Source organism: Pseudomonas monsensis (assembly GCF_014268495.2).
Taxonomy (GTDB): domain Bacteria; phylum Pseudomonadota; class Gammaproteobacteria; order Pseudomonadales; family Pseudomonadaceae; genus Aquipseudomonas; species Aquipseudomonas monsensis.
The window spans coordinates 4773154-4830352 of record NZ_CP077087.1 but is presented as its reverse complement, the minus strand read 5'-3'; the positions used below and the strand labels follow the sequence as shown (position 1 = coordinate 4830352).

57 protein-coding genes (2 of these 57 running past the window's edge) are annotated in these 57199 nt (G+C 60.3%); 50 read left to right on the top strand and 7 right to left on the bottom strand.

What is annotated here, in order from left to right:
- The 4 genes in view from HV782_RS21265 to HV782_RS21250 are tightly spaced (each overlapping or abutting the next) and all read left to right on the top strand, a layout consistent with a single transcriptional unit that may run on beyond the window.
- A protein-coding gene (locus HV782_RS21265) for a (2Fe-2S)-binding protein (protein WP_128615473.1) crosses the window boundary here: on the top strand, window positions 1–464 show its 3' portion. 7 nt of this gene lie to the left of the window's left edge; only the last 464 of its 471 coding nucleotides appear in the window; its start codon lies off the left edge, out of view; its stop codon occupies window positions 462–464.
- Entirely contained in the window at window positions 461–2782 is a 2322-nt protein-coding gene (locus HV782_RS21260) for a xanthine dehydrogenase family protein molybdopterin-binding subunit (protein ID WP_186744944.1), read from the top strand. The genes HV782_RS21265 and HV782_RS21260 overlap by 4 nt, the downstream gene beginning before the upstream one ends.
- A complete protein-coding gene (locus HV782_RS21255) occupies window positions 2782–3762 on the top strand; it encodes an XdhC family protein (RefSeq protein ID WP_186744942.1) in 981 nt (326 codons plus the stop codon). Before HV782_RS21260 ends, HV782_RS21255 begins: the two co-directional genes overlap by 1 nt.
- Window positions 3759–4355: a nucleotidyltransferase family protein gene (locus HV782_RS21250; protein WP_123466808.1), complete on the top strand. Its 597-nt coding sequence runs from the start codon at window positions 3759–3761 to the stop codon at window positions 4353–4355. The genes HV782_RS21255 and HV782_RS21250 overlap by 4 nt, the downstream gene beginning before the upstream one ends.
- Before the next feature lie 105 nt (window positions 4356–4460).
- Here the strand turns inward: HV782_RS21250 and rne are convergent, their stop codons facing one another.
- Window positions 4461–7712 (bottom strand): ribonuclease E, encoded by a 3252-nt coding sequence (gene rne, locus HV782_RS21245; protein WP_186744939.1) that lies wholly within the window; start codon window positions 7710–7712, stop codon window positions 4461–4463.
- A gap of 699 nt (window positions 7713–8411) precedes the next feature.
- On the opposite strand from rne, the gene rluC reads away from it, so the two are divergent.
- Genes rluC through HV782_RS21230 form a run of 3 tightly spaced genes read left to right on the top strand, consistent with a single transcriptional unit; the run spans window position 8412 to window position 11037 of the window.
- On the top strand, window positions 8412–9374 hold the full coding sequence (gene rluC, locus HV782_RS21240) for a 23S rRNA pseudouridine(955/2504/2580) synthase RluC (RefSeq protein ID WP_007950779.1): 963 nt from the start codon (window positions 8412–8414) through the stop codon (window positions 9372–9374).
- Window positions 9361–10023: an HAD-IA family hydrolase gene (locus HV782_RS21235; RefSeq protein WP_123466802.1), complete on the top strand. Its 663-nt coding sequence runs from the start codon at window positions 9361–9363 to the stop codon at window positions 10021–10023. The genes rluC and HV782_RS21235 overlap by 14 nt, the downstream gene beginning before the upstream one ends.
- 24 nt (window positions 10024–10047) lie before the next feature.
- Window positions 10048–11037 (top strand): S49 family peptidase, encoded by a 990-nt coding sequence (locus tag HV782_RS21230; protein WP_123466800.1) that lies wholly within the window; start codon window positions 10048–10050, stop codon window positions 11035–11037.
- Between the two features lie 84 nt (window positions 11038–11121).
- Here HV782_RS21230 and HV782_RS21225 read toward each other — a convergent pair whose 3' ends face one another.
- Window positions 11122–11700: a Maf family protein gene (locus tag HV782_RS21225; protein WP_186744937.1), complete on the bottom strand. Its 579-nt coding sequence runs from the start codon at window positions 11698–11700 to the stop codon at window positions 11122–11124.
- Window positions 11701–11805: 105 nt separating this feature from the next.
- Here HV782_RS21225 and HV782_RS21220 point away from each other — a divergent pair, with 105 nt between their 5' ends.
- The 27 genes from HV782_RS21220 to HV782_RS21090 all read left to right on the top strand — a co-directional run bounded on the left by HV782_RS21220 (window position 11806) and on the right by HV782_RS21090 (window position 37049).
- Window positions 11806–12333, top strand: coding sequence for a YceD family protein (locus tag HV782_RS21220; RefSeq protein WP_123466796.1), 528 nt, complete (start codon window positions 11806–11808; stop codon window positions 12331–12333).
- Window positions 12334–12346: 13 nt separating this feature from the next.
- Window positions 12347–12529, top strand: coding sequence for a 50S ribosomal protein L32 (gene rpmF, locus HV782_RS21215; RefSeq protein ID WP_003179396.1), 183 nt, complete (start codon window positions 12347–12349; stop codon window positions 12527–12529).
- Between the two features lie 4 nt (window positions 12530–12533).
- Window positions 12534–13544, top strand: a complete 1011-nt coding sequence (plsX, locus tag HV782_RS21210) for a phosphate acyltransferase PlsX (RefSeq protein WP_186744935.1) — start codon at window positions 12534–12536, stop codon at window positions 13542–13544.
- A gap of 123 nt (window positions 13545–13667) precedes the next feature.
- Complete coding sequence (gene fabD, locus HV782_RS21205) at window positions 13668–14606, top strand: ACP S-malonyltransferase (protein WP_123466792.1); 939 nt, start codon at window positions 13668–13670, stop codon at window positions 14604–14606.
- Between the two features lie 16 nt (window positions 14607–14622).
- A complete protein-coding gene (gene fabG, locus HV782_RS21200) occupies window positions 14623–15363 on the top strand; it encodes a 3-oxoacyl-ACP reductase FabG (protein ID WP_123466790.1) in 741 nt (246 codons plus the stop codon).
- 196 nt (window positions 15364–15559) lie between these two features.
- Window positions 15560–15796 carry an acyl carrier protein gene (gene acpP, locus HV782_RS21195; protein ID WP_186744933.1) on the top strand — a complete coding sequence of 79 codons (237 nt, stop codon included), beginning with the start codon at window positions 15560–15562 and terminating at the stop codon, window positions 15794–15796.
- 108 nt (window positions 15797–15904) lie between these two features.
- Complete coding sequence (fabF, locus tag HV782_RS21190) at window positions 15905–17149, top strand: beta-ketoacyl-ACP synthase II (protein ID WP_123466788.1); 1245 nt, start codon at window positions 15905–15907, stop codon at window positions 17147–17149.
- Window positions 17149–17964: an aminodeoxychorismate lyase gene (gene pabC / locus HV782_RS21185; protein WP_128615502.1), complete on the top strand. Its 816-nt coding sequence runs from the start codon at window positions 17149–17151 to the stop codon at window positions 17962–17964. The genes fabF and pabC overlap by 1 nt, the downstream gene beginning before the upstream one ends.
- 3 nt (window positions 17965–17967) lie before the next feature.
- The gene (mltG, locus tag HV782_RS21180) at window positions 17968–19143 is read left to right on the top strand and encodes an endolytic transglycosylase MltG (protein WP_186744931.1); all 1176 of its coding nucleotides are present in this window, start codon (window positions 17968–17970) and stop codon (window positions 19141–19143) included.
- A 19-nt stretch (window positions 19144–19162) separates the two neighbouring features.
- Window positions 19163–19795, top strand: coding sequence for a dTMP kinase (gene tmk, locus HV782_RS21175; protein WP_123466782.1), 633 nt, complete (start codon window positions 19163–19165; stop codon window positions 19793–19795).
- On the top strand, window positions 19788–20771 hold the full coding sequence (locus tag HV782_RS21170; RefSeq protein WP_123466780.1) for a DNA polymerase III subunit delta': 984 nt from the start codon (window positions 19788–19790) through the stop codon (window positions 20769–20771). The genes tmk and HV782_RS21170 overlap by 8 nt, the downstream gene beginning before the upstream one ends.
- 42 nt (window positions 20772–20813) lie before the next feature.
- Window positions 20814–21170 carry a PilZ domain-containing protein gene (locus HV782_RS21165; protein ID WP_123466778.1) on the top strand — a complete coding sequence of 119 codons (357 nt, stop codon included), beginning with the start codon at window positions 20814–20816 and terminating at the stop codon, window positions 21168–21170.
- 14 nt (window positions 21171–21184) lie between these two features.
- Window positions 21185–21976 carry a TatD family hydrolase gene (locus tag HV782_RS21160; protein ID WP_123466776.1) on the top strand — a complete coding sequence of 264 codons (792 nt, stop codon included), beginning with the start codon at window positions 21185–21187 and terminating at the stop codon, window positions 21974–21976.
- Window positions 21977–22412: 436 nt separating this feature from the next.
- Window positions 22413–23051: a TetR/AcrR family transcriptional regulator gene (locus tag HV782_RS21155; protein WP_007908276.1), complete on the top strand. Its 639-nt coding sequence runs from the start codon at window positions 22413–22415 to the stop codon at window positions 23049–23051.
- Window positions 23052–23188: 137 nt separating this feature from the next.
- On the top strand, window positions 23189–24157 hold the full coding sequence (locus HV782_RS21150; RefSeq protein ID WP_123466774.1) for a GTP 3',8-cyclase MoaA: 969 nt from the start codon (window positions 23189–23191) through the stop codon (window positions 24155–24157).
- A 121-nt stretch (window positions 24158–24278) separates the two neighbouring features.
- Window positions 24279–24884 (top strand): DUF4823 domain-containing protein, encoded by a 606-nt coding sequence (locus HV782_RS21145; protein ID WP_123466772.1) that lies wholly within the window; start codon window positions 24279–24281, stop codon window positions 24882–24884.
- A gap of 15 nt (window positions 24885–24899) precedes the next feature.
- On the top strand, window positions 24900–25460 hold the full coding sequence (locus tag HV782_RS21140; RefSeq protein WP_123466770.1) for a DUF1285 domain-containing protein: 561 nt from the start codon (window positions 24900–24902) through the stop codon (window positions 25458–25460).
- A gap of 129 nt (window positions 25461–25589) precedes the next feature.
- On the top strand, window positions 25590–26306 hold the full coding sequence (locus HV782_RS21135; protein ID WP_123466768.1) for a FadR/GntR family transcriptional regulator: 717 nt from the start codon (window positions 25590–25592) through the stop codon (window positions 26304–26306).
- Between the two features lie 132 nt (window positions 26307–26438).
- A complete protein-coding gene (locus tag HV782_RS21130) occupies window positions 26439–27314 on the top strand; it encodes an SMP-30/gluconolactonase/LRE family protein (protein ID WP_128615500.1) in 876 nt (291 codons plus the stop codon).
- A 271-nt stretch (window positions 27315–27585) separates the two neighbouring features.
- Window positions 27586–28404, top strand: a complete 819-nt coding sequence (locus HV782_RS21125; protein WP_186744929.1) for an SDR family oxidoreductase — start codon at window positions 27586–27588, stop codon at window positions 28402–28404.
- Window positions 28405–28540: 136 nt separating this feature from the next.
- Complete coding sequence (locus HV782_RS21120) at window positions 28541–29545, top strand: substrate-binding domain-containing protein (protein WP_123466760.1); 1005 nt, start codon at window positions 28541–28543, stop codon at window positions 29543–29545.
- Between the two features lie 32 nt (window positions 29546–29577).
- Window positions 29578–31122, top strand: coding sequence for an L-arabinose ABC transporter ATP-binding protein AraG (araG, locus tag HV782_RS21115; protein WP_186744927.1), 1545 nt, complete (start codon window positions 29578–29580; stop codon window positions 31120–31122).
- A 12-nt stretch (window positions 31123–31134) separates the two neighbouring features.
- Complete coding sequence (araH, locus tag HV782_RS21110) at window positions 31135–32103, top strand: L-arabinose ABC transporter permease AraH (protein WP_026000669.1); 969 nt, start codon at window positions 31135–31137, stop codon at window positions 32101–32103.
- Window positions 32104–32730: 627 nt separating this feature from the next.
- Entirely contained in the window at window positions 32731–33444 is a 714-nt protein-coding gene (locus HV782_RS21105) for a GntR family transcriptional regulator (protein WP_128615499.1), read from the top strand.
- Window positions 33441–34439, top strand: a complete 999-nt coding sequence (locus HV782_RS21100; RefSeq protein WP_123466754.1) for an ADP-ribosylglycohydrolase family protein — start codon at window positions 33441–33443, stop codon at window positions 34437–34439. Before HV782_RS21105 ends, HV782_RS21100 begins: the two co-directional genes overlap by 4 nt.
- A gap of 221 nt (window positions 34440–34660) precedes the next feature.
- Complete coding sequence (locus HV782_RS21095) at window positions 34661–36127, top strand: purine-cytosine permease family protein (RefSeq protein WP_123466752.1); 1467 nt, start codon at window positions 34661–34663, stop codon at window positions 36125–36127.
- A complete protein-coding gene (locus tag HV782_RS21090; protein WP_186744924.1) occupies window positions 36120–37049 on the top strand; it encodes a PfkB family carbohydrate kinase in 930 nt (309 codons plus the stop codon). The genes HV782_RS21095 and HV782_RS21090 overlap by 8 nt, the downstream gene beginning before the upstream one ends.
- Window positions 37050–37184: 135 nt before the next feature.
- On the opposite strand, the gene HV782_RS21085 is transcribed toward HV782_RS21090, so the two are convergent.
- From HV782_RS21085 to HV782_RS21075, 3 genes are all read right to left on the bottom strand, one after another.
- Complete coding sequence (locus HV782_RS21085; RefSeq protein WP_186744922.1) at window positions 37185–37448, bottom strand: hypothetical protein; 264 nt, start codon at window positions 37446–37448, stop codon at window positions 37185–37187.
- A 44-nt stretch (window positions 37449–37492) separates the two neighbouring features.
- On the bottom strand, window positions 37493–37837 hold the full coding sequence (locus HV782_RS21080) for a hypothetical protein (RefSeq protein WP_128614936.1): 345 nt from the start codon (window positions 37835–37837) through the stop codon (window positions 37493–37495).
- 97 nt (window positions 37838–37934) lie between these two features.
- Window positions 37935–38588, bottom strand: a complete 654-nt coding sequence (locus HV782_RS21075; RefSeq protein ID WP_186744920.1) for an HD domain-containing protein — start codon at window positions 38586–38588, stop codon at window positions 37935–37937.
- 227 nt (window positions 38589–38815) lie between these two features.
- On the opposite strand from HV782_RS21075, the gene HV782_RS21070 reads away from it, so the two are divergent.
- The 9 genes from HV782_RS21070 (at window position 38816) to HV782_RS21030 (ending at window position 47387) form a co-directional block, all read left to right on the top strand.
- A complete protein-coding gene (locus tag HV782_RS21070) occupies window positions 38816–39295 on the top strand; it encodes a GNAT family N-acetyltransferase (protein ID WP_123466742.1) in 480 nt (159 codons plus the stop codon).
- Between the two features lie 160 nt (window positions 39296–39455).
- Window positions 39456–40118 carry a hypothetical protein gene (locus HV782_RS21065; protein ID WP_186744918.1) on the top strand — a complete coding sequence of 221 codons (663 nt, stop codon included), beginning with the start codon at window positions 39456–39458 and terminating at the stop codon, window positions 40116–40118.
- Window positions 40115–40609, top strand: a complete 495-nt coding sequence (locus HV782_RS21060) for a PAAR domain-containing protein (RefSeq protein ID WP_122842539.1) — start codon at window positions 40115–40117, stop codon at window positions 40607–40609. Before HV782_RS21065 ends, HV782_RS21060 begins: the two co-directional genes overlap by 4 nt.
- Before the next feature lie 6 nt (window positions 40610–40615).
- Window positions 40616–41356, top strand: a complete 741-nt coding sequence (locus HV782_RS21055; RefSeq protein ID WP_128616075.1) for an alpha/beta hydrolase — start codon at window positions 40616–40618, stop codon at window positions 41354–41356.
- Window positions 41357–42216: 860 nt separating this feature from the next.
- Complete coding sequence (locus HV782_RS21050) at window positions 42217–43206, top strand: 2-dehydro-3-deoxygalactonokinase (protein WP_186744916.1); 990 nt, start codon at window positions 42217–42219, stop codon at window positions 43204–43206.
- A 19-nt stretch (window positions 43207–43225) separates the two neighbouring features.
- On the top strand, window positions 43226–43846 hold the full coding sequence (locus HV782_RS21045; RefSeq protein ID WP_186744913.1) for a 2-dehydro-3-deoxy-6-phosphogalactonate aldolase: 621 nt from the start codon (window positions 43226–43228) through the stop codon (window positions 43844–43846).
- A gap of 47 nt (window positions 43847–43893) precedes the next feature.
- On the top strand, window positions 43894–45042 hold the full coding sequence (dgoD, locus tag HV782_RS21040; RefSeq protein WP_016770960.1) for a galactonate dehydratase: 1149 nt from the start codon (window positions 43894–43896) through the stop codon (window positions 45040–45042).
- 170 nt (window positions 45043–45212) lie between these two features.
- Window positions 45213–46523, top strand: a complete 1311-nt coding sequence (locus tag HV782_RS21035) for an MFS transporter (protein WP_186744911.1) — start codon at window positions 45213–45215, stop codon at window positions 46521–46523.
- 60 nt (window positions 46524–46583) lie between these two features.
- Window positions 46584–47387 (top strand): IclR family transcriptional regulator, encoded by an 804-nt coding sequence (locus HV782_RS21030; protein WP_186744909.1) that lies wholly within the window; start codon window positions 46584–46586, stop codon window positions 47385–47387.
- A gap of 4 nt (window positions 47388–47391) precedes the next feature.
- Here HV782_RS21030 and HV782_RS21025 read toward each other — a convergent pair whose 3' ends face one another.
- Window positions 47392–48444 (bottom strand): NAD(P)-dependent alcohol dehydrogenase, encoded by a 1053-nt coding sequence (locus HV782_RS21025; RefSeq protein ID WP_186744907.1) that lies wholly within the window; start codon window positions 48442–48444, stop codon window positions 47392–47394.
- A 190-nt stretch (window positions 48445–48634) separates the two neighbouring features.
- On the opposite strand from HV782_RS21025, the gene HV782_RS21020 reads away from it, so the two are divergent.
- A complete protein-coding gene (locus HV782_RS21020) occupies window positions 48635–49525 on the top strand; it encodes an AraC family transcriptional regulator (RefSeq protein ID WP_007961974.1) in 891 nt (296 codons plus the stop codon).
- 93 nt (window positions 49526–49618) lie between these two features.
- On the opposite strand, the gene HV782_RS21015 is transcribed toward HV782_RS21020, so the two are convergent.
- Window positions 49619–51283: an electron transfer flavoprotein-ubiquinone oxidoreductase gene (locus tag HV782_RS21015; RefSeq protein ID WP_186744905.1), complete on the bottom strand. Its 1665-nt coding sequence runs from the start codon at window positions 51281–51283 to the stop codon at window positions 49619–49621.
- Between the two features lie 551 nt (window positions 51284–51834).
- On the opposite strand from HV782_RS21015, the gene HV782_RS21010 reads away from it, so the two are divergent.
- The 6 genes from HV782_RS21010 to HV782_RS20985 form a co-directional block, all read left to right on the top strand.
- Window positions 51835–52584, top strand: a complete 750-nt coding sequence (locus HV782_RS21010; protein ID WP_003226982.1) for an electron transfer flavoprotein subunit beta/FixA family protein — start codon at window positions 51835–51837, stop codon at window positions 52582–52584.
- Entirely contained in the window at window positions 52585–53514 is a 930-nt protein-coding gene (locus tag HV782_RS21005; protein WP_123466728.1) for an electron transfer flavoprotein subunit alpha/FixB family protein, read from the top strand. It begins immediately after the preceding gene.
- A 79-nt stretch (window positions 53515–53593) separates the two neighbouring features.
- Complete coding sequence (locus tag HV782_RS21000; protein WP_128615061.1) at window positions 53594–54415, top strand: substrate-binding periplasmic protein; 822 nt, start codon at window positions 53594–53596, stop codon at window positions 54413–54415.
- 9 nt (window positions 54416–54424) lie between these two features.
- The gene (locus HV782_RS20995; RefSeq protein WP_123466724.1) at window positions 54425–54781 is read left to right on the top strand and encodes a DUF4398 domain-containing protein; all 357 of its coding nucleotides are present in this window, start codon (window positions 54425–54427) and stop codon (window positions 54779–54781) included.
- Window positions 54778–55590, top strand: coding sequence for an OmpA family protein (locus HV782_RS20990; RefSeq protein ID WP_123466722.1), 813 nt, complete (start codon window positions 54778–54780; stop codon window positions 55588–55590). The genes HV782_RS20995 and HV782_RS20990 overlap by 4 nt, the downstream gene beginning before the upstream one ends.
- A gap of 202 nt (window positions 55591–55792) precedes the next feature.
- On the top strand, window positions 55793–57199 hold the 5' portion of the coding sequence (locus HV782_RS20985; protein WP_123466720.1) for an aminotransferase-like domain-containing protein. Its footprint extends 33 nt past the window's final position; the window shows 1407 of its 1440 coding nt (coding positions 1–1407); it begins with the start codon at window positions 55793–55795; its stop codon lies beyond the right edge, outside the window.

Below are 57199 nucleotides of genomic sequence, written 5' to 3'. Positions count from 1 at the left end.
CCCTGAAACTCAACGGTCAAGACCATCCTCTCGATGTCACTGAAGACATGCCGCTGCTTTGGGCCATCCGTGATGTCGCCGGTTACAACGGCACCAAATTCGGCTGCGGCATGGGCCTGTGCGGCGCCTGCACCATTCACATCGACGGCTTGCCCGCCCGCAGTTGCATCACCACCATCGGCTCGGTGGTCGGACAAAACGTCACCACCATCGACAACCTGCATGCCGATCCGGTCGGGCAAGTCGTCCAGCAAGCCTGGCTCGACAGCGCCGTGGCCCAATGCGGTTTCTGTCAGGGCGGGCAGATCATGTCCGCCACCGCGTTGCTCAAGACCAACCCGAACCCGAGCGATGAGCAGATTGAAGAGGCGATGGTCGGCAACATTTGCCGGTGCGGCACTTACAACCGCATCAAAACCGCGATCCGCCAGGCTTCCACTCATCTGAAGGAGGCCAAGGCATGAGCCGTTTGCCGAATGATTTTGCCCTGAGCAACCTCAGCCGCCGTGGTTTCCTCAAGGGTGTCGGCGCCACTGGCGCATTGGTGCTGGCCGCCAGTTGGGGCTGGCAGGACGCGTTGGCCGAAGATGCACCGAAGAAATTCGGCGCTGACGGCATGCCCAACGGCTGGATCGACGATCCGAAGGTCTACGTCAGCATTGCTGCGGACGGCACGGTGACCGTGGTCTGCAACCGTTCGGAAATGGGCCAGGGCGTGCGCACCAGCCTGACCATGGTCGTTGCCGATGAACTGGACGCCGATTGGGCCAAGGTCAAAGTCCGGCAAGCGCCGGGCGATGAAGTGCGGTTCGGCAACCAGGACACCGACGGTTCGCGCAGCATGCGCCACTGGTATGAGCCGATGCGCCGTTGCGGTGCGGCGGCCAGGACCATGCTGGAGCAAGCCGCCGCTGCACAATGGAAAGTGCCGGTGGGCGAGTGCCATGCGCAGTTGCACAAAGTCCTGCACAAACCGTCCGGTCGTGAACTGGGTTATGGCGAGCTCGCCGCTGCCGCCAGTGCGCTGGCCGTGCCGGCGCGCGACAGTCTGCGCCTAAAGCAACCGGCGGAGTTCCGCTATATCGGCAAGGAAGGCACCAAAGCCATCGACGGCGACGACATCGTCAACGGTCGTGCGGTGTATGGCGCCGATGTGCATTTTGACGGCATGTTGTTCGCCACTGTCGCCCGTCCGGCGGTGTACGGCGGCAAGGTCATGTCGGTGGATGACAGCGCCGCGCTGAAAGTCCCGGGTGTGCTTAAAGTCATTCAGATCGAAAGTCGTCCGTTGCCGTCGGAGTTTCAGCCGTTGGGTGGCGTGGCTGTAATCGCCAGCAACACCTGGGCAGCGATCAAGGGCCGCGAGGCGCTGAAGATCGAATGGGACGATGGCCCGAATGCCAGTTACGACTCGGTGGCCTATCGCAAGGAACTGGAAGCTGCCGCGCTGAAACCCGGCAAAGTGGTGCGCAACACCGGTGATATCGACAAGGCCCTCAGTGGCGCCGCGAGTACGCTGGAAGCGTCTTACTATTTGCCGCACCTGGCGCAGGCGCCGATGGAGCCGATGGTCGCCATCGCCCGTTACAAGGACGGCACTTGCGAAGCCTGGGCGCCAAGTCAGGCGCCACAGGTGACCCGTGAACGGATTGCCGAGCGCCTTGGCCTGCCTTTCGATAACGTCACCTTCAATGTCACGTTGCTGGGCGGTGGTTTCGGGCGCAAGTCGAAACCGGATTTCGTCGTAGAAGCGGCGATCCTCGCCAAGGAATTTCCCGGCAAGGCCGTGCGGGTGCAGTGGACGCGGGAAGACGACATCCATAACTCGTATTTCCACACGGTGTCGGCCGAATACCTGAAGGCCGGCGTCGGCAAGGATGGCATGCCGTCGGGCTGGCTGCATCGCACGGTGGCGCCGAGCATCACCGCATTATTCGCGCCGGGCATGAACCATGAGGCGGCGTTCGAACTGGGCATGGGCTTTACCAACATGGCCTATGCCATTCCCAGCGTGCGCCTGGAAAACCCAGAAGCGACGGTGCACACCCGGGTGGGCTGGTATCGCTCGGTGTCGAACATTCCTCACGGCTTCGCGATCCAGAGTTTCGTCGATGAACTGGCGCACAAGGCCGGCGTCGATCCGCTCGAGTATCAGATCAAACTGCTTGGCCCGGACCGGCAGATTGATCCGCGCACCCTCAGCGAAGAGTGGAACTACGGCGAATCTCCCGAGCGTTATCCAATTGATACCGGGCGCATGCGTGCAGTGCTGGAGACGGCGGCGAAGGCAGCCGGCTGGGGTCGCCAATTGCCCAAGGGCCGCGGCCTGGGGCTGGCGGTGCATTACAGCTTTGTCACTTATGTGGCGGCAGTCATTGAAGTCGAGGTCAAGGACGACGGCACGCTGATCGTGCACAAGGCCGATATCGCCGTCGATTGCGGGCCGCAGATCAACCCGGAGCGTATTCGCTCGCAGTTCGAGGGCGCTTGCGTGATGGGCCTGGGCAACGCGGTACTGGGGGAAATCAGCTTCAAGGATGGCAAGGTCCAGCAGGACAACTTCCATATGTACGAGGTGGCGCGCATGTCGCTGGCACCCAAGGAGGTCGCGGTGCATCTGGTGACGCCACCGGGTGACGTGCCGTTGGGCGGTGTCGGTGAGCCAGGCGTGCCGCCGATTGCGCCGGCGCTGTGCAATGCGATTTTCGCCGCCACCGGCAAACGCATCCGTGACTTGCCAGTGCGTTACCAGTTGCAAGGCTGGCAGAAGGCGCAGGCGTAATGGACAGCGCTGATCTCAACGTCCTGCGCAGCGTGCTGGAATGGCGCCGCGCCGGGCAGCGGGTGGTGTTGTTCAGCGTGGTGCAGACCTGGGGCACTGCGCCCCGCGCGCCCGGTGCGATGCTCGCGTTGCGCGAGGATGGCGTGGTGATCGGTTCGGTGTCGGGCGGGTGTGTCGAGGATGACTTGATCGCGCGCCTGCATGACGGACGGATCGCGAGCGACGGCCCGCCGGTGCAGTTGATTACTTATGGCGTCACCCGTGAAGAGGCGGCGCGCTTCGGTTTGCCCTGTGGCGGCACGTTGCGCCTGACTGAAGAGCGGGTCGGCGATCCGGCCTGGGTTGCCGAACTGCTCGCTCGATGCGAGGCCCATGAAATCGTCGCCCGTGAGCTGAATATCGCCACCGGTGAGGTGCTGCTGACGCCCGCCAGCCCAGCCGATTCGCTGCAGTTCGATGGTCAAACCCTGCGGGCGATTTACGGTCCGCGCTGGCGTCTGCTGTTGATCGGTGCCGGACAGCTGTCGCGGTACGTGGCAGAGATGGCGCGGTTGCTGGATTTCGAGGTGCTGATCTGCGACCCGCGCACCGAGTTCGTTTACGGCTGGGCAGAGCAACAGGGCCGTTTCGTTCCGGGCATGCCCGATGACGCGGTATTGAGCATTCAAACCGACGAGCGCACGGCGATTGTTGCGCTGACCCATGATCCTCGCCTGGACGACATGGCCTTGCTGACGGCGCTGGATTCACCCGCCTTCTATGTCGGTGCACTCGGCTCCCGGGTCAACAGTCAGAAACGCCGGGAGAATCTGGCTCAGCTAGGCTTGTCAGAAGCAGCCATTGCGCGATTGCACGGGCCGATCGGTCTGCACATTGGCAGCCATTCGCCGGCGGAAATTGCCTTGTCGTTGCTGGCGGAGATTGTTGCGGTCAAGAACGGCATCGCGTTGAAACAGAAAAAGCCGGCGGAGGGCACATGAGTCGATCCATTGCAGTGATCGTGCTGGCAGCGGGCGAGGGCAGCCGCTTTCGCCAGGTGGCCGGCGCGGACAGAGACAAGTTGCTGGCCGACTGCACCGGGCGCGATGGCGCGGTGCGGTCAGTGATCGAGCAGGTGTTGGTGAATCTGCCCGCCAGCCTCGACAAGCGTGTGCTGGTGACCACCGAGGCGCGACCGCAAGCGATGCGTATGGCGCAGGCCTACGGCTGTGAAGTGGTTTCCATAGGCACCACCGGAATGGGCGACAGCATTGCTGCCGGGATTGCTGCGTGCCCGAAAGCCGATGGCTGGCTGATTGTATTGGGGGATATGCCGTTTATCTTGCCGTCGACGCTTGAGCGGGTGGTCGCGGCCATGGCGGACGATGCCGTAAGCGTACCAGTGCAGGCAGGTGAGTTTGGCCATCCGGTGGGATTTGGGCGTTCGTTTGGCCCGGCGTTGTTGGGGTTGAGTGGCGATCGCGGGGCCAGGCCGCTGTTCAAGCAGGGGCGGGTGGTGGAAGTGGCGGTGGATGATCCCGGAGTGTTGTGGGATATCGACGTGCCTGAAGCGTTGGTGTTTCCCCGGTCCTGAGGCCTGAACGGATGACCTTGTGGTAGCGGGCAGAGATGTCGAAAACGAAGGCAAAAAAAAGCCCCGCCTGATTGCTCAGGCGGGGCTTTTTACTGGCTGTTGGAATCAGACGAGCGGTTTAGGCTCGTGTTCTTTTTCCTGGGCCACTTCGTGCTGCTCGACCGCGTCCTGAACGGAGCGTGGTGCTTCAGCAATCACCGACTCAACGACAGCTTCCTCTGCGGCCGGGGCAGGGGCTGCCTCGACTACTTCAGCAGCGACCGCTGGAGCTGCCGCAGCAGCCAGTTCGGCTTCTTTGGCCAGACGCTCTTCTTCACGCTTGCGACGACGCACTTCACGCGGATCGTTAGGCGCGCGACCGTTTGGCGTCAGGGCGCTGACCGGTGCTGCAGCTTCAACCACCGGGGCCGGAGTTTCTGCTACCACGGGCGCTTCGACAACCGGCGCTTCAACGACTGGCGCTGGAGCAGGTTGAACGGCTTCCACTACGGGTTCGGCAGCCTTGGCTTCTTCAGCGGCTGGGGCCTCGACTACGGGCGCCGGGGTTTCAGCGACGGCAGGCTCGGCCACCCAGTTGAACGCGGTTTGTTCTTCACGAACTTCACGCACGCTTTCAGTCACGGTTTCAGCGACGGTTTCAACAACTGGCTCTGCCACCATAGCTGGGGCTTCGACAACCGGCGCAGGCTCGGCAGCAGCTTCAACCTGAGGCTGAGCTTCGCGAACCGGTGCCACTTCGACTTCCGGAGCGGCGATCACTTCCACCGGCGTAGTCGCTTCGACAACCGGCGCTTCCACTGGAGCGGTTTCCAGGGTGGCGGCGGTGGCGCGTTCGGCTTGCTCGTGAGCCTGTGCTTCAGCCGGAGCGCTGATCACGCTGCTGGCAACAGCGGCGGTGACGGCCAGGCCGGCAGCCAGATCGGCAGTGCCTGGTGCTTCAGCGTTTTCGCCAGACTCGGATTCTTCCGAACCTTCGATTACGTTGCCGTTGGCATCACGCTGACGCTCACGACGGTTGCTGCGACGACGCTGACCACGGGAGCGACGACGCGGACGATCGCCTTCGGCGGTGTCTTGACCGTCTTCCGGCAGTTGCTCTTCGTTCGTAGTCACTTCTTCTTCGGCAACGGCAGCAGCGGCCTGCTCGGCACGTGGCTGACGCTCTTCACGCGGCGGACGCGGCGCGCGCTCTTCACGCGGCTGACGAGCCGGACGCTCTTCGGCAACGACAGCAGCAGCGGCGGCTGGAGCGGCAGGAGTGGCGTCCAGAGGTTCGCGCAGTTCACGCACACGCTCTTCACGCTCGCCACGTGGCTTGCGGTCTTCACGTGGGGCACGCGGTGCACGTTCTTCACGCGGAGCGCGTGGTGCGCGTTCTTCGCGGGCGGCTGGTGCTTCGCTGCGGGCTTCACGCGGCTCGCGGACTTCACGGGCTTCACGTGGGGCGCGTTCTTCACGCGGCTCACGCGGTGCACGTTCTTCACGTGGCGCACGTTCTTCGCGCGGCTTGCGTTCTTCATCGCGGCGACCATTACGGTTGCGGCTCTGCTGACGACCGTTGCGACGCTCTTCATTGCGGGCCGGACGCTCGGTGGCCGGTTTTTCAACCACCACCGGAGCGGCTGGCTCTTCCTTGGTGGCGAACAGGCTGACCAGCGATTTCACCAGGCCTTTGAACAGGCTTGGCTCTGGCGCGGCAACCGGTGCCGGTGCTGGAGCCGCAGGTGCGGCGACTTCGGTCGGCACCGGAGCGTTGGCGCGGGCCGGAGCGGTTTTGACCGCGGCTTCCTGGCGAACCAGGGTGCGGGTCGCGGCGGCTGGCTGGACTTCTTCGACTTCGGCAGCGGCAGCAGCGATCTCGTAGCTGGACTGGTTGGTCGCGGCTTCCGGGCTGTCGTCACGCAGACGCTGAACTTCGAAGTGCGGCGTTTCGAGGTGATCGTTCGGCAGGATGACGATACGGGCACGGGTGCGCAGTTCGATCTTGGTGATCGAGTTGCGTTTTTCGTTGAGCAGGAACGCGGCGACCGGAATCGGCACTTGAGCGCGCACTTCGGCAGTGCGGTCTTTCAGGGCTTCTTCTTCGATCAGGCGCAGGATGGCCAGCGACAGCGATTCAACGTCACGGATGATGCCGGTGCCGTTGCAGCGCGGGCAGACGATGCCGCTGCTTTCGCCCAGGGATGGACGCAGGCGCTGACGGGACATTTCCAGCAGGCCAAAGCGCGAGATGCGGCCGATCTGCACGCGAGCGCGGTCGGCTTCCAGGCATTCGCGGACTTTCTCTTCCACGGCGCGCTGGTTCTTGGCAGGGGTCATGTCAATGAAGTCGATGACGATCAGGCCGCCGATGTCGCGCAGGCGCAACTGACGGGCGATTTCTTCGGCGGCTTCAAGGTTGGTCTGCAGGGCGGTTTCTTCGATGTCGCTGCCTTTGGTGGCGCGCGCCGAGTTGATGTCGATGGACACCAGGGCTTCGGTCGGATCGATAACGATGGAGCCGCCGGAAGGCAGTTCGACGACACGCTGGAACGCGGTCTCGATCTGGCTTTCGATCTGGAAACGGTTGAACAGCGGCACGCTGTCTTCGTACAGCTTGATCTTGCTGGCGTACTGCGGCATCACCTGGCGGATGAAGGTCAGGGCTTCGTCCTGGGCTTCAACGCTGTCGATCAGCACTTCGCCGATGTCCTGGCGCAGGTAATCGCGGATGGCGCGGATGATCACGTTGCTTTCCTGGTAGATCAGGAAAGGCGCGGAGCGATCCAGCGAGGCTTCTTTGATGGCGGTCCACAGTTGCAGCAGGTAATCGAGGTCCCACTGCATTTCTTCGCTGCTGCGGCCAAGGCCGGCAGTGCGCACGATCAGACCCATGTCGGCTGGTGCCACCAGGCCGTTCAGCGCTTCACGCAGTTCGTTGCGCTCTTCGCCTTCGATGCGACGGGAGATACCGCCGGCACGCGGGTTGTTCGGCATCAGCACGAGGTAACGACCGGCCAGGCTGATGAAGGTGGTCAGGGCGGCGCCCTTGTTGCCACGTTCTTCTTTTTCGACCTGAACGATGACTTCCTGGCCTTCGCTCAGGACGTCCTTGATGTTGACGCGGCCTTCAGGGGCTTTCTTGAAGTATTCGCGGGAGATTTCTTTGAGGGGCAGGAAGCCGTGGCGCTCGGAGCCGAAATCGACAAAGGCAGCCTCAAGGCTTGGTTCGATGCGAGTGATACGGCCTTTATAGATGTTGGCCTTCTTCTGCTCGCGTGCACCGGATTCGATGTCCAGGTCGTAGAGGCGTTGGCCATCTACCAGTGCAACACGCAACTCTTCGGGTTGAGTTGCGTTAATCAGCATTCTTTTCATGTAGTACCGTCGGTTTCCGGGCTGCCGGAAACGGCGTTCGGCACACACGACTTCTCACGGTCGGTGTCAGGTGCGTCGGGAATGGTTGGCCATTCCCGTGTCCAGCGATGTCAGGCCAATTGGGCCGATACCGCGACGTACGCGTCCTGCTTGCTGTGGCTACATAAGCACTCAGTCAGGAGGAGGAATCAACCAGCGGCTGTGGACGAGATGAAGCGTCTTGATAAAGCCTATTGCTACACAGTCCGGCGGTTGTGCATCTCCACCCTACACGTATCCCTGATAATTCGGGTGCTGCCGCGCGCAGAATCCGCAGCGGGTTGGCATTTACCGTGAGCTCCGAAAGGGGAGGTCACGCATCATGGCTAATTCAGGCGATGTTTCCGAAACATTCGCTCGGGGTCATCTGCAGCTGACTGCACTTTGTGAACTGGCCTCGAATATTTGCCTGTCAGGCGAGTGAAAACTCTGCTCGACGGTGTAATTCAGGCCTCATGTCACCTGCGCTTGTTACAACTGCAAACTCCACCGTTACGTAGCGAAAGCCCCGTAGGACGGCCTCGCGTCCTGGTGAATTGCGTTGGTCAGGGCCGGTTTTTGACCGTGGTTCCGCTGTCCAGGCCGCTTTTGGCGGCGTTCGCGACTATAGCAGCAATGATTAAGTGCTTCAAATCCATAAAAATTGTTATCATCCGCGGCATGACAACTACTGCCCCTTCGACTCCAGGCGTTCAACTGCTTGAAGTCTCGCCGGAGTATGCCGGCCAACGAATCGACAACTTTCTCCTCGCCCGGCTCAAAGGCGTGCCCAAGACCTTGATTTACCGCATTTTGCGTAAAGGCGAAGTGCGTGTGAACAAGGGGCGGATCAAGCCCGAATACAAGCTGCAGGCCGGTGATATCGTGCGCGTGCCGCCGGTTCGCGTGCCTGAGCGCGACGAGCCGGTGCCTCTGGCGCAAGGCTTGTTGCAGCGTCTGGAAGCCTCGATTGTCTACGAAGACAAAGCCCTGATCGTGATCAACAAGCCCGCCGGCATTGCGGTTCACGGCGGCAGCGGCTTGAATTACGGCGTCATCGAAGCCTTTCGTCAGTTGCGCCCGGATGCCAAGGAGCTGGAACTGGTTCACCGACTTGACCGGGATACCTCCGGCCTGCTGATGATCGCCAAGAAACGCAGCATGTTGCGGCACTTGCACGCCGCATTGCGCGGTGACGGCGTCGACAAGCGCTACATGGCGCTGGTTCGCGGCAACTGGGCAACTTCGATCAAGCAAGTCCGTGCGGCGCTCGGCAAGAGCAATCTGCGCTCCGGCGAGCGCATGGTCGAGGTCGATGAGGAGGAGGGCAAGGAGTCGGTGACCGTGTTCAAGGTCCTGCGTCGCTTTGGCGACTTTGCCACCTTGATCGAGGCCAAGCCGATCACCGGCCGCACGCACCAGATCCGCGTCCACACGTTGCACGCCGGGCACTGCATTGCCGGCGACACCAAGTACGGCGATGACGGTTTCAGCAAGGAAATCCGTGATCTGGGCGGCAAGCGCCTGTTCCTGCACGCCTACATGCTGACCGTGCCGCTGCCCGATGGCGGTGAACTCAAGTTGCAGGCACCGGTCGATGAAATGTGGGCCAAGACCGTGGAGCGATTGAGTGCGCCCATCTGATTGCAAACTGCTGATTTTCGATTGGGACGGCACCCTCGCCGATTCCATTGGTCGGATTGTCGAGGCGATGCACTCTGCGTCCGCGCGTTCCGGTTTCGAGTTGCGTGATGATTTTGCCGTCAAAGGCATCATCGGCCTGGGCTTGCCCGAGGCGATCCGCACCTTGTATCCGGACATCAGCGATACCGAGATGACCTTGTTTCGCGAGTATTACGCCGATCACTACATCGCGGCAGAAGCCGTGCCTTCGCCGTTGTTCGATGGCGTTGTCGAGTCGATGGCGTCGTTTCGCGAGCAGGGCTATCACCTGGCAGTCGCGACCGGTAAAAATCGTCGCGGACTGGATCGGGTGCTCAAGGCCAATGGCTGGGAAGACTATTTCGATATCACTCGCGCCGCCGACGAGACTGCGAGCAAGCCGCATCCGCTGATGCTCGAGCAGATTCTCGCGCATTGCGGTGTGCGCCCCGAGCAGGCGTTGATGGTAGGGGATTCGTCCTTCGACTTGTTGATGGCGCGTAACGCGGGCATGGCGTCTGTGGCGGTGAGTTATGGCGCGCAGTCGATTGAATCGCTGCAGCAGTTCGAGCCGCGCCTGTCGATCGACCGGTTTAGTGAATTGCACGCCTGGCTGGGGCAGCAGGCTTAATACGTTTTTGCTGGGGTACAGCGCATGACCGACGAATGGAAAGCACCGGCCAAGGCAAGTGCCGACGACGGTGACGAGAAAAGCTGGAAACTATTGGAGAAAACCCTGCTGGCCGGCGTGCAGGAACAGCGTCGTTCGCGGCGTTGGGGGATTTTCTTCAAGCTGCTGACGTTTGTTTATCTGTTTGTTGCGCTGATTCTGTTCACGCCGCTGATGGACATGGAAAAGAGCGCCACCCGTTCTTCGAACTACACAGCGCTGATCGACATCACCGGCATGATCGCCGACAAGGAGCCGGCCAGCGCTGACAATATCGTCGGCAGTCTGCGGGCGGCCTTCGAGGACAAGAAGGTCAAGGGTGTGATCCTGCGCATCAATAGTCCAGGCGGCAGTCCGGTGCAGTCGGGTTACGTGTATGACGAGATCAAGCGTCTGCGGGGGCTGCACCCGGACACCAAGGTGTATGCGGTGATTTCCGATCTGGGGGCGTCCGGTGCCTATTACATCGCCAGTGCGGCGGATCAGATCTATGCCGACAAGGCCAGTCTGGTTGGTTCGATCGGTGTGACGGCGGCGGGTTACGGCTTTGTTGGCACGATGGACAAGCTGGGTGTCGAGCGTCGTACGTATACCTCGGGTGAGCACAAGTCGTTCCTCGATCCGTTCCAGCCACAGAAAGCTGACGAGACGGCGTTCTGGCAGACCGTGCTGGACACCACGCACAAGCAGTTCATCAACAGCGTCAAGCAGGGGCGTGGCGATCGCCTCAAGGACAAAGAGCATCCGGAGCTGTTCTCCGGGCTGGTCTGGTCCGGAGAACAGGCGCTGCCGCTGGGGCTGATTGATGGCCTGGGTAATGCCAGTTCGGTGGCGCGGGATGTGATCGGCGAGAAAGAGCTGGTGGATTTCACCGTTCAGGAATCGCCGTTTGATCGTTTCTCGAAGAAGCTGGGTGCCAGCGTGGCTGAGCAGTTGGCGATGTGGATGGGTTTCCACGGGCCTTCGTTGCGTTAATTCGTTTCAAGTCAAAAGATCGCAGCCTGCGGCAGTGCCTACAGAGATCGGTGTAGGCACTGCCGCAGGCTGCGATCTTTTGCTTTAAGGGATCTGCACGCCTTCGGCCAGCAGCATGTCGATCAGGCGAATCAACGGCAGGCCGATCAGGCTGGTCGCGTCAGGCCCTTCGGTGGATTGAAACAGGCTCACGCCCAGCCCTTCGGCCTTGAAGCTGCCAGCGCAGTCGTAAGGCTGTTCAATGCGCAGGTAGCGCTCAACGCGAGCCTGGTCCAGTTTGCGCATGTGAACGGTGAACGGCACGCAGTCGACCTGGCATTGGCCGGTCTGGCTGTTAAGCAGGGCCAGGCCGGTCAGGAAGATCACGCTTGCGCCGCTGGCGGCCATCAATTGTTCGCAGGCCTTGTCGAAGGTGTGCGGCTTGCCGATGATCTGCTCGCCAAGCACGGCGACCTGGTCAGAGCCGATGATCAGATGGTCGGGGTGGCTGGCGGCCAGTGCCCGGGCTTTCTGTTCGGCGAGACGTTTGACCAGTTCGATGGCCGATTCGCCGGGGCGATGGCTTTCGTCGATATCCGGCGAACTGCAGACGAACGGCAGGTGCAGGCGGGCGAGCAATTCCCGGCGATAAGTCGAGCTTGAAGCAAGTAATAAAGGCAGCATTGGCGTCTCCTGAGGCAGGCGCGAATTCTAGCGGAGGCACGCAAGTGACGGACAGGGCACAATTTCCTTTGACATGGGTGGGTGCATCCCTATAATGCTGCGCCTATGTTGAATGACCCGATTCCACCTCACGTTGACCCGCGCAAATTGGCTGACCGTGGCACCACCCTTCAAGGTGAACTGCTGCTGGCCGATTTGAAGAGACTCTGCGACCCGCTTTCCGACAATGTCGGTACGGTGCAGGCCAAATTCGTTTTTGAACGAGATGAACGTAAATCTGTGGTGATCCACAGCTTTATCGACACCGAAGTCAAAATGGTTTGCCAGCGTTGTCTTGAGCTGGTCACCCTGCCGATCCACAGCGAATGCAGTTACGCTGTAGTGAAGGAGGGTGCGAATACCCAGTCGTTACCGAAAGGTTATGACGTGCTGGAACTGGGCGAAGATCCATTGGATCTGCAGTCACTGATCGAGGAGGAGCTTCTGCTCGCCTTGCCCATTGTGCCTGCTCATCATCCGGAAGAATGCCAGCAGCCGGCGGGAGCAGATGAACCCGTATCGAGCGAGGACGAGGTAACGCGGTCCAACCCGTTCAGTGTATTGGCGCAGTTAAAGCGTGACCCAAACGTTTAGGAGTTAATCAATTATGGCTGTTCAGCAGAACAAAAAATCCCGCTCTGCCCGTGACATGCGCCGTTCGCACGACGCTCTCGAGGCTAGCACTCTGTCTGTAGAAAAAACCACTGGTGAAGTTCACCTGCGTCACCACGTATCGCCAGAAGGCGTATACCGTGGTCGTAAAGTGATCGACAAGGGCGCTGACGAGTAATCACTTGTCCGCTCAAGTCATCGCGATTGACGCAATGGGCGGGGACTTCGGTCCCCGCAGCATTGTTCAGGCCAGCCTTGCTTGCCTTTCTGCTACGCCCTCGCTGCACCTGACCCTCGTCGGTCAACCCTCCCTCCTTGAAGAATTGATCCACGGCCAATCGGCTGCCGATCGCGCGCGCCTGACGATTGTTCCGGCGTCCGAAGTCATCACCATGGACGAAAAACCGACCCAGGCCTTGCGTGGCAAGCCGGATTCGTCGATGCGTGTCGCCCTTGAACTGGTGCGTGATGGCAAGGCTCAGGCCTGTGTCAGTGCCGGTAATACCGGGGCGCTGATGGCGTTGTCGCGCTTCGTGCTCAAGACGTTGCCGGGCATTGATCGACCAGCGATGGTGGCGGCGATTCCGACGCAGACGGGTTATTGCCAGTTGCTCGACCTGGGTGCCAATGTCGATTGCAGTGCCGAGCATCTGCTGCAGTTCGCGGTGATGGGGTCGGTGGCAGCGCAGACGCTGGGGATTGCCCGGCCACGAGTGGCGTTGCTCAATATCGGCACCGAAGACATCAAGGGTAACCAGCAGGTCAAGCTGGCAGCGACTTTGTTGCAGGCGGCGCGAGGTATCAATTACATCGGTTTCGTCGAGGGCGATGGCCTGTATCGCGGCGAAGCGGACGTGGTGGTGTGTGACGGTTTTGTCGGCAATATCCTGCTCAAGTCCAGCGAAGGCCTGGCGACGATGATCGCGGCGCGCATCGAGGCGCTGTTCAGGAAAAACCTCGCGTCCCGGGTTGTCGGGGCGTTGGCGTTGCCATTGATGAAGCGCTTGCAGGCGGATCTGGCGCCGGCGCGACACAATGGCGCAAGTTTTCTCGGTCTGCAGGGCATCGTGGTGAAAAGTCACGGTTCGGCCGGGGTTCAGGGTTTTCAGAGTGCGATTCAGCGGGCCTTGATCGAGATCCAGGAAAATCTTCCCGAGCGTCTTCATGGTCGTCTGGAGGATTTGTTGTCTTAGGCGTTTTCGTCGGACAATGCTTAAATGTGACCGCCCGGTTCAAAGGGCCATCCAACTGTCAGTTTCTTGCGTCCCCACGTGGGGCGTCATTTTTCGACGACAAGATCATTAGGGGCTTGTTACATGTCTGCTTCCCTCGCATTCGTCTTTCCAGGACAGGGTTCGCAGTCCCTCGGCATGCTGGCCGAGCTGGGCGCGGAATATCCGTTGATCCTCGAAACTTTCAAAGAAGCCTCTGAGGCTCTGGGCTATGACCTGTGGGCGCTGACCCAGCAGGGTCCGGAAGAGCTGCTCAATCAAACCGATAAAACCCAACCGGCCATTCTGACCGCTTCGATCGCCCTGTGGCGTCTGTGGCTGGCGGAAGGCGGCGCGCGTCCGGCCTTTGTTGCCGGTCACAGCCTGGGTGAATACAGCGCGCTGGTCGCTGCCGGTAGCCTGACGCTGGCTGACGCGGTGAAGCTCGTCGAGCGCCGTGGTCAACTGATGCAGGAAGCGGTTCCGGCCGGGCAGGGCGGCATGGCGGCCATTCTCGGTCTGGAAGATGCCGACGTACTGGCGGCCTGTGCTGAGGCAGCGCAGGGCGAGGTGGTCAGCGCCGTCAACTTCAACTCGCCAGGCCAGGTGGTCATCGCCGGTGCCAAGGCGGCCGTTGAACGCGCCATCGAAGGCTGCAAGGCCCGTGGCGCCAAGCGTGCCATGCCGCTGCCGGTGAGCGTGCCGTCGCACTGCGAACTGATGCGCCCGGCCGCCGAGCGCTTCGCCGAATCCATCGCCGCCATCGACTGGCAGGCGCCGCAGATCCCGGTGGTACAGAACGTCAGCGCGCAAGTGCCGGCCGATCTGGAAACCCTCAAGCGTGATCTGCTCGAACAACTGTACAAGCCAGTGCGCTGGGTTGAATCGGTCCAGACCCTGGCCGCCAAAGGCGCGACCAGTCTGGTCGAATGCGGCCCGGGCAAAGTCCTGGCCGGTCTGAACAAACGTTGCGCCGAAGGCGTTTCGACTTCCAACCTCAATACCCCAGACGCTTTCGCTGCCGCTCGCGCAGCGCAAGCCTGAATCAGGAGAAGCTTGCATGAGTCTGCAAGGTAAAGTTGCACTGGTCACCGGTGCAAGCCGCGGTATCGGCCAGGCTATCGCGCTGGAACTGGGTCGTCAGGGCGCCATCGTCGTGGGTACCGCGACCTCCGCCAAAGGTGCCGAGGCAATTGCCGCCACGCTGAAAGAGCACGGCATTCAGGGCACCGGTCTGGAACTCAACGTCACCAGCGACGAATCGGTCAGCAAGGTGCTGGCGAGCATCCAGGAGCAGTTCGGTGCGCCGGCGATCCTGGTCAATAACGCCGGCATCACCCGCGATAACCTGATGATGCGCATGAAAGACGACGAGTGGTACGACGTGATCGATACCAACCTGAACAGTCTGTATCGCCTGTCCAAGGGCGTTCTGCGCGGCATGACCAAGGCGCGTTGGGGTCGAATTATCAGTATTGGCTCGGTGGTGGGTGCCATGGGCAACGCAGGCCAAGTAAACTATGCAGCCGCCAAGGCCGGTCTGGAAGGTTTCAGCCGGGCGATGGCGCGTGAAGTCGGTTCTCGTTCGATTACGGTCAACTCGGTGACCCCTGGGTTCATCGACACCGATATGACCCGTGAACTGCCTGAAGCACAGCGTGAAGCCTTGCAGACGCAGATTCCGCTGGGTCGTCTGGGGCAGGCTCAAGAGATCGCATCTGTGGTCGCTTTTCTTGCATCCGACGGTGCGGCATACGTCACTGGGGCTACAATCCCGGTGAACGGTGGGATGTACATGTAAGTAAAATGTGACGGATTGCTTCAAAAAAATGTCATACGAGCTGTCTAAAATCCGTTATAAAGCTGCAATCTATTTATAGGCAGAGGGCCGCAGGGTTTGAGGAGTGAAGCTTTCAGTTGAAAAGCTGAAAAGTCTTTCTATACACTTACCCACTGGCCAGCTGCCTGAATTTGTCCATTAGGAGTGAAAACAAGGTATGAGCACCATCGAAGAGCGCGTCAAGAAAATCGTTGCCGAGCAACTGGGTGTTAAAGAAGAAGAAGTGATCAACAGCGCTTCCTTCGTAGAAGACCTGGGTGCCGACTCCCTTGACACCGTTGAGCTGGTGATGGCTCTGGAAGAGGAATTCGAGACCGAAATCCCTGACGAAGAAGCTGAGAAGATCACTACTGTACAAGCTGCAATCGACTACGTTACTAGCCACCAGGCGTAATAGTTTGTAATCGTTGTTTGCTGTCATGGAAAAACCGCACTGCCATCATGGCGTGCGGTTTTTTCTTTAGGCCTGATGCAAAATCGTCATTTGAAAAAGGAGAGTGCTGTGTCGCGTAGACGCGTCGTAGTCACCGGTATGGGTATGTTGTCGCCACTGGGCACGGATGTGCCGAGCAGTTGGCAGGGCATTCTGGCTGGCCGCAGTGGCATTGGTCTGATCGAACACACCGACCTTTCTGCCTATTCCACCCGCTTTGGCGGCTCGGTAAAGGGCTTCAATGTCGAGGAATACCTGTCGGTCAAGGAAGCGCGCAAGCTCGACCTGTTCATCCAGTACGGTCTCGCGGCAGGCTTTCAAGCCGTGCGCAATGCCGGTCTGGAAGTCACCGATGCCAACCGTGAACGCATTGGCGTGGCCATGGGTTCGGGCATTGGCGGTCTGACCAACATCGAAGAAACCAGCCGTACCCTGCATGAAACGGGTCCGCGTCGAATCTCGCCATTCTTCGTGCCAGGCTCGATCATCAATATGATTTCCGGTTTCCTGTCCATCCATCTGGGGGCACAGGGGCCTAACTACGCCATTGCCACCGCGTGCACCACCGGTACGCACTGCATCGGCATGGCGGCGCGCAACATCATGTACGACGAAGCCGACGTGATGATTGCCGGCGGTGCCGAAATGGCTGCTTGCGGCCTCGGCATGGGCGGCTTCGGTGCCTCCCGTGCGCTGTCGACCCGCAACGACGAGCCGACCCGCGCCAGCCGTCCGTGGGACAAGGGCCGTGATGGTTTCGTCCTGTCCGATGGTGCCGGCGCCCTGGTCCTCGAGGAGCTGGAACACGCCAAGGCACGTGGCGCGACCATCTATGCCGAGCTGATCGGTTTCGGTACCAGTGGCGATGCCTTCCACATGACCTCGCCACCCGCCGATGGCGCCGGTGCTGCGCGCTGCATCACCAATGCATTGCGCGACGCGAAGATCAACGTCGATCAAGTGCAATACATCAACGCCCACGGTACTTCGACCCCGGCTGGCGACCTCGCCGAAGCCAACGCGATCAAGTCCGTGTTCGGTGACCATGCCTACAAAATGGCGGTCAGCTCCACCAAATCCATGACCGGTCACCTGTTGGGTGCGGCGGGTGCGGTCGAGGCAATCTTCAGCGTGCTGGCGATCAACAGCCAGGTGGCGCCCCCGACCATCAACCTCGATGAGCCGGACGAAGGCTGCGATCTCGACTTCGTGCCGCACACAGCGCGCAACATGGACATTGATGTCGTGCTGTCCAACTCCTTCGGTTTTGGCGGCACCAATGGCACCTTGGCATTCCGCCGGTTCGCAGGCTGATGGACAGCTGGGTCGACGGTCAACCGGCTGACACTCTGTCGCTGAAAGATCGCGGCCTGGCTTACGGCGACGGTCTGTTCGAGACCATCGCCGTGCGCAGCGGCCAGCCGCTGTTGCTGGATCGCCACCTGACGCGTCTGGCCGATGGCTGTGCGCGCCTGGCCATCGCGGCGGACTTCGATCAGGTTCGCCACGAACTGCTCGTTTATGCGGCGGCGATGGGCGAGGGCGTGCTCAAGCTCATCCTCACCCGTGGAGACGGCTTGCGCGGTTACGCGCCGGATCCGACGGCGTCTGGCCGACGCATTCTGCAAGGCAATCCTCCTGCGGCTTATCCGGTGGTTCATGCTGAACAAGGCATCCGCCTGTTTCCGTGCAGCACGCGTTTATCAAAGCAGCCGTTGCTTGCCGGGCTCAAACACCTCAATCGACTGGAACAGGTTCTCGCCCGGGCCGAATGGCAGGACAGCGAACACGCCGAAGGCTTGATGCTCGATCAGGCCGGTCGCGTCATCGAAGGAGTGTTCAGCAATGTCTTTGTGGTGCGCGACGGGGTGCTGATCACGCCGGATCTGAAGCGCTGTGGTGTCGCCGGCGTGATGCGTGCCGAAATATTGTTTCAGGCCGAGTCACTGGCCATTCCCACCCAAATCGCCGATATCAGCCTCGAACAGCTGCAATGGGCTGATGAAGTTTTTGTCTGTAACAGCGTGTATGGCGTCTGGCCGGTTCGTGCCTATGCTGCGCTGAGCTGGCCGGTTGGCCCGCTCACCCGTAAACTGCAAGCCATTGCCCGCGCCCTACTGGATGCCTGATTCGTGAGACGTAAACTTTTGCTGCTGCTGGAAACCGGACTGGTTCTGGCAGGGCTGCTGATGGGCGCCAGCGCCTGGAAGATTCACTCCGCACTGGAACAGCCCCTGAACATCACGCAGGAAGAACTGCTGGATGTGCCGAAAGGCTCGACCCCGACCCGTACTTTCCTCGAACTCGAAACCGATGGCGTCATCAAGGATGCATTCTGGTTGCGGATTTACTGGCGCTTCAATCTCGCCGGCACGCCGATCCACAGCGGTGAATACCGCATGCAGCCGGGCATGACCGTCAACGGCCTGATCGACTTGTGGAAGCGCGGTGAAGTGGTGCAGTACAGCCTGACCCTGGTTGAAGGCTGGAATTTCCGTCAAGTGCGCGCCGCGTTGGCGAAAGACGAAAAGATCGAGCAGACCCTCAACGGTTTGAGCGACAGCGACGTCATGACAAAGATCGGCCACAAAGGGGTGTTCCCGGAAGGGCGGTTCTTCCCGGATACCTACCGCTTCGTGCGCGGGATGTCTGACGCCGAGCTGCTGAAGAAGGCGTTCGATCGACTCGATGAAGTGCTGGCCAGGGAGTGGGAAAAACGCTCCGCCGATGCGCCCTACACCGAGCCCTATCAAGCGCTGATCATGGCCTCGCTGGTCGAGAAGGAGACCGGAGTGCCACAGGAGCGCGGGGAAATTGCCGGCGTCTTTGTGCGCCGTATGGCCCTGGGCATGCAGTTGCAGACCGATCCGACGGTCATTTACGGGCTGGGCGATCGCTACACGGGCAAGCTGACCCGTGCCCATCTCAAAGAGCCGACGCCTTACAACACTTACGTGATTCCCGGTTTGCCGCCGACGCCGATTGCTATGGTCGGGCGTGAAGCGATTCACGCCGCGCTGAATCCGGTCGACGGCACCAGTCTGTACTTTGTGGCGCGTGGCGATGGCAGCCATGTGTTCTCCGATGATCTGGATGCGCATAACAGTGCCGTGCGCGAGTTCCAGCTCAAGCGACGTGCCGATTACCGTTCGAGCCCGGCGCCGGCGACTGCGCCTGAAGCAGCTCCGACAACCGAGGAAGCGATTCCTGCGGCATCACCGGACACCGCACCGCAAGCACTGCCACCGGTTACGCCGCCGCAGCCCGCGCCGGAACCGGAAGCCGCCGCCCCGAAAAACGCGCAATGACTTTGATTAAGGACTGCCTGTGACTGGCTTGTTTATTACCCTGGAAGGCCCGGAAGGCGCCGGTAAAAGCACCAACCGCGAATACCTCGCCGAGCGCCTGCGCGCCGCAGGTGTTGAGGTGTTGCTGACCCGTGAGCCCGGCGGTACGCCCCTGGCTGAACGGATTCGCGACGTGCTGCTGGCCCCGGCCGACGAAGTCATGAACCCGGATACAGAGTTGCTGCTGGTGTTCGCGGCGCGTGCCCAGCATCTGGCCGAAGTGATTCGCCCGGCACTGGCCCGCGGCGCCGTGGTCCTGTGTGATCGTTTTACCGATTCGACTTACGCCTATCAGGGCGGCGGCCGTGGTTTGTCGCTGGAGCGGATCGCCACGCTGGAAACCTTCGTGCAGGGTGACCTGCGTCCGGACCTGACGCTGATTTTCGATCTGCCGGTGGAAATCGGCCTGGCTCGCGCCAGTGCCCGTGGCCGTCTGGATCGTTTCGAGCTGGAAGGTCGGGCATTTTTCGAGGCCGTGCGTAACGCGTTCCTCAAGCGTGCCGAAGCCGATCCTGCGCGCTATGTGCGGATCGACGCCGGTCAGCCGTTGGCCAAGGTTCAACAATCGCTGGATACCCTGATTCCGAATTTGCTGGAGCTGAGCCGTGGCTGAGGCCTATCCATGGCAGGACAGCCTCTGGCAGCAACTGGCCGGACGTAGCCAGCACGCCCACGCCTACCTGCTGCATGGTCCGGCCGGCATCGGCAAACGTGCGCTGGCCGAACGCTTGATGGCCAGCCTGCTGTGCCAGCGCCCGACGCCTGAGGCTTGCGGCGAGTGCAAATCCTGCCTGCTGCTCAAGGCCGGTAGTCACCCCGATAATTACATCCTCGAACCGGAAGAGGCCGACAAGGCCATCAAGGTTGATCAAGTGCGTGATCTGGTCAGCTTCGTGGTGCAGACCGCGCAGCTGGGTGGGCGCAAAGTGGTGTTGATCGAGCCGGTCGAGTCGATGAATATCAATGCTGCCAACGCCTTGCTCAAGAGTCTGGAAGAACCGTCCGGCAATACCGTGCTGCTGCTGGTCAGTCACCAGCCGAGCCGTTTGTTGCCGACGATCAAGAGTCGTTGCGTGCAGCAGGCCTGTCCGCTGCCGGGTGAGGCGATGAGCCTGCAATGGCTGGCCCAGGCATTGCCGGACTGTTCCGCAGAAGAGCGTGTCGAACTGCTGACGCTGGCGGCCGGTTCGCCGTTGGCGGCTGTCAGCCTGCAGTCGCAAGGCGTGCGCGAACAACGCGCGCAAGTGGTCGAAGGCGTAAAGAAGCTGCTCAAGCAACAGCAATCCCCAACGCAACTGGCCGAGGAATGGAAAAACATTCCGATGCTGCGCCTGTTCGACTGGTTCTGTGACTGGTCGAGCCTGATCCTGCGCTATCAACTGACTCAGGATGAAACCGGCCTCGGCCTGACCGATATGCGCAAGGTCGTGCAGTACCTGGCGCAGAAAAGTGCCCAGGGTAAAGTGCTCGATATCCAGGACTGGATTCTCGCCCAGCGCCAGAAAGTCTTGAGCAAGGCCAACCTCAATCCGGCCCTGCTGCTGGAGGCGCTCTTGGTGCAATGGGCGGGATTGCCTGGTCAAAGATAAGAATGTGTACCTAGACTCTGAACATCAGCAGTGGAGGTCATCATGAATGAACCCGCCAGCCCGGGGCCGCGTAACGGCATCTTGTCTCTGACCATCAAGGACAAGTCGGTGCTTTATGCCGCCTACATGCCATTCATCAAGAACGGTGGCCTGTTCATCCCGACCAACAAGAGCTACAAGTTGGGCGATGAGGTGTTCATGCTGCTGAACCTGATGGACGAGGCCGAAAAGATTCCGGTCGCCGGCAGAGTCACCTGGATCACGCCCAAGGGCGCGCAGGGCAATCGCGCTGCCGGTGTCGGCGTGCAGTTCAACGAGGGCGACAACACCGCCCGCAGTCGCATCGAAACCCATCTGGCCGGAGCCCTGAAGTCCGACCGTCCCACCCATACGATGTAAGTAGCCGTGTTTTTATGCTCGTAGATTCCCATTGTCACCTTGATCGCCTCGACCTCGCCGCCCATGACGGCTCGCTGGATGCTGCACTCGACGCAGCGCGTGCACGCGGGGTCGGGCACTTTCTGTGCATCGGCGTGAGTGCCGATAATGCTGCCGATGTCAAAGCCCTGGCTGAGCGTTATGCCGACGTCGATTGCTCGGTCGGCGTGCATCCTCTGGACGTGCAACCTGGCGCGGCCCCGGCGCTGGACTGGCTGCTGGAAGAACTCAATCACCCGAAAGTGGTGGCGATCGGTGAAACCGGTCTGGACTACCACTACGAGCCGGAAGCTGCCGAGTTGCAGCAGCAATCCTTCCGCCTGCACCTGCAAGCCGCCCGGCAGACCGGCAAACCGGTAATCATCCATACTCGCGGCGCCCGTGCCGATACCCTTGAGCTGCTGCGCGAAGCGGCACTGCCTCAGGCCGGTGTGCTGCATTGCTTCACCGAAGACTGGGACATGGCCAAGGCGGCGCTGGACATGGGGTATTACATTTCCCTGTCGGGCATCGTCACGTTCCGCAATGCCGATGCGCTGCGCGACGTCGCGAGCAAGGTTCCGGCGGATCGCCTGCTGGTGGAGACCGACTCGCCGTATCTGGCGCCGATTCCTTATCGGGGCAAACCGAACCTGCCGCAATACGTGCGCGAAGTGGCGGAGTTTCTGGCGATGCTGCGTGGGGAAAACTACGAGCGGTTTGCCGAGCAGACCACTGAAAATTTCAAGCGGCTGTTCCCGCTGGCCTCTGTCAAATCTGCCATGTAGGCGTTGCCGAAGGCTGCGATCGGTTGATCTTGCTCTTGGGAGATAAAGTCAAAAGATTGCAGCCTGCGGCAGCGCCTGCTGGTGAGCGATCATCAAATCGCAGGCAAAAAAAACCCGGGTTCTGGGGGGTGAATCCGGGTTAAGACCATTAGGAGTAAAACAAAGGTACGCGGTCCCTTGGTACCTTTATCGGCGCGGCACTTGGGGGAGATGCCGCCCGACAGTTCAAGTATTGATCAGTCTGGCGTTCAGTCCAGTTAGCCGGTCGGGGTTTTTAAACAAATTTGGAATACGTTCGCTTCGGTTGAGTTCTCATTGCGCCCCAATCGTTCTCAAAACGAACGGGAAACACAGATATGGTCGGATGATCCGTGCATTTTTGTGCAAGTTAGGCATAATACGCGGCTTCGAATTTTGACCCTTCAGACCTTTTCTTATGCACAAAGAACCTCGTAAGGTCCGTGAGTTTCGTCGCCGCGAGCAAGAAATTCTCGATACCGCGCTCAAGCTGTTCCTCGATCAAGGTGAAGACAGTGTCACCGTCGAGATGATTGCTGATGCCGTGGGTATCGGCAAAGGCACGATCTACAAGCATTTCAAGTCCAAGGCCGAGATCTATCTGCGGCTGATGCTCGATTACGAGCGCGATTTGAACGAGCTGCTGCATTCGGCCGATGTCGACAAGGACAAGGAAGCATTGTCCCGTGCCTACTTCGAATTCCGCATGCGCGACCCGCAGCGTTATCGCCTGTTCGACCGTCTCGAAGAGAAGGTGGTCAAGGGCAATCAGGTGCCGGAGATGGTCGAGGAGCTGCACAAGATCCGTGCCTCGAACTTCGAACGCCTGACCCTGCTGATCAAGGGCCGCATCAGCGAAGGCAAGCTCGAAGACGTGCCGCCGTACTTCCACTACTGCGCATCCTGGGCACTGGTGCACGGCGCGGTCGCGCTGTATCACTCGCCGTTCTGGAGCAATGTGCTGGAAGATCAGGAAGGTTTCTTCCAGTTCCTGATGGACATCGGCGTGCGGATGGGCAACAAGCGCAAGCGCGACCCGGAAACCCCGAGCAGCTGAATCATTCAGCGACCTGATGGCGCCATGATTTCGCTACATGACGCAGTACCGCAGGAATATACTCAGGCATAGGGCTTGCTAAAACTTGATTTGTGAGTCAAGTTTTAGCGGCTCGAATTTCTATCGCCGGAGTGATCATGATCGTTGACCGTCAAGGCAGGCGTTTTCGCAATTTGCGGATCAGTCTGACTTCCGCCTGCAATTACGCCTGTACCTACTGCGTGCCCAACGGCAAGCGGCTGGTGGCTGCGCAGGATGAGCTGTCGGCCGAAGCGATGGCACGCGGTGTGGCGTATCTGATAGAAGCCGCCGGGATCGAGCGCTTGCGCATCACCGGTGGCGAGCCGCTGGTCAGCCCCAAACTCGAGTCATTCATGACTGCCGTCGGCCGGATGGGGCTGGAAGACATCAGCCTGACCACCAATGGCCAACTCCTCGCGAAGAAACTGCCGCTGCTGGTGGATGCCGGTCTGCGCCGGATCAACGTGTCCCTCGATACCCTTGACGCCGGTGCGTTCCGCAGCATCGCCCGTGGCGGCGATCTGGCGAGCGTGCTCGACGGCATGGACCAGGCGAAAGCGGCGGGGCTGAAGATCAAGGTCAACATGGTGCCATTGCGCGGGCAAAACCTCGATCAGGTCATGCCACTGCTCGATTACTGCCTGGAACGTGGCTATGAGTTGCGCTTCATTGAGTTGATGCGCATGGGCCACCTCGCCACCGACTCCAATGCCTTCCTGCAACAGTTTGTCAGCCTGCAGCAACTGCTGAGCCTGATTGGCGAGCGCTACGAATACGCCCAGGCCGATGCGCCGGTGGACGCCACCGCTGTGCGTTATGCGATCCCGGGCGTCGGTCACTTCGGCGTAATCGCCAATGAAAGCGTGCCATTCTGCCGGACTTGCTCGCGTTTGCGCCTGTCGTCCACCGGTTGGCTGCATGGCTGCCTGTCGTCGAGCAACCGCCACTATGTCGGCGATCTGCTCGACAAGCCGCGCCATCAGGCTCTGCCGGCGTTACAGCGCTTGCTGGTCAAGGCGTTGGGTGACAAGCAGGAAGTGGCTTTTTCCGGTGGCGCGACGGTCATGAAGATTATTGGCGGCTGAGCTCCCTCGCCACAAATGCCTCATTTCAAATTCGATACCTGTAGATTTCTGTGAGCTGGCGCAAAAGCTGCATTCAACGGCCATTCGCCGGTTTTCCGTCACCGGCTTCTGGAGGATGAGGATGCGTAGCCTGGTTTTGCTGCTGGCCGTTTTGGCGCTTGGCGGCTGTATGACTGTCAGCGATATGGCCGAGGGCACTCGCTATCAGATGAGCGACGCGGGGCTGCTGGATCACAGCGACAGCCGCCGGGTGAACAACTTCCGCATTCAGCCGGACTCGTTCATCTACATCGCCCAGGGTTCGTTCGCGCCGCCGGGTGGTTCCTATCCACGGCCGAACGTGGTCGCCGAAGAAGCCTTCAAGGGCTTTGTGGAATACTTCCCGATGGTTCGTCGCGCCCGTGCGCCGGAAGGCCTCGATCAGGCGATGGGCGAAGCCCGCGATGCTGGCGCGCATTATTTGCTGTACACCCGTTTTGCCAAGGCTGACGACCGCATCGGCAACTCCGACGAGTGGCTCGATCAGGAAGCCGTGGATCGCGTGGGCATCGACGGCGGGGTGATTCAGATCATGTTGATCGAGACCAGCACCCAGTATTTGATTGATACTGCACGGATCAAGAGTCGTGGCGGTTTACTGACGTTCCACGACAACAAGCCTGAAGACCTGATCGGCCCGCCACTGGCGCAATACGCGCGCAGCCTGCTGGGAGTCGGCGACCAATAAGCCAAGGAGAACGCCATGAGTGGCCCGCAAAAAGCCAATGACCTGTTGGGACAGATCCCCAAAACCAAAGGCCTGCCGCCGGTGCACTTGTGGAACCCGGACTTCTGCGGCGACATCGACATGCGCATCGCCCGCGACGGCACCTGGTATTACCTGGGTACGCCGATCGGGCGCAAGCCGATGGTCAAATTGTTCTCCACGATCATGCGCCGCGACGGCGATGATTACTTCCTGATCACCCCGGTCGAGAAGGTCGGGATCAAGGTCGACGATGCGCCGTTCGTGGCGATCACCGTGGAAGTCGAAGGCGAGGGTGAAGCGCAGGTGCTGCGGTTCACCACCAATGTCGATGAGACGACCGAGGCAGGGCCCGAGCATCCAATCCGCGTCGAGATCGACCCGGCGACACAGGAACCGGCGCCGTATGTGCATGTGCGCACCAACCTTGAAGCGCTGATCCATCGCAATGTGTTCTACCAACTGGTGGAGCTGGCGGTCAGTCGTGAAGTCGATGGCCAGCGCTGGCTTGGCGTGTGGAGCGGCGGCGAGTTCTTCCGCATCGGCCTCGAACCCTGATCCAAAACAAAAAAATCTGCAGGAGTGAGCCTGCTGCATTTGTTTTGCGTTTCCGCAGTAAATCCTGATTGACACCCAATCATATGATCATTAGCGTAAACACCCATCGCGAACCGCTTTGAGGTGTTCATGTCCAGCAGCTTTCATGTGTCGACCGTCGACTGGCTGGGCAGCTGGATCGCCGCTGGCCAGGTCAAACCGGGGCAGACCCTCAAGGTCGAAGCGGATTTGGGTGAACAACTTGGCGTCAGCCGCACCGTCATCCGCGAGGCGATCAAAACCCTGGCGGCCAAAGGCATGCTCGAAGTCGGGCCGAAGGTCGGCACGCGGGTGTTGCCGGTACGGCGCTGGAACCTGTTCGATCCGCAAGTCGTCGGTTGGCTGTCGCGTAATGGTTTGCCGGAAAACTTCGTCGATGACTTGCTCGATCTGCGCCGCACCATCGAGCCCATGGCCGTGCGCTGGGCCTGCGAGCGCGCCACCGTGGAACAGATCGAGACGGTGCAACTGGCTTACAACGCCCTGGAGCGAGCCGTGGACAGCGGCGTTGATTACAACCGTGCCGACCAGTCGTTTCACGAGTCCATTCTCGCGGCGAGTCATAACCAGTTCATTGAGCAAATGGTCCCGGCCCTCGGCGCCTTGCTGGCGGTGTCGTTCGAGGTCTCGGCTGCCGACCCGGATGAGCTGCGCCGCACCTTGCCGATCCACAAGGACATGGCCGAGGCCATCGCTGCCCGGGATTCGGCGCGCGGGGTGTGGGCGTGCATGACCCTGATTGATAACGCCGACCTGGCCATCAAGCGCTTCTACCCGAAGGTGATGGCCGACAAGAAAGCCAGCTGACAACCTAAATCCCCCTGTAGGCGCGAGCCTGCTCGCGATAGCGATTTATCAGTGCCAGACATCCCGACTGACCCGACGCCATCGCGAGCAGGCTCGCCCCTACAGTAAAAACAACAACATGAAGGATTCAACATGACGTGGACCGCCGTAACCCAACACCGCGCCCGACTCGGTGAAGGTCCGTTCTGGGACGCGCCGACCCAGGCGTTGTACTGGGTCGATATCGCCGGCAAACAGGCCCTGCGGCTGATCGGCCAGAACGTGCAGATCTGGCAGATGCCGGAGCACGTGTCCGCGTTCATTCCCTGTGCCAGTGGCGATGCCCTGGTCACCCTCAGCAGCGGTGTCTATCGTCTGGACCTTGACTCCCCGGGCCTCGAACCGCGCCTGACCCTGTTCTGCGTCGCCGACCCGCAACCGGGCAACCGTGCTAACGAGGCTCGTTGCGATGCTCAGGGTCGACTGTGGCTGAGTACCATGCAAAACAACATCGGCGAGCAGGGCGAGGATCTGCCGGTCATTCGGCGCTCTGGCGGTCTGTTTCGGGTCGATGCCGATCAACGTGTGACGCCCTTGCTGCGCGGTCTGGGGATTCCCAACACGCTGTTGTGGAGCAATGACGGCACCACGCTGCTGTTCGGTGACAGCCTCGATAGCACGCTCTATCGCTATTTCATTCACACCGACGGCAACCTCGACACTGCTTACGTCTGGTACGGCCCCGATCAGCACGGCGGCCCGGACGGTTCGGCGATGGACGCCGAAGGCTACGTGTGGAATGCGCGCTGGGATGGCAGTTGCCTGTTGCGCCTGACTCCGGATGGCGACGTTGACCGCAAGATCGATTTGCCCGTCAGCCGACCGACCAGTTGCGTGTTTGGTGGTGAAGACCTGAAAACCCTGTACATCACCAGTGCCAGTAGCCCGCTCAACCACCCGCTGGATGGCGCGGTGTTGTCGATGCGCGTCGAGGTGGCCGGTAAACCGTGCACCCGGTTTGCGGGATAAATCCCAAAATATGGGATGCAAAATTATATATTGAGATTATTTGTCGGTCGGGTTTATAGTCGGCTCCAGCAGTAACACGCACTCACACTTAAAAAGAACAAAACAGGTGAAGTGATGCAGCGAATCCATCTCGCACTCCCGAGCGGAGTCCGCGTCTTGCAACGGCCCACAGCCGTCAGCGGCGCCTGCCTGTTTCGTTCCACACGCCTTCCAGACCGGACATCGGCAGATGCCCGGTTTTTTTGTGCCTGCGAAACAGGAGTCCTGATCCATGGCTGAACCCCTTTCCCTGCCGCCGGTGCCCGCACCGCCGAAGGGCGAGCGTCTGAAAAATAAGGTTGTGCTGCTCACCGGCGCCGCGCAAGGCATTGGCGAAGCCATCGTCGCAGCGTTCGCCACGCAGCAAGCCAGGTTGGTGATCAGCGATATCCAGGCCGAGAAAGTCGAGCGGGTCGCCGCGCACTGGCGCGAGCAGGGCCATGACGTGCAGGCGCTCAAGGCTGACGTGTCGCGCCAGGAGGATCTGTATGCGATGGCCAGACTGGCTGTGGAGCGGCACGGGCGCATCGACGTGCTGGTCAACTGCGCCGGAGTCAATGTGTTCCGCGATCCGTTGCAAATGACCGAGGACGACTGGCATCGCTGCTTCGCCATCGACCTCGACGGCGCCTGGTACGGGTGCAAGGCCGTGCTGCCGCAGATGATCGAGCAAGGTGTCGGCAGCATCATCAACATTGCCTCGACCCATTCGAGCCACATCATTCCCGGCTGCTTCCCGTATCCGGTGGCCAAGCACGGCCTGCTTGGCCTGACCCGCGCCCTCGGCATCGAATACGCGGCGAAGGGCATTCGCGTCAACGCCATCGCCCCGGGCTACATCGAGACGCAACTGAACATTGATTACTGGAACGGCTTTGCCGACCCGCAGGCCGAACGCCAGCGCGCACTCGATCTGCATCCGCCCAAGCGCATCGGCCAGCCGATCGAAGTGGCGATGACGGCGGTGTTCCTGGCCAGTGATGAAGCGCCGTTCATCAACGCCGCGTGTATCACCGTCGATGGCGGGCGCTCGGTGATGTACCACGACTGAACGCAGCGGCTTTCAGGCGGATAAGTCCGTTTGAAATCCAATCATCATACGATATGACTATTTTCGACAGGTTTTGCAGGAACACGCTTTAACGCTTTTCAAACATTGCTCAAAAAAAATAACAAGGAGTCAGCTTATGAAACGTCGTTTCGGGATTCGTACCCTGTGCAGTGCTGCCCTGGCGGTCACCGCGTTCAGCCTGAGCAGTGCGCTGCTCGCCGCCGACACCGTGAAGATCGGTTTTCTGGTCAAGCAGGCGGAAGAACCGTGGTTCCAGACCGAGTGGGCCTTCGCCGAAAAAGCCGCTAAGGACAAGGGCTTTGAACTGATCAAGATCGCCGTGCCGGATGGCGAGAAAACTCTCTCGGCCATCGACAGTCTGGCGGCCAATGGTGCCAAGGGCTTTGTCATCTGCCCGCCGGATGTCTCGCTCGGCCCGGCGATCATGGCCAAGGCCAAACTCAATGACCTCAAAGTGATTGCCGTCGATGACCGCTTCGTCGACGCCAACGGCAAGTTCATGGAAGACGTGCCATACCTCGGCATGGCCGCGTTCGAAGTCGGCCAGAAGCAGGGTAACGCCATGGTTGCCGAAGCGAAGAAACGCAACTGGGACTGGAAAGACACCTACGCGGTGGTCAACACCTACAACGAACTCGACACTGGCAAGAAGCGCACCGACGGTTCGGTGAAATCCCTGGAAGACGCCGGTATGCCGAAGGATCACATCCTCTTCGCGGCGCTGAAAACCCTTGATGTGCCGGGCAGCATGGACGCCACCAACTCGGCATTGGTGAAGCTGCCGAGCGCGGCGAAGAACCTGATCATCGGCGGCATGAATGACAACACCGTGCTCGGCGGCGTGCGCGCCACCGAAGCCGCCGGGTTCGCGGCGGCCAACGTGATCGGCATCGGCATCAACGGCACTGACGCCATCGGCGAGCTGAAGAAACCCAACAGCGGCTTCTTCGGTTCGATGCTGCCGAGCCCGCACATCGAAGGCTATAAAACTGCCGAGATGATGTACGAGTGGGTCACCACCGGCAAAGAGCCGCCGAAGTACACGGCGATGGACGACGTCACCCTGATCACCCGCGAGAACTTCAAGCAAGAGCTGGAAAAAATCGGCCTGTGGAACTGACGGCTGCTCGAACGCTGTGAAGAGGTGGCTTTATGCACGCGCAAGTACAGACACATGAACAGGGCCGCGCCGGCAGCCTGCGCTTCAACGGGATCGGCAAAACCTTTCCCGGGGTGAAAGCGCTGGACGGCATCAGCTTCGTCGCCCATCCAGGTCAGGTTCACGCCTTGATGGGCGAGAACGGCGCCGGTAAATCGACCCTGCTGAAAATCCTCGGTGGCGCCTACATTCCGAGCAGCGGCGAGTTGCAGATCGGCGAGCGGACGATGGCTTTCAAGTCCACGGCCGACAGCATCGGCAACGGCGTCGCGGTGATCCACCAGGAGCTGCATCTGGTGCCGGAAATGACCGTGGCCGAGAACCTGTTTCTCGGTCATCTGCCGGCCAGTTTCGGTTTGATCAATCGCGCCACGCTGCGCCAGCAGGCGTTGAATTGCCTCAAAGGCCTGGCCGATGAAATTGATCCGCAGACCAAGGTCGGGCGCTTGTCCCTTGGCCAGCGGCAACTGGTCGAGATCGCCAAGGCGCTGTCGCGCGGTGCCCATGTGATTGCGTTCGACGAACCGACCAGCAGCCTCTCGGCCCGCGAAATCGACCGTTTGATGGCGATCATCGGGCGTCTGCGCGACGAGGGCAAAGTCGTGCTTTACGTGTCCCATCGTATGGAAGAAGTGTTCCGTATCTGCGACGCCGTTACGGTATTCAAGGACGGTCGCTACGTGCGCACCTTCGATGACATGAGCCAGTTGACCCACGATCAACTGGTGACCTGCATGGTCGGTCGCGACATTCAGGACATCTACGATTATCGCCATCGCCCACGTGGCGCGGTGGCACTGAAAGTCGATGGCTTGCTGGGTCCTGGCCTGCGCGAGCCGGTCAGTTTCGAGGCGCACAAGGGCGAGATTCTCGGCCTGTTCGGTCTGGTCGGGGCAGGGCGTACCGAGCTGTTTCGATTGCTCAGCGGCCTGCAGCGCAATACCGCCGGACGCCTTGAATTACGCGGCCATGAATTGAAGTTGCGCTCGCCGCGCGACGCGATTGCGGCGGGCATTCTGCTGTGCCCGGAAGACCGCAAGAAGGAGGGCATCATTCCTCTGGCCAGCGTGGCCGAGAACATCAACATCAGCGCCCGTGGCGCCAACTCCGGCCTTGGCTGCCTGCTGCGCGGAATGTGGGAGAAGGGCAACGCCGACAAGCAGATCAAGGCACTGAAAGTGAAAACGCCCCACGCCGGCCAGCCGATCAAATTCCTTTCCGGCGGCAACCAGCAGAAGGCCATTCTTGGCCGCTGGCTGTCGATGCCGATGAAGGTCCTGCTGCTCGACGAACCGACCCGTGGCATCGACATCGGCGCCAAGGCCGAGATCTACCAGATCATCCACAACCTCGCCGCCGATGGCATTGCGGTGATCGTGGTGTCCAGCGACCTGATGGAAGTGATGGGCATTTCCGACCGCATTCTGGTGCTCTGCGAAGGCGCCCTGCGCGGCGAAGTCAGCCGCGATCAGGCCAATGAATCCAACCTGCTGCAACTGGCTTTGCCGCGCCACCGCGCTGACGGCGTAGCGAACTGAGAGGTGACTATGATGACAACCCAAAACGAAACCCTGCCCAAAGAGCGCAAACCTCTGGACATGCGCCGCTTCCTCGACGACTGGGTCATGCTGCTAGCGGCCGTGGGCATTTTTGTCGCCTGCACCTTGCTGATCGACAACTTCCTTTCGCCACTGAACATGCGTGGCCTGGGCCTGGCGATTTCCACCACCGGCATTGCCGCGTGCACCATGTTGTATTGCCTGGCGTCGGGGCATTTCGACCTGTCGGTGGGCTCGGTGATTGCCTGCGCCGGGGTGGTCGCGGCGGTGGTGATGCGCGACACCAACAGCGTGTTCCTCGGCGTCAGCGCGGCGCTGGTAATGGGCCTGATTGTCGGGCTGATCAATGGCATCGTGATTGCCAAGCTGCGCGTCAATGCGCTGATCACCACGCTGGCGACGATGCAGATCGTCCGTGGCCTGGCTTACATTTTTGCCAACGGCAAAGCGGTGGGCGTGTCGCAGGAGTCGTTCTTCGTCTTCGGCAACGGCCAGTTGTTTGGCGTACCGGTGCCGATCCTGATCACCATCGTCTGCTTCCTGTTCTTCGGCTGGCTGCTGAACTACACCACCTACGGGCGCAACACCATGGCCATCGGCGGTAACCAGGAAGCGGCATTGCTGGCCGGGGTCAACGTTGACCGGACCAAGATCATCATCTTCGCCGTGCACGGTGTGATCGGCGCGCTGGCCGGGGTGATCCTCGCCTCGCGCATGACCTCCGGGCAGCCAATGATCGGTCAGGGTTTCGAGCTGACGGTGATTTCGGCATGCGTATTGGGCGGGGTGTCGCTGAGCGGTGGGATCGGCATGATCCGGCATGTGATTGCCGGGGTGTTGATTCTGGCGATCATCGAGAATGCGATGAACCTGAAAAACATTGATACGTTCTACCAGTATGTGATTCGCGGTTCGATTCTGTTGCTGGCCGTCGTCATTGACCGTCTGAAGCAGCGCTAAAATCAAGAGCCCCTCACCCCAGCCCTCTCCCAGAGGGAGAGGGGGCCGACCGAGGTGTCTTGCGTGATCCGTCGACCTGAGAGTTCTCGTCGATTATGGATTCGTCATGCATCGACCTGAAAGATTGGGTCAATTATGGATTCCGTAAGCCACTTTCAGGTCGATGTATCTCCCAAATATCCCCCATTCAGTTCCCTCTCCCTCCGGGAGAGGGTCAGATAGGGGGCCGACCGAGGTGTTTTGCGTCATGCATCGACCTGAAAGATTGGGGCAATTATGGATTCGGTAAGCCACTTTCAGGTCGATGTATCTCCCAAATATCCCCCATTCAGTTCCCTTTTCCTCCGGGAGAGGGCCAGAGAGGGGCCGACCGAGGTGTCTTGCGTAATCCGTCGACCTGAGAGTTCTCGTCGATTATGGATTCGTCATGCATCGACCTGAAAGATTGGGCCAATTATGGATTCGGTAAGCCACTTTCAGGTCGATGTATCTCCCAAATATCCCCCATTCAGTTCCCTCTCCCTCCGGGAGAGGGCTAGGGTGAGGGGCTTTTGATCTTCTCGCCTTTTGTCCGCCCCCCTAAATTTAACTTGCTCGCCCGCATCCGTTTCGGGTATCAATTTGTACATGATTAGACAGGTACGATTTGACAAGAAACAACGGGTGGTCGACGAACTCGTCCGGCGCATCGAAAGCGGCCTCATGGAGGACGGCTTTCTGTTGCCCGGGGAGCATCAGTTGGCTCAAGAATTCAAGGTCAGCCGTGGCACGCTGCGTGAAGCGCTGGCCGAACTGAAGCGGCGCAATTACATCGCCACGCAAAGCGGGGTCGGCTCGATCGTCACGTTCGACGGTGTAGTGCTCGACCAGCGCAGTGGCTGGGCGCAGGCGCTGGCCGACAGCGGCGTGCTGATCAACACCGAAGTGCTGCGCCTCGAAGCCGTGACCCGGCCAGACCTGCTCTCGCGTTTCGGCACCGACCAATTCATCACCCTCGACCGTCGCCGGCGCTCCAATGACGGCACGCTGGTGTCTCTTGAACGCTCGTTGATGCCGGCCACCGGCGGCCTGGAAAGCCTGCCGCGCGTCGGTCTGATCGACAATTCCCTGACCATCACCCTGGCTGCCTATGGCTACATCGGCGAGCGCGGCGATCAGTGGATCGGCGCCGAACCGCTGAGTGCCGTGGACGCCGAATTGCTCGGTCGTCCGGTGGGCACCGTTTTCCTCAAAGCCTTGCGCACCACCTACGACCGGCAGAACCGTTTCATGGAGCAGGTCGAAAGCTTGCTCGATCCGGTGCATTTCCGCCTGCACCTGCAGTTTGGAGAATCGAAATGACCGCGTTCAACCGTGCCCTCGGTGCGTTTTACGGCCTGGCCCTCGGTGATGCGCTGGGCATGCCGACGCAGTCGCTGAACCGCGAAACGATCAAGACCCGCTTCGGCCGGATCACCGATCTGCAGGACGCCGGTCCCTTGCAACCGATCGCCGCCAATATGCCCAAGGGGTCGATCACCGATGACACCGAACAGGCGATTCTGGTCGGTGAGTTGCTGATCGAAGGCAAGGGCCGCATCGAGCCGGCGATCCTCGCGCAGCGTCTGATCGAGTGGGAAGCCGAAATGCAGGCCAAGGGGTCGCAGGATTTGCTCGGACCCTCGACCAAACGTGCCATCGAGATGATCCTCGCCGGGCATTCGGCCGAAGAGGCCGGGCGCTACGGCACCACCAACGGCGCAGCGATGCGCATTACTCCGGTAGGGATCGCGGCGGACGTCGCCGAGCCCCAGCGCTTCATCGCCGCCGTGGTACAGGCCTGTCAGGTCACCCACAACACCACGCTGGGGATTTCCAGTGCCGCGGCGGTGGCAGCGGTGGTCTCGGCCGGGATCAACGGCATGGACCTTGGCGAAGCGCTGAACCTCGGACAGCAGATTGCGCAACAGGCCGAAGCGCACGGGCACTGGGTCGCCGGTGGGCGTATCGCTTCGCGGATCAGTTGGGCGCGCAGCATCAGCGTCGACAGTGACAAGGCGTTGTTGGCGGACTTGCTGTACGACGTGATCGGCACGTCGGTGGCGTCGCAGGAATCGGTGGTGGTGTCGTTCGCCCTGGCGCAGCAAGTGGCGGTCGGCGAGATGAGCGCGTTCGATGCATTGTGCATGGCCGCCAGCCTGGGCGGTGACACCGACACCATCGCGGCGATTCTCGGCGCCATGCTCGGGGCCTGCCTGGGCCTTGAGAGCTGGCCGGTGCCGATGATTGCCACGGTGAAAGCGGTCAATCATCTGGAGCTTGAGCCGTTGGTGCAGGGGCTGTTGGCCCTGCGTTGACGGGGCTGACGCCATCGCTGGCAAGCCAGCTTCCACAGGGATTGGGCCTGTCTCAAGGTTAACTTTGAACCTGTGGGAGCTGGCTTGCCAGCGATAGGCGCACCGCATAATCGAATTTTCAACCCGCAATGGATCGCGCAGACAGGCCGAGGACGGCCGGGATGTCTTGTCGTTCTGCATCATTGCCACAACCACAATAAAGGCAAACAGGAGCACAGTTCATGAGTTCATCAAACGCCGGGCAAAGCGCCGGACAACTGGAGACCCGGGGTATCGAACCCGTGCCGGAAGCCGAGTGCAACGGCCATCCGCTGCAACTGTTCTGGGTCTGGTTCGCCGCCAACATTTCCATTCTCGGTCTGCCGCTGGGCGCCACGCTCGTCGCGTTTCGCGGGCTGGCGATCTGGCAGGCGATCATCGTTGCGATTGTCGGCGCAGCCGGTTCGTTCGCGGTGGTGGGGATCATCTCGATCGCTGGCCGTCGTGGCCGTGCGCCGAGCCTGACCTTGTCGCGAGCGATCTTCGGTGTGCGCGGCAACATTGGCCCGACGCTGGTCTCACTGATGTCGCGGCTGGGCTGGGAAACCGTCAACACCACCACGGCGGCATTCGTGTTGCTGTCGCTGTGTTCGATCCTGTTCGGCTCGCCGGTGGAAGCGAAGAGTGCGCCAGTGCTGACGCTGATCTTCATCGCGATTTTCGTCCTGCTGACCCTGTCGGTTTCCGGCCTCGGCCACGCCACCCTGCTGGTGATCCAGAAGTGGGCGACTTATGTGTTCGGCGCGCTGAACATCCTGGTCGGCGGTTTTCTCTGCGCGACCATCGACTGGAGCGCGGTGTTCAACGCCACCCCGGCGCCGCTGAGCGCAATGATCATCGGTATCGGCACCATGGCTGCCGGCACCGGGATCGGCTGGGCCAACGCCGGTGCCGACATGTCGCGCTATCAGCACCGCAGCGTCAAAGCCGTGCGTCTGGTGGCGTCTGCCGCGTTCGGCGCCGGGATTCCGCTGGTGCTGCTGATTACCCTCGGCGGCCTGTTGTCGGTAGGCAACAATGATCTGGCGTCGGCGACTGACCCGATCGTGGCGATCCGCGACATGCTGCCGACGTGGATGGCCGTGCCATACCTGATCACTGCATTCGGCGGCCTGCTGCTGTCGAACAACCTGTCGGTGTACTCCGCCGGCCTGACCACGCTGACCCTCGGCCTCAAAGTCAAACGCGTCTACGCAGTGGTGGTGGACATCGTCGCGATCTTCGCCGGTTCGATCTACTTCATGCTGATTGCGGATAGCTTCTACGGCCCGTTCATCACCTTCATTTCCCTGCTGGCAGTGCCAATCACCGCGTGGGTCGGGATCTTCGTGGTTGATCTGATTCACCGCCACTACTACAGCCCCAAAGACCTGCTCGACGTCAGCCCGAGCAGCGCTTACTGGTATCGCGGCGGCATCGAATGGCGCGCGTTCGGCGCGTGGGCGATTGCCATCGTGCTCGGCTTCAGTTTCACCACCATTGGCACCACTGCCGAGAACGTCTGGTTCAAGGGCTTTCTGTCCGACTCGTGGCTGGGCCACAACGGTCTGGGCTGGATCGTGACCTTCGTGGTGGCCGGTGGCATTTATTTCGTCCTCGGCGGGGCGAAAGACCGCCGCGCTGCGCAAGTCGAGCGTGCTCATGCCTAAGATGTTGCACACCGGCCAGGTCATCATCGACTTGGTCATGGCCGTGGAAAAATTGCCGCAGGTCGGCGGTGATGTGCTGGCGCAATCGGCCGGTTTCGAAGCCGGCGGCGGTTTCAACGTGATGGCCGCTGCCGTGCGCAATGGCTTGCCAGTGGTTTATCTCGGTCGCCATGGCTCCGGGCGCTTCGGTGACCTGGCGCGTCAGGCGATGAATGACGAAGGCATTCATATCGGCATCCAGACGCCTGCGCCACGCGACACCGGGATTTGCGTGGCACTGACCGATGCGTCAGCTGAGCGCAGTTTCATTTCCTATATCGGCGCTGAAGGTGAGGTGACGGCGGAGGATCTGAACAGCGTTGCGGCGGAGGCAGGCGATTACGTTTATCTCAGCGGCTACAGCTTGCTGCATGAAGGCAAGGCGCAGGCGTTGCTCGACTGGACGTTGGCCTTACCGGATACGATCAACGTAGTGTTCGATCCGGGGCCTTTGGTCGAATCACCGGACTCACCGCTGATGCAGGCGCTGTTGCCGCGCATCGACGTGTGGACCAGCAACAGTGTCGAAGCGCTGCGGTTTACCGGCGCTGAAGAGATTGCATCAGCACTTGATCGTCTCTCTGAGCATCTACCCAAAGACGTATTGATGGTGGTCCGCGACGGTCCGCAAGGCTGCTGGATTCAACAGCATGGCGAGCGCCGGCATGTGCCGGGGTTTGTCGTTAAAGCGCTGGACAGCAATGGTGCTGGGGATGCGCACGCCGGGGTATTTGTCGCAGGGTTGGCGCAGGGAGTGAACGCGCATGAGGCGGCACGCAGGGCGAATGCAGCGGCGGCTCTGGCGGTGACCCGGTGGGGGCCGGCGACTTCGCCGGAGGCTGCTGAAGTCGATGCGTTTATCCGCGAGTCACTCTGCGACTGATTTGTCGCTATCGCGGGCAAGCCAGCTCCCACAGGTTTTGATGGTGAACTGCTGCCGCAGGCTGCGATCTGTTGATCCGGAAAATCAAAAGATCGCAGCGTGCGGCAGCACCGGCATGATCACGCGTTCACACAATCACCGCGCCGCGTCGTCGAGCTTTCGCGCCGCTTCAACCCCGGCCGCGCTGAGCTTGATCGGCAGGTTCAACGAGTGTTCGCCGGCCTCGTTGCAGGTCACATGACCATGGTGGATCAATCCGCGATCCTGCAGGGCGGCGAGGGCGCTGGCGACGACTTTTTCGCCGCGGTAATTGTCCAGCACCTCCTTGCCCAGACCACTGGGGTGAGCGTGCAACAGGCGGGTGAGGACTTCTTTTTCCAGGTTTTTATCGACGTTCATGGTTACCTCTTCATGGATGTGAACAGGACGCTCGCGTCGGCGAACTACTGACTGCCGCCTTCGGAGCCCGAACCACCGGTGGTGGTTTTCGAGCCGATGCCGTGGCCGGCGTTATCGGGTGTAGCGGGGGAGTCAGGGGTGTTCATGCCACCCTGGCGGCCGGGATCGCTGCCTTGGGTGCGTGGGTCGGTGCCGGTGGCCGGTGGCTGGTTGATCAACGGAACACCGGAACCATCGGTGTTCATGCCGGGGGCACTGTTGATAACGGGGGCTCGCGGAGCCGGAGTCGGATCGGTGGGGCCGGTGCCCGCTGCGGTGGTAGAAGCGGCAAAAACCGCGGGACTCAGCAGGGCGGCGAAAACGAGGGCAGTCAACCTTGACGGGATCATAGGGCGTCTCCAGTGATTGAAATCCTTACCTGTCGTTGGTCTGCCCTCTTGTCCGATTGGTGCCTGATTAACGACGAACGGTCGAGTCGCAGGACGATCAACCGATGTCGATTTCCTCCTTGAACTGCTCCATGAAACCCTTCAGGCGTTGATGGCGGATCTGCGCCAGACCTTGACCGGCAGCGGTCTGGAAGCCCTCGGCCAGGTGCAGCAGTTTGGTCTGGAAGTGGTCGAGGCAAAAGCGCATGTCGTCGTAGTCGCGCTCTTTTGCTTCGGGATCATGTGGGTCATACAGCGCCGAACCCATGCGCCCGGCGACGTAGAACGTGCGAGCAACGCCGAGCATGCCCAATGAGTCGAGCCGGTCGGCGTCCTGGACGATTTTTGCCTCAAGCGTGAGCGGGCTGATGTTGGCGGAAAAGCTGTGGGCTTCGATGGCGTGGGCGACGCTGCTGATCTTGCTTTCGGGCCAGTCCAGCCCGGCCAGCACATTGGCGGCTTTCTTTGCGGCAAGACGCGAAGCCTGTGAGCGCAGCGGCGAGTTCTTTTCCACGGACACGCAATCGTGCAGCAGCACGGCGGCGAGCAACACTTCCAGGTCTCCACCTTCCTCGGCCTGCAAGGTGCGTACGTTGTGCCAGACCCGTTGCAGGTGGGCGAGGTCATGGGCGCCGTCTTCGGAGGGTTCGAGGGCGTGGGGCAGCAATTCGCGGGCGAGGATGGTCAGAGGGGTAAAAGCGTTGGCAGACATAAGTGTTCTTTCAGTTGAGTTGAGCTTCTGTGGCGAGGGAGCTTGTTGAATCGTCGCGCCGTTCCGCGCGACTGCGCGGCAGTCGCAAAACCTGGAAAACAAGCCCTGTCTGATAGATCACATTGGATGGAATTGGGGCCGCGCGCAACCCAGCGGGAGCAACCTGCCTCGCCACAAAAGCCATGCAGCTTTAGTATGGCGCTTTCCATTTCCGACAAGGCCCGTCCATGACGATCGAAATCCGCCCGGCGACCCCCAGCGATGCTCCGCAAATCCTCGCCTTCATCACCGAACTGGCAGATTTCGAAAAGGCCCGCCACGAAGTGATCGCCAGCGTCACCGACATCGAGCGCAGCCTGTTCAGCGAAGGCGCTACCGCCCACGGTCTGATCTGCCTGCGCGACGGCTTGCCGATCGGCTTCGCGGTGTTCTTCTTCAGCTATTCGACCTGGCTCGGCAGCAACTGCCTGTACCTCGAAGACCTCTACATCACCCCGGAACAACGTGGCGGCGGCGCCGGCAAAACCCTGTTGCGCCACTTGGCGAAAATCGCCTGCGACAACGACTGCGGCCGTTTCGAGTGGAGCGTGCTGGAGTGGAACACCCCGGCCATCGACTTTTACAAATCCCTCGGCGCGCAGCCGCAGGAAGAATGGGTGCGCTATCGCATGGACGGCAAAGTGTTGCGCGAGTTCGCCGAGGGCTGAACAACAATGTTGGCGACCCCGTGCTGATTTGATTGTCGCCAGCCCTCTAGTCCGGCACTCTACGCGCCATTTTTGCGCGATCACGGACGACACCTGCAATGCCTCTGGCAAAATTTCTCCACGCCCGTGGAGCCTTCGCAGCGTCAACGAGTGACCGGCGATGAGCGGACTACGGGCGTCAATGCGTCTGTATGGCCTGGTGAAAAACTCGGGTTCCAGCGACAACCCCACGCGTCAACCGGTCGACATTCTGTGCATGACAAATCGCAGGGGCGGCAGCGCGATTCGTGCGTTCGTGTCACGCCTTGATGCCGAGTTGATGACGCGCAGTTCCGGGCTCGCCGATTACCGCATGGTACCGCTGCGCACCTTCGATCCGACGGCGTTTATCGACGCTCATCAAGGCTGGCTGACGCTGCACGTCTGTTGCGGTTTCGTCGCCCCCGCCGGGCATTCGCTGCTCAAGGACGGCGGGTTGATGCCGATGGGCTGGTACGTCTATTCCGAGATCGGCCAGTGGACGGCCCAGCATCATCTCGACCTCGGCGCACAAATGGCCGAGCTGCTGCAATCGACTTACGAGCGTAATCACCTGCGCAACTACAACGCCTGGCTCAACGAACTCGACGACGCCTCGCCGGCCGAACTGGCCTGGCAAACCGACGAAGCCTGGCGACACCTGCAAACCGCCGCATCACCCGACAGCCGTGAGCATCGCCACGCCCTGTTCGACCCCGTCGACAACCGCTGGCGCTTCGCCGCGACCGACATCGATATTCATCAGCCGCACCCGGAACCCCTGAAGCAAGGAGCTTTGAATTGAGTGGTAAACCCGCTGCACGCGTCACCGACCCGACCGCCTGCCCACTGCCAGGCCATGGCACCAACCCGATAGCCTCCGGCTCTCCGAACGTCTTCTTCGACGGACTCGCCGCCGCGCGCATGACCGATAAATCGGCGTGCGGCAGTCCGATTACAGGAGCCGTTTCCGGCACCGTATTCATCAACGGCCTGAACGCGGCCACGCTCGATAGCACCGGTGGCCACGGCAATGTCGTGGTTGGTGGTTCGGGGACGGTGATCATTGGGCAGAGTGGTGGAGGGGCGGCGTTTAGTGGGTTGTTGCCGATGCCGGTGCATTTTACGGACAGGTTGCAAGTGGTGAATGAGGACACCGGAGAGCCGGTGCCCTACCACCCCTACACGATTCAGCGCGGCGATGGCAGTGAGGAACCGGGAATTACGGATGCGTTGGGATTCACCCATACCGTCAGCTCGCATTTGGCTGAAACTATAAATTTGTTTGTGGAGTGATGATAAATGGCAGAAGGAAGTGCGACAGCAGACACTCCAGAAGTGCCGGTAGCTAGAAGGAATCCAGTTACCCATACGCTCACTTGTAAGACTGATCAGTCTGTTAAGCAAGCATCGGTAAAATTGCGGGATGTAATGGTATTTCTTGTTGGCGGGGCGGGCGATCAGGAAAGATATTATGTTGATGGCCCTAACCACAACGTCGATTACGTTCGAGACATGGTTGATGCAGATATCGAAGCTCTAGAAATCAAGAAGTACTGCACTACCTTGCCTCTTGGTTATAACGCGTTCATGAGTGAAGAGGATCTGGAAAATAATGTAATTGGTAAGATTTCAAACTGTAATACCGCCGTTTACATTATCGGTCATAGCTTGGGTGGGTGGAATGGCGCGCACCTATCGGCTGTTTTGTCCGATCGTGGATTTAAAGTCAAAATGCTGGTCACCCTAGACCCTGTAGGCCACGGAAAAATTGTCTACGGTATTTCGAAGATATACAGGCAGGTTCCTCAGCCAAAAGCGGAATATTGGGTGAATATCAGAGCTGCTGCAGTTGATTGGAATTTATCGGACGTCGTTGCGGATTTTGGTGAGCAATGGGAAATCTCCGCTGGACCGAATGTAATGGGACGGCTGGACATCAATCACGCGGATGCTAACTTTATGTACGCGCGACCTTTGCCTGGTGGCAAGTCAGCTCGACAGATTTTAAGGGAATCAATTTTGAAATGGACCAAGGAGTAACGTTTTGTGAGATTTATAACGTTGGCAGTCATGATTCTGATGGTCTCTGCGTGTTCTTTGAATCATGGTCGGCCTATCGCTAATTTACAGTACTCAAAGACTGATCGGCTTCGCAGTACCGGGATTTATCAAATTTATTTTTCGTCAGACGTAGAACTGCTTCAGTTGTTCAAGTCGTCTATTGGTCAGGGCCTTGTATGTTCGTTAACGGACGATCAAGATTTTTCACAGGCGCACCGTATAAAGCAATCCGGTTTCGGGTTCATTGAAAAAGTGTCAACTGATTCACTGATCTATAGGGCGGATGTTCTTTTCGATGAGCAGGTAGATGATAAGGGTGAGGAAAGACGTCTCAAAGGAGATTTATTAGTCCCGTTTTTGAAATCCAGAGATTCCATTTCTTGTGTGTTTAGAGTTCATTCGACTACTTACAAAACGTATTTCTCGAAGATCATGCAAGTCCCGAGTGTAGATTTGATGAATCCGGGAACTGCAGAGTAGCCGCATATTTTAGCGGCCTTGCCTACTTTGAAGGCCGTTTCCACCATGACCAGTTCGTGTCCATATTATGGGTTACGACCATTGGGTAATAATAAGACGGCTCGCAGTATTTTTAATAAATTGGTTTCGAATTTCTTCAAGGAGTGAAGCTCGCACCACGATATTTTTTTGATCTGTTCGGTAAATAACGATCATCACTACTTCTTCGATCCGAATGTGCATGAACTCCGGTTTGCAGAGGAAGAATTTTTAATCTGAAAAATCCCAAAATATGGGATGCAAAATTACATATTGAGATTTACCGTCTGAGAGGTCTATAGTCCGTCGCACTCACTGCCAAAAACAAAACAGGTGAAGCGATGCAGGCGCAATTGATCGCGCTCGATTGGGGGACGACCTCATTACGTGCTTACAAACTCGCGGCGGGCGGGGTGGTGCTGGAGCAGCGTGCGCTGGCGTCCGGGATCATGCAGTTGCCCGCGACTGCGCGAGTCATCAACGGTCGCGAATGCACTGACGGTTTTGAACTGGCCTTTGATGACGCGTGCGGCGACTGGCTCGACGCGCAGCCGGATCTGCCGGTGATCGCCTGCGGCATGGTTGGCAGCGCCCAAGGCTGGCGCGAAGCGGCCTACTGCGAAACACCGGCAAACGTCGCCCATCTCGGAAATTCCCTACAAACACTGGTCAGTCTGCGCGGCACGCGGGTGCACATCGTGCCGGGCGTGATTCAGCGTTCACACTTGCCCAACGTGATGCGCGGCGAAGAAACCCAGGTCCTCGGCGTGCTGCAGAATCTGCCGGCCGAGGCGAGCGGCGATCTGTTGATCGGTCTGCCGGGCAGCCATTCCAAATGGGTGGAGGTGGTCGATGGCTGCATCACTCATTTCGATACCTTCATGACCGGCGAAGTGTTCGCCGTGCTCAGCGAACACAGCATCCTTGGCCGTACCCAACAGCACGGCGCGGCTTTCGATGGCCCGGCGTTCGACCGTGGCGTGCAGGTGGCGCTGTCGGTGGACGGCGAGTTGGGCGTTCTATCGACGCTATTCAGTGCCCGCACCCTGGGCCTGACCGGCGAACTCGGCGCCAGTGCGCAACCTGATTATTTGTCCGGCCTGTTGATCGGTCATGAACTGGCGGCACTCGCCACGGTTCAGCGCCGCCGCCGCAACAGCGCGCAGCTTCCTTCGATCATCCTCATCGGCAATGCGCAACTCTGCGCGCGTTACAGCCGTGCCCTCGACGCCTGCGGTTTCGCCGCGGTGACGCTGGCCGAGCAGGCCACCGAGCGTGGTTTGTGGCAACTGGCGCTGGCCGCCGGACTGCTCGATTCCTCATCCCGTTAACCCTGACTGGAGGCCTGACATGCTCAAGCAAGCATTGGCGCAAAACGGTCTGATCGCGATCCTGCGTGGCCTGCATCCGCAGGAAGCCGCTGCGGTCGGAGAAGTCCTGTATGCCGCTGGATTTCGCGTCATCGAAGTACCGCTCAATTCCCCTTCGCCGTACGAAAGTATCCGCATCCTGCGCAAGACCTTGCCCGCCGATTGCCTGATCGGTGCCGGCACGGTGTTGACCCCGGAACAGGTCGAGTTGGTGAAAGAAGCCGGCGGGCAAGTGATCGTCATGCCGCACAGCGACGCCAAGGTCTTGCGCGCGGCGAAAGCGGCGGGGCTGTTTCTGTCGCCAGGTGTGGCCACACCGACCGAAGCATTCGCGGCGCTGGCGGAGGGCGCAGACATTCTCAAGCTGTTCCCCGCCGAGCAGATGGGCCCGGCGGTCGTCAAAGCCTGGCTGGCGGTGTTGCCATCCGGGACGGTTCTGGCGCCGGTTGGCGGTATCACGCCGGACAACATGCAGGCGTTCATCGACGCCGGCGTGAAAGGTTTCGGCCTCGGTTCCGGGCTGTTCAAACCGGGCATGACGCCGCAGCAAGTGGCGGTGAACGCCGAGGCCTACGTGGCCGCGTGGAAGGCGCTTGGTTAAGACTTTTTGGCGCTGCGTGCGCTGCATCTAACAAGAGAGACAAACAGATGAAAATCACCAAACTCACCACCTTCATCGTCCCGCCGCGCTGGTGCTTCCTCAAGGTCGAAACCGATGAAGGCGTGACCGGTTGGGGTGAACCCGTGGTTGAAGGTCGAGCGCACACCGTGGCCGCTGCCGTCGAAGAATTGTCCGACTACCTGATCGGCAAAGACCCACGCAATATCGAGGACATCTGGACGGTGCTGTATCGCGGCGGCTTCTACCGTGGCGGCGCGATTCACATGAGTGCGCTGGCTGGTATCGATCAGGCGCTGTGGGACATCAAGGGCAAGGCCCTCGGCGTATCGGTCAGTGACCTGCTCGGTGGGCAGGTGCGCGACAAAATTCGCGTGTACTCGTGGATCGGTGGCGACCGTCCGGCCGACACCGCGCGCGCGGCGAAAGAGGCGGTGAGCCGTGGTTTCACCGCGGTGAAAATGAACGGCACCGAAGAACTGCAATTCCTCGATACCTTCGAAAAAGTCGATCTGGCGCTGGCCAACGTCGCTGCCGTGCGTGATGCGGTCGGGCCGAACGTTGGCATCGGCGTCGACTTCCATGGCCGCGTGCACAAACCGATGGCCAAGGTGCTGATGAAGGAACTCGATCCGTACAAACTGATGTTCATCGAAGAGCCGGTGCTCAGCGAAAACTACGAAGCATTGAAGGAGCTGGCGCCATTGACCAGCACGCCGATCGCTCTCGGCGAGCGGCTGTTCTCGCGCTGGGACTTTAAACGGGTGTTGAGTGAAGGCTACGTCGACATCATCCAGCCGGATGCCTCCCACGCGGGCGGCATCACCGAGACCCGCAAGATCGCCAACATGGCCGAAGCCTACGACGTGGCGTTGGCGCTGCATTGCCCGTTGGGACCGATTGCGCTGGCCGCGTGTTTGCAATTGGACGCGGCTTGTTACAACGCGTTTATCCAGGAGCAGAGCCTGGGCATCCATTACAACGAGAGCAACGATTTGCTCGACTACGTGAAAGACCCACGGGTGTTCGACTACGACCAGGGTTTCGTGAAGATTCCGAACGGGCCGGGACTGGGTATCGAGATCAACGAGGAATATGTGATCGAACGCGCCGCCGTCGGCCACCGCTGGCGTAACCCGATCTGGCGCCATGCCGATGGCAGTTTTGCCGAGTGGTGATTTGTCTCTGACACACCACCCCCCCTGTGGGAGCGAGCTTGCTCGCGAATGCGGCAGGTCAGTCAGATTGATGCAGGATGTGCCGCCGTCTTCGCGAGCAAGCTCGCTCCCACAGGGTGCAGTGCAGGCCATAGGCCGACCTCAAATAATCATAAGAAGAGGCACCCCCCATGCCACCGCAAACCCTCACCGGGCAGGCGTCTTTAGTCACGCCCAGCCGCAAGCGGTTTTTCATCATGGTGCTGCTGTTCATCACCGTGGTCATCAACTACCTCGATCGCAGCAATCTGTCGATTGCCGCGCCCGCGCTGACCAGCGAACTGGGCATTGATCCGGTTCACGTCGGGCTGATTTTCTCGGCGTTCGGCTGGACCTACGCCGCGATGCAAATCCCCGGCGGCTGGCTGGTCGATCGCGTGCCGCCGCGCATTCTTTATAGCGTCGCGTTGCTGCTGTGGTCGCTGGCCACGGTGATGCTCGGCTTTGCAGCCAGCTTCATTGCGCTGTTTGTGCTGCGCATGGCGGTCGGCGCGCTGGAAGCGCCGGCTTATCCGATCAATAGCCGTGTGGTGACGACCTGGTTTCCTGAGCGCGAGCGGGCCACGGCGATTGGTTTTTACACGTCGGGGCAGTTTGTCGGGCTGGCGTTTCTGACCCCGGTACTGGCCTGGCTGCAACATGAGTTCGGCTGGCACATGGTGTTCGTCGCCACCGGTGCGGCGGGGATTGTCTGGGCGGCGATCTGGTACGCGGTGTATCGCGAGCCACGAGACTTCAAAGGCGTCAACCAAGGCGAAATCGACCTGATTCGTGAGGGCGGAGGGCTGGTCGATATTCAGCAGGAGACGGCCAAGGTCAAAGCCAGGTTCAGCTGGACTGATCTGGGTATCGTCCTGACCAAGCGCAAGTTGTGGGGCATCTACCTCGGCCAGTTCTGCCTGAACTCGACGCTGTGGTTCTTCCTCACGTGGTTCCCGACCTATCTGGTGAAATATCGCGGCATGGACTTCATCAAGTCCGGCCTGCTGGCGTCGCTGCCATTTCTGGCTGCTTTCGTCGGTGTTCTGTGCTCGGGGTTCTTTTCCGACTTGTTGATTCGGCGTGGCTGCAGCGTCGGGTTTGCGCGCAAGTTGCCGATCATTGGCGGGCTGCTGATTTCCACCTCGATCATCGGCGCCAATTTCGTTGAATCGACACCGCTGGTGATTGCCTTCCTAGCGCTGGCGTTTTTCGGCAACGGGCTGGCGTCGATCACCTGGTCGCTGGTTTCGACCCTCGCTCCGGCACGTTTGCTCGGTTTGACCGGCGGGGTGTTCAACTTCATCGGCAACCTGTCGGCAATTGCCACGCCGATTGTCATCGGTTTCCTCGCCAGCGGTGATTCGTTCGCCCCGGCAATCACCTACATCGCGGTTCTGGCGTTGATCGGTGCGTTGTCCTACGTGCTGCTGGTGGGCAAGGTCGAACGTATCGAGTTGTAGTGCTCCGCCTCGGGCGACCATAATGCCGCCCGTTCCCTCGCTCAACGGTAAAGGCTGGATATGCAGGAAGACGCCCCGGAAAAAACCAAGGACGCCGCACCCACCGGCACTCAGACACTGCTTCGCGGCCTGGGCGTGGTGCAGGCGGTGGCCAGTGGCGCCCGCGATCTGAAAGAGATTGCCCGGCTGATCGGCACCACGCGCAGCACCACCCATCGCTTGGCCAGTTGTCTGGTGGATGAGCGCTACCTGCGCGTGGTCCCGCAAGTGGGTTATCTGCTGGGGCCGAAGCTGATCGAGCTGGGGTTTCAGGCACGCGAAGAGTTGCCGCTGGTGAGTCTGGCCGGGCCGTATCTGGACGAGTTGTCGGCGCTGACCGGGGACACCGTGCATCTGGGTATTCGTGAAGGTGACGAGGTGCTGTATCTGCTGAAGAATCCGGGGCGCAATGGCCCGGAAATGCGTTCGCGGGTCGGCCATCGCATGCCGCTGGCGCGAACCGGGATCGGCAAGGCGTTGATGCTCGATGACTCGCCGCAAGACTGGCAGCGCCTGTACGACATCAGCCTGCCGGCGGGTGGGAAAAGTCAGTTCTGGCCGCAACATCCCCAGCAATCGTGGGAACAGCTTGAGCAGCGCATGACCGATTACGTGGCCGGCGGCTACGCTTTCGATCTGGAGGACAACGAACCGTCGATCCGCTGCGTGGCGGCACCGATTCGTGATGCGAGCAAGCGCATTGTGGCGGCGATCAGCATCGCCAGCACCGTGCCGTACATGCCGCTGGAAAAAATGGCCGAGCTGATCCCCCTGATCAAAGGGGTCACAGCCCGGCTGTCGGCGGAGCTTGGCTTGAAGGTGTGAGGGCTTAAACCTTGAGCGTCGCCATGTCGATCACGAAGCGGTATTTCACGTCGCCGGCGATCATCCGCGCGTAAGCCTCGTTGATCTGGCGGATGTCGAGCATTTCGATGTCGCAGGTGATGTTGTGCTCGGCGCAGAAATCCAGCACTTCCTGGGTTTCGGCGATGCCGCCGATCAACGAACCGGCCAGCACGCGACGGCCCAGCACCAGGTTGGCGGCATGCACCGGCGGGTCGATCGGCTCGATCAGTCCCACCAGAATATGCACGCCATCAAAGCGCAGGGTTTGCAGGTACGGGTTGAGGTCGTGCTGCACCGGAATGGTGTCCAGCAGGAAATCGAACTGGCCTGCGGCGGCAGCCATCTGTTCGGCATCGGTGGAGACGATCACATGATCGGCACCCTGACGACGACCTTCTTCGGCCTTGCTCGCCGAACGGGTGAACAACGTCACTTCCGCGCCCAGGGCCTTGGCGAATTTGATGCCCATGTGGCCAAGGCCGCCCATGCCGAGGATCCCGACCTTGTCACCGGCCTTCACGCCGTAGTGCTTGAGCGGCGAGTAGGTGGTGATGCCGGCGCAGAGGATCGGCGCGGCGCTGGCCAGGTCGAGTTTTTCCGGGATGCGTACCACGAAGTGCTCGCTGACGACGATGCTGTCCGAATAGCCGCCCATGGTGTTGCTGCCGTCGACCCGGTCCGGGGTGGCGTAAGTCATGGTCGGGCCTTCGAGGCAGTATTGCTCGAGGTTCTGCTGGCAGGCGGCGCAGGTGCGGCAGGAGTCGACCATGCAGCCAACGCCGACCAGATCTCCGACTTTATGTTGGGTGACGTTCGCACCGACGGCGGTGACTTTTCCGACGATCTCGTGGCCGGGCATCAGCGGATACACAGCGATGCCCCATTCGTTGCGGGCCTGGTGGATGTCGGAGTGGCAGACGCCGCAATACAGGATCTCGATCGCCACGTCGTCAGCGCGAGGGCTGCGGCGTTCGAATTTCATCGGGGCGAGGGGAGTGGTGGCCGATTGAGCGGCATAACCGATAGCGGTGTACATGAATAACCTCGCAGAAGCAGTGACAGGTGAGGTGGCGCATTCTGGGCGTCGTCTGTCGCGGCGGCCATGACGATTCCTCCGGGTCTCATGCCTAATCCTCCGGCATGCAGGTTTCGGCGAGCGCATGGGCAAAAGGATCTGCGATGATGCTTGCATGCCTTTTTCCGTGACTTTTTTGAAGACCCCTCCGATGCAGTTGACCCGCCATCTTGATGCCAATGCCACGCTGGTTTCGCTGATCGAGCCGCTGGCGCTTTGCGACGGTTACAGCCAGACCGGGCTGCCGGGCGTGCAGGTCTTGCGCGCCAGTTGCGACGTGGCGCGTGGCCCGCATATTTATGAGCCGAGCCTGATGATCATCGCTCAGGGCAGCAAACTGGCGTTTCTCGGCCCGCGCACTATGGAGTACGGCGCCGGGCACTATCTGATTCAGGCGCTGCCGGTGCCGTTCGAGTGCGAAACCTTTGCCTTGCCCGATGCGCCGTTGCTGGGCGTGTCGGTGGCCATCGACCGGGTGCTGCTTGGCGAGTTGGTGCTGGCCATGGGGCTGGCGCCGGGGCGGCACATTCCGGCGCAGACACCGGAGTCGATGACCTCGGTGGTGCTCGATGATGACATGCGCGGCTGTGTCGAGCGCTTGCTGCGCTGCCTGCACGATCCGCTGGAGCGCCAGATTCTCGGACCGGCGCGGGTGCGCGAATTGTTGTTCACCGCACTGCGCGGGCCGCAGGCCGATGTGTTGCGTGCACTGGTGGAGCAGCAGGGACAGTTTGCCCGGGTCGCTGCGTCGATCAGTCACCTGCATGCGCATTACACCGAACCGTTGAATGTCGAGACCCTGGCCAGTTGCGCGAACATGAGTGTTTCGTCCTTTCACGAGCACTTCAAACGCAGCACGTTGCTGTCGCCGGTGCAGTACCTGAAGCGCTTGCGATTGCTCAAGGCGCAGACGTTGCTGGTGGCGGAAGGGCTGGGCGTGGCGCAGGTGGCGCATCGGGTGGGGTATCAGAGCACGTCGCAGTTCAGTCGCGAGTACAAGCGTTACTTCGAGCGCAGCCCTGGCGACGAACGCGTGGCCTGAGTCTGCGCGGATCCCTTGTAGGAGTGTTGAAACAGAAATCATGGGCAACAAAAAGGCCCCCATTTCGGGAGCCTCGTTGTTCAGCGGTACGACTTACATGTTCGGGTAAGTCGGGCCACCAGCGCCTTCCGGCGTGACCCAGGTGATGTTCTGCGAAGGGTCCTTGATGTCACAGGTCTTGCAGTGCACGCAGTTCTGGGCGTTGATCTGGAAACGCTTCTCGCCGTCTTCCTTGGTGATCACTTCATACACGCCGGCCGGGCAGTAGCGCTGCGCCGGTTCGTCGTACAGCGGCAGGTTCTTGCTGATCGGGATGCTCGGGTCGGTCAGCTTCAGGTGGCACGGCTGCTCTTCTTCGTGGTTGGTACCGGAGATGAACACCGAGCTCAGTTTGTCGAAGCTGAGTTTGCCGTCCGGCTTCGGATAGTCGATCTTCTTGCAGTCGGCGGCCAGCTTCAGGCATGCGTAGTCCGGCTTGGTGTCGTGCAGGGTGAACGGCAGTTTGCCGCCGAAGATGTTCTGGTCCAGCCAGTTGAAACCACCGCCGACAATGGCGCCGAATTTGTGGATCGCCGGCCCGAAGTTACGGCTGGCGAACAGTTCGTCGTACAGCCAGCTCTTCTTGAAAGCGTCGACGTAGGTGGTCAGCTCTTCGGTGCCATCTTTCTCGGCGAACAGGGCGTCAGCCACCGACTCAGCGGCGAGCATGCCGGACTTCATCGCGGTGTGGCTGCCCTTGATCTTGGCGAAGTTCAGGGTGCCGAGGTCGCAACCGATCAGCGCACCGCCCTTGAAGACCATTTTCGGCAGCGAGTTCAGGCCGCCTTTGCAGATCGCACGGGCGCCGTAGCTGACGCGCTTGCCGCCTTCCAGATACTGAGCCAGCACCGGGTGATGCTTGAGGCGCTGGAACTCGTCGAACGGCGACAGGTAGGTGTTGCTGTAGGACAGGTCAACAATCAGTCCGACCACCACCTGATTGTTTTCCAGGTGATAGAGGAACGAGCCGCCGGTGTTTTCGGTGCCCATGATGTCCAGCGGCCAGCCGGCAGTGTGGACCACCAGGCCTGGCTGATGTTTGGCCGGGTCGATTTCCCAGATTTCTTTCAGGCCGATGCCGTAGTGCTGGGCGTCGGCATCGCTGTCGAGGTTGAAGCGCTTGATCAGTTGCTTGCCGATGTGGCCACGGCAGCCTTCGGCGAACAGCGTGTACTTGCCACGCAGTTCCATGCCTGGGGTGTACAGGCCTTCTTTCGGGTTGCCTTCGCGGTCGACGCCCAGATCACCGGTGATGATCCCGCGAACCACGCCTTGCTCGTCGATCAGTGCTTCCTGAGCGGCGAAGCCCGGGTAGATTTCCACGCCCAGGTTCTCGGCCTGCTGGGCCAGCCAGCGGCACAGGTTGCCCAGGGAAATAATGTAGTTGCCTTCGTTGTGCATGGTCTTGGGCACAAAGAAGTCAGGAATTTTCTGCGCGCTGTCGGCGTTTTTCAGGACGAAAATATCGTCGCGGGTAACCGGAGTGTTCAGCGGGGCGCCGAGTGCTTTCCAGTCCGGGAACAGTTCATTCAGAGCACGTGGTTCGAACACGGCACCGGACAGGATGTGTGCGCCGACTTCGGAGCCTTTTTCGACCACGCAGACGCTGATTTCCTTACCGGCTTCGGCGGCCTTCTGCTTCAGACGGCAGGCGGCGGACAGGCCAGCGGGGCCGGCACCGACGATGACCACGTCGAATTCCATGTATTCGCGTTCCACAGGCTATCTCCTACTCAAGGCTCAACAGTTTTTTTTCTAATTTGGAGGTTCGGTGACGCATCCGTTATTGCCTTTACGTTAACGTCAAGGGTAATAATGGGCAAACCACCTTTCTCTCTAGGCGGCGCATTATATCTACACCACTCTCAGCGTCCAATACAAACGTTTGTTTGAATCGGCTCCAGCCCAGAGAAATCAAAGAAGCGCGGCTTATGAATGGTCATTTTGCTGTATTGACCGGAATAGGCGTTCCGGTCAAGATACGAGCGGTTTTGCGCTCGTCGTAGGCAGACTGGCGGTTTCAAGAGCACCTCTAAAGACAGGGCACAGGCCGTAGAAGGTGATGCGCAGTGCAGGTCCGGCGCGCAGTTTACATGGCGTGAAGAGCAATGACTGGTCGGTCACCCCTGACGAACGGTCAGGGCTGTTCATAAAGTGAAATCACCCCGCACCCACGTCGGCGTTTTTAGAGGTGCCCTTTAGCCTGATGAGCATCAACCGCCAGGTTCGCCTAGGCGACTTTCTTTTCACCGGAGAGTAACGAGGAATCCATGAAGGTTCTTGTAGCTGTCAAACGCGTTGTGGATTACAACGTCAAGGTTCGCGTCAAGGCGGACAATTCCGGCGTCGATCTCGCCAACGTCAAGATGTCGATGAACCCGTTCTGCGAAATCGCAGTGGAAGAAGCCGTACGCCTGAAAGAGAAAGGCGTTGCGACTGAAATCGTCGTCGTCTCCATCGGCCCGTCCACCGCTCAGGAACAGCTGCGTACCGCACTGGCCCTGGGTGCCGACCGCGCCATCCTCGTCGAATCGGCTGAAGACCTGACTTCGCTGGCCGTGGCCAAGCTGCTCAAGGCTGTGGTCGATAAGGAACAGCCGCAACTGGTGATCCTGGGCAAGCAAGCGATCGACAGCGACAACAACCAGACCGGCCAGATGCTCGCAGCACTGAGCGGCTACGGTCAGGGCACGTTCGCCTCGAAAGTCGAAGTCTCCGGCGACAGCGTTGCCGTGACCCGCGAAATCGACGGCGGCGCGCAGACCGTTTCCCTGAAACTGCCAGCGATCGTCACCACCGACCTGCGTTTGAACGAGCCGCGCTACGCGTCCCTGCCAAACATCATGAAAGCCAAGAAGAAGCCTCTCGAAGTGCTGACTCCGGACGCTTTGGGCGTTTCCACCGCCTCTACCAACAAGACCCTGAAAGTCGAAGCGCCGGCTGCACGCAGCGCAGGTATCAAGGTCAAGTCGGTGGCTGAACTGGTCGAGAAACTGAAAAACGAAGCGAAGGTAATCTAAATGACTATCTTGGTTATTGCTGAACACGACAACAAAGTGCTGGCCCCGGCCACACTGAACACCGTGGCTGCTGCTGCCAAAATCGGCGGCGATGTCCACGTTCTGGTTGCAGGTCAAGGCGCTGGCGCCGTGGCTGAAGCCGCTGCGAAAATCGCGGGCGTGAGCAAAGTCCTGAACGCTGACAATGCCGCTTACGCGCATCAGCTGCCGGAAAACGTTGCGCCGCTGGTTGCCGAACTGGGCAAGAGCTACAGCCACATCCTGGCTGCCGCTACTTCCAACGGCAAAAACATCCTGCCACGCGTTGCCGCGCAGCTGGACGTTGACCAGATCTCCGAGATCATCTCGGTAGAAAGCGCTGACACCTTCAAGCGTCCGATCTACGCCGGTAACGCCATCGCTACCGTACAGTCGACCGCTGCGATCAAAGTGATCACCGTGCGTGCCACCGGTTTCGACCCGGTTGCCGCTGAAGGTGGTTCGGCTGCTGTTGAAGCCGTTGCTGCTGCGCACAACGCCGGCACTTCCAGCTTCGTCAACGAAGAGCTGGCCAAGTCCGATCGTCCGGAACTGACCGCTGCCAAGATCGTCGTTTCCGGCGGCCGCGGCATGCAGAACGGCGACAACTTCAAACACCTGTACGCCCTGGCCGACAAGCTGGGCGCAGCCGTGGGTGCTTCGCGCGCTGCGGTCGACGCAGGTTTCGTCCCGAACGACATGCAGGTCGGTCAGACCGGCAAGATCGTTGCGCCACAGCTGTACATCGCCGTCGGTATCTCCGGCGCGATCCAGCACCTGGCTGGTATGAAAGACTCCAAAGTGATCGTTGCGATCAACAAGGACGAAGAAGCACCGATCTTCCAGGTGGCCGATTACGGCCTGGTGGCGGATCTGTTCGAAGCCGTCCCTGAGCTGGAGAAGCTGGTCTAATCCGGCGGCTTCACTTATAAAGAGCCCGACCTTTTGGTCGGGCTTTTTTTTGTCTCGCATTTGAGTGGAGCGTGTTGCCATGGATCTGCGCCGCAGGTTGTTATTGGGATTGATCCTCTTGCCGGGAATGGCGGCGGCCGCCGGCAAGTGTGAGCGCCTCGTCGTCACCGGCAGCCCGGACGCGCCGCCGTATCTGTGGCAGGACCCGCAGAATCCCAAACAACTGATGGGGGCCAGCGCCGACTTGTTACAGCAGATCGCCAAGGATCTGGGTATCAAAGTCGAGTTGCTCTACGCCGGTAAACGCTCGCAAGCCCTTGATGAAGTGCGCAGCGGGCGCATGGACATGCTCGCCGACGCGCCGCTGACCCTCAATGAGCTGGAAAACCTCGACTACATCCATCCGCCGTTGCTGGAAAACGATTATCTGGTGTGGACCCGCAAAGGCTCGACGCTGGTTTACAGCGAGGCCAAAGACCTGCACGGCCACACGGGCGCGTTGTCGGAAAAGTCTCGCATGACCCAGGCATTTGGCACTTTCGCCGAGCAGAATCTGACCCTGACCCGGACAGCCAACCTCACCCAGGCTTTTCAGAAACTTCTGCTGGGCGAGGTGGAATATGTCCTCGCTGGCCGCTACTCGGGCATGGCCGCCGCGCAGGCGCTGGGGATGGCCAATGACTTGTTGGCCTTCGAACAACCGATCGACCGGCCGGGCCTGTTCCTCGCGGTTTCCCATAACTCGGCCTGCAACGATCCGTGGTTGCGCGGACAGTTGGCCAAAAAGATGACAGAATTGCCCGCGTCCGGACTGACGGAAGCCGCGCTGCAACGCAATATCGAGCGCTGGAAGGCGCAGCAGCAACAGCCGCAACAACCCGTCAGCGCCCCAAAACAGTAGGGATTCTTAGTGAGTATTCGACCTCTTTTCGCGGCTGTGGCCGTTCTGGCCCTGGCCGGTTGCGCAACCGATCCGGCACCCATTGAACAAATGCGTTTGACCGAGCAGGCCATCACCCAGGCCAAGGCCGTTGGCGCCACCGCTGATGAAGTGCCTGAAATGAAACTGGCCGAAACCAAATACGACCGCGCCAAAGGCAACATGGCCGATGAGTCTTACCGCAACGCACGCATGCGGTCAGAGCAGGCTGAACTCGATGCGCGTCTGGCGGAAGCCAAAGTGCTGACGCAAAAGAGCGAAGAGCAGGTGAACGTGCTCAATACCCGCATCATCCGTCTGCGCAAACAACTGGGGGATGCCCAATGAGCCGCAAGTCCACCGTGCTCGGCGGTCTGATCCTCGCCGGTTGCGCCAGTCTGTACGGCTGCGCCGGCCAACACAGTGAATCCGCTTTGCAAGAAGCCAGCGCCGACTTCCAGAAGGTCAAGGAAGATTCCAACGTGTTGCGTATCGCGCCGAAAGACGTGATCCGCGCCGGTGAGTCGCTGGCCCGTGCCGATCGCCTGTCGACCTATTGGGGCAGCGGTTCGGACGTGGTGCATTACGCCTACCTGAGCCAGCGTTACAGCGAAATCGCCCGCGAGCACACCAATCAGGTGCTCAACGAGGAGCGCGCGGCCAAGCTCGAACTGGAACGTCAGCGCCTGCAACTGGCCTTGCGTGAGTCGAAGTTGCTCAGCGTGCAGCAGCAAGGCAAGTGGCTTGAAGAGCAGATCGTTGCGCTGGCCACCACCCAGACCGACCGTGGTCTGGTGATGACCCTCGGCGATGTGCTGTTCGATACCGGTGAAGCAGAGCTGAAGAATTCGGCCAACCGTGTCGTGCTGAAGATCGTCCAGTTCCTGCAACTGAATCCCAAACGCGTGGTGCGCATCGAGGGTTACACCGACAGCACCGGCGGCAAGCAGGAAAACCTCAAGCTGTCCCGCGATCGCGCGCAAGCGGTGGCCGACGTGCTGATGGACCTGGGCATCGACGACAAACGCATTCAGGTCGAAGGCTACGGCGACGAATACCCGGTGGACGCCAACGCTTCCGAGCGCGGGCGGGCACAGAACCGTCGCGTGGAAATTGTCTTCTCCGATGAAAAAGGCCAGCTCGGCGCCGCCCGCTGAGGGTTGCGTCTCTGGAAAGCCCGGCCTGTCATGCAGTGCCGGGCTTTTTTACGTCTGTCGAATGGCTCGCAAATCCGTACAGTCGGGGGCAGACACCGCACTGTATGGTCGAGTAATGTGGCAACTGTCCCAGTACACTTCTAAACTGTTCCGGTATTGTTTCACACAAGAATAAAATGCCCGTGAAATCGAGTGCTGCGTCATGACCAATCTCTTGCTCTACCAACGTATTGCTCAGCAACTGGCCGAAGACATCCGTCGTGGCGTCTATCAACCGGGAGAACGCGTGCCGTCGGTGCGCAAGATGAGTTCGCAGCTCAACGTCAGCCATGCCACGGTGTTGCAGGCTTACGCCAACCTCGAAGATCAGGGGCTGATTCGGGCGCGCCCGCAATCCGGTTATTACGTCCACCAGACGCCCGCCCTGACCGCGCCGACGCCCGACATTGCCCGGGTCGAGCGGCCGGGATTGGTCACCCGCAGCAGCATCATTCAGCAGGTTCTGGTCGAGTCACGCCGTGAAGGCGTCTTCCCGCTCGGCGCTGCGGTGCCAAGCGTCGATTATCTGCCGGTGCGCGCACTGCATCAGCAACTGGCCAAGGTCACGCGCTTCCATAGCCCACGGGCGTTCAGCTACATGTTCAGCCCCGGCTTCGAGCCGCTGCGCCGGCAGGTGGCGATCCGCATGCGCGACGCTGGCGTGGTCATCGACCCGTCGGAAGTGGTGATCACTCACGGCTGCGTCGATGCCTTGCAGATGTCGTTGCGGGTGCTGACCCGTCCGGGCGATCTGATCGCCGCCGAATCGCCGACCTATTATGGGCTGTTGCAACTGGCCGATCTGCTCGGTCTGAAAGTCATCGAAATCCCCAGCGATCCCGCTACCGGCATGAGCCTCGAAGCATTGCAACTGGCCGCCAACCAGTGGTCGATCAAGGCCCTGGTGCTGACCACTCGCCTTAGCAATCCACTGGGCGGGACCATGCCGGAGGAGCGCCAGAAACAGCTGTTACGCCTGGCGTCGGACTTCGACATCCAGATCGTCGAAGACGACATCTATGGCGAGTTGATGTTTGAACAGGGGCGCACCAAGGCGCTCAAGGCCTATGACCGTCTTGACCGGGTGATCTACTGCTCGAGCTTCTCCAAGACCTTGTCGCCGGGGGTGCGCATCGGCTGGATGATTGCCGGCAAGTATCAGCAGGAAATCCAGCGTCTGCAGACCTTCAGCACCCATTCGGCCTGCAGCGTGACGCAGATGGCGATCGCCGCTTATCTGGAAAACGGTGGTTATGACCGGCATTTACGGTACATCCGCCAGGAATACCGGAAAAACCTCAGCGCCTTCCAGCTGGCAGTGCAGCAGTACTTCCCCGAAGGCACGCAAATGACCCGGCCCACGGGCGGTTTCATCTTGTGGGTAAGCTTGCCGGGCAGGGTCAACACCCAGGAATTGCATGTCCGCGCCTTGCAGCAGGGCATCAGCATTGCACCGGGTCTGATCTTCAGTAATACCGAGCAATTCAACCACTGTATCCGCCTCAATTGCGGCATTCCGTGGAACCGCGAGGCGGAGCGGGCGTTGATGACGCTCGGCCTGCTGGCGACT

Excerpts from the sequence above, each read along its gene's own strand:
- HV782_RS21260 (WP_186744944.1), top strand. The coding sequence starts at position 461 with ATGAGCCGTTTGCCGAATGATTTTGCCCTGAGCAACCTCAGCCGCCGT.
- HV782_RS21255 (WP_186744942.1), top strand. The coding sequence starts at position 2,782 with ATGGACAGCGCTGATCTCAACGTCCTGCGCAGCGTGCTGGAATGGCGC.
- HV782_RS21250 (WP_123466808.1), top strand. The coding sequence starts at position 3,759 with ATGAGTCGATCCATTGCAGTGATCGTGCTGGCAGCGGGCGAGGGCAGC.
- rne (WP_186744939.1), bottom strand. The coding sequence starts at position 7,712 with ATGAAAAGAATGCTGATTAACGCAACTCAACCCGAAGAGTTGCGTGTT.
- rluC (WP_007950779.1), top strand. The coding sequence starts at position 8,412 with ATGACAACTACTGCCCCTTCGACTCCAGGCGTTCAACTGCTTGAAGTC.
- HV782_RS21230 (WP_123466800.1), top strand. The coding sequence starts at position 10,048 with ATGACCGACGAATGGAAAGCACCGGCCAAGGCAAGTGCCGACGACGGT.
- HV782_RS21225 (WP_186744937.1), bottom strand. The coding sequence starts at position 11,700 with ATGCTGCCTTTATTACTTGCTTCAAGCTCGACTTATCGCCGGGAATTG.
- HV782_RS21220 (WP_123466796.1), top strand. The coding sequence starts at position 11,806 with ATGTTGAATGACCCGATTCCACCTCACGTTGACCCGCGCAAATTGGCT.
- rpmF (WP_003179396.1), top strand. The coding sequence starts at position 12,347 with ATGGCTGTTCAGCAGAACAAAAAATCCCGCTCTGCCCGTGACATGCGC.
- fabD (WP_123466792.1), top strand. The coding sequence starts at position 13,668 with ATGTCTGCTTCCCTCGCATTCGTCTTTCCAGGACAGGGTTCGCAGTCC.
- fabG (WP_123466790.1), top strand. The coding sequence starts at position 14,623 with ATGAGTCTGCAAGGTAAAGTTGCACTGGTCACCGGTGCAAGCCGCGGT.
- acpP (WP_186744933.1), top strand. The coding sequence starts at position 15,560 with ATGAGCACCATCGAAGAGCGCGTCAAGAAAATCGTTGCCGAGCAACTG.
- pabC (WP_128615502.1), top strand. The coding sequence starts at position 17,149 with ATGGACAGCTGGGTCGACGGTCAACCGGCTGACACTCTGTCGCTGAAA.
- HV782_RS21165 (WP_123466778.1), top strand. The coding sequence starts at position 20,814 with ATGAATGAACCCGCCAGCCCGGGGCCGCGTAACGGCATCTTGTCTCTG.
- HV782_RS21160 (WP_123466776.1), top strand. The coding sequence starts at position 21,185 with ATGCTCGTAGATTCCCATTGTCACCTTGATCGCCTCGACCTCGCCGCC.
- HV782_RS21155 (WP_007908276.1), top strand. The coding sequence starts at position 22,413 with ATGCACAAAGAACCTCGTAAGGTCCGTGAGTTTCGTCGCCGCGAGCAA.
- HV782_RS21150 (WP_123466774.1), top strand. The coding sequence starts at position 23,189 with ATGATCGTTGACCGTCAAGGCAGGCGTTTTCGCAATTTGCGGATCAGT.
- HV782_RS21145 (WP_123466772.1), top strand. The coding sequence starts at position 24,279 with ATGCGTAGCCTGGTTTTGCTGCTGGCCGTTTTGGCGCTTGGCGGCTGT.
- HV782_RS21140 (WP_123466770.1), top strand. The coding sequence starts at position 24,900 with ATGAGTGGCCCGCAAAAAGCCAATGACCTGTTGGGACAGATCCCCAAA.
- HV782_RS21135 (WP_123466768.1), top strand. The coding sequence starts at position 25,590 with ATGTCCAGCAGCTTTCATGTGTCGACCGTCGACTGGCTGGGCAGCTGG.
- HV782_RS21130 (WP_128615500.1), top strand. The coding sequence starts at position 26,439 with ATGACGTGGACCGCCGTAACCCAACACCGCGCCCGACTCGGTGAAGGT.
- HV782_RS21125 (WP_186744929.1), top strand. The coding sequence starts at position 27,586 with ATGGCTGAACCCCTTTCCCTGCCGCCGGTGCCCGCACCGCCGAAGGGC.
- HV782_RS21120 (WP_123466760.1), top strand. The coding sequence starts at position 28,541 with ATGAAACGTCGTTTCGGGATTCGTACCCTGTGCAGTGCTGCCCTGGCG.
- araG (WP_186744927.1), top strand. The coding sequence starts at position 29,578 with ATGCACGCGCAAGTACAGACACATGAACAGGGCCGCGCCGGCAGCCTG.
- araH (WP_026000669.1), top strand. The coding sequence starts at position 31,135 with ATGACAACCCAAAACGAAACCCTGCCCAAAGAGCGCAAACCTCTGGAC.
- HV782_RS21105 (WP_128615499.1), top strand. The coding sequence starts at position 32,731 with ATGATTAGACAGGTACGATTTGACAAGAAACAACGGGTGGTCGACGAA.
- HV782_RS21100 (WP_123466754.1), top strand. The coding sequence starts at position 33,441 with ATGACCGCGTTCAACCGTGCCCTCGGTGCGTTTTACGGCCTGGCCCTC.
- HV782_RS21095 (WP_123466752.1), top strand. The coding sequence starts at position 34,661 with ATGAGTTCATCAAACGCCGGGCAAAGCGCCGGACAACTGGAGACCCGG.
- HV782_RS21090 (WP_186744924.1), top strand. The coding sequence starts at position 36,120 with ATGCCTAAGATGTTGCACACCGGCCAGGTCATCATCGACTTGGTCATG.
- HV782_RS21085 (WP_186744922.1), bottom strand. The coding sequence starts at position 37,448 with ATGAACGTCGATAAAAACCTGGAAAAAGAAGTCCTCACCCGCCTGTTG.
- HV782_RS21080 (WP_128614936.1), bottom strand. The coding sequence starts at position 37,837 with ATGATCCCGTCAAGGTTGACTGCCCTCGTTTTCGCCGCCCTGCTGAGT.
- HV782_RS21075 (WP_186744920.1), bottom strand. The coding sequence starts at position 38,588 with ATGTCTGCCAACGCTTTTACCCCTCTGACCATCCTCGCCCGCGAATTG.
- HV782_RS21070 (WP_123466742.1), top strand. The coding sequence starts at position 38,816 with ATGACGATCGAAATCCGCCCGGCGACCCCCAGCGATGCTCCGCAAATC.
- HV782_RS21065 (WP_186744918.1), top strand. The coding sequence starts at position 39,456 with ATGAGCGGACTACGGGCGTCAATGCGTCTGTATGGCCTGGTGAAAAAC.
- HV782_RS21055 (WP_128616075.1), top strand. The coding sequence starts at position 40,616 with ATGGCAGAAGGAAGTGCGACAGCAGACACTCCAGAAGTGCCGGTAGCT.
- HV782_RS21050 (WP_186744916.1), top strand. The coding sequence starts at position 42,217 with ATGCAGGCGCAATTGATCGCGCTCGATTGGGGGACGACCTCATTACGT.
- HV782_RS21045 (WP_186744913.1), top strand. The coding sequence starts at position 43,226 with ATGCTCAAGCAAGCATTGGCGCAAAACGGTCTGATCGCGATCCTGCGT.
- dgoD (WP_016770960.1), top strand. The coding sequence starts at position 43,894 with ATGAAAATCACCAAACTCACCACCTTCATCGTCCCGCCGCGCTGGTGC.
- HV782_RS21035 (WP_186744911.1), top strand. The coding sequence starts at position 45,213 with ATGCCACCGCAAACCCTCACCGGGCAGGCGTCTTTAGTCACGCCCAGC.
- HV782_RS21030 (WP_186744909.1), top strand. The coding sequence starts at position 46,584 with ATGCAGGAAGACGCCCCGGAAAAAACCAAGGACGCCGCACCCACCGGC.
- HV782_RS21025 (WP_186744907.1), bottom strand. The coding sequence starts at position 48,444 with ATGTACACCGCTATCGGTTATGCCGCTCAATCGGCCACCACTCCCCTC.
- HV782_RS21020 (WP_007961974.1), top strand. The coding sequence starts at position 48,635 with ATGCAGTTGACCCGCCATCTTGATGCCAATGCCACGCTGGTTTCGCTG.
- HV782_RS21010 (WP_003226982.1), top strand. The coding sequence starts at position 51,835 with ATGAAGGTTCTTGTAGCTGTCAAACGCGTTGTGGATTACAACGTCAAG.
- HV782_RS21005 (WP_123466728.1), top strand. The coding sequence starts at position 52,585 with ATGACTATCTTGGTTATTGCTGAACACGACAACAAAGTGCTGGCCCCG.
- HV782_RS21000 (WP_128615061.1), top strand. The coding sequence starts at position 53,594 with ATGGATCTGCGCCGCAGGTTGTTATTGGGATTGATCCTCTTGCCGGGA.
- HV782_RS20990 (WP_123466722.1), top strand. The coding sequence starts at position 54,778 with ATGAGCCGCAAGTCCACCGTGCTCGGCGGTCTGATCCTCGCCGGTTGC.